Below are 57671 nucleotides of genomic sequence, written 5' to 3' on the forward strand. Positions count from 1 at the left end.
GGTTAAATTATATTCTTCTGATTGGTGGTGTACAATATGTGCTGCCCATAAAGCATTTACTTCGTGGCTCATCCGATGAAACCAATAATAGAAAAAATCGACGCCAATAAATAGCAGTATCCAAACCCATATTGTTTTGGGTAATTCAAATAAACGCCAGTGCTCAAAAATATATTTGTAGCCAAAAAACAATGCGGTTTTCATAAATATCCCGGTGAGCTGTTGCCCTATACCCTGACTTAAATTGGCAATACTATCATTAAGCCGATAATAATTTAGTTTTTTATAAAAATTATAGGCCAATTCTATTCCGATCAGAATAAAAAACACGGGTACAGATAACGCAATGTAATCTACTTTCATATAAATGCGAAGAAAATATTTGGCTAGCAATATTTACCTTACAATTTAGAAATTTTTTAGGTCAACATAAAATCCAATTCATGTAATATTTGTGCTTGTTTGGTCTTAGTTATTGATTTCTACCAAATTCAGCTTACCTTTGAAAGGATAAACCAATGCTTTTGGCCTTATTAAATTTTCATTTAAATCATCCCATTCATGAAAAAATTATCTCTTCTGTTGTTGCTAACAGCTTCGGCACTTTATACAAAGAGCCAAACGCTGGTATTAGCCAAAGACGTTGCTCAATATATTGGTAAAAATGTAACCATTTGCGATTCGGTATATAGTGCAAAGGCATTAGATAAATTAACATTAATTAATTTAGGTGGTGCCTATCCAAAAGAGCTGATTACCGTAGTCATCAATAAAGAAGACATTGTTAAATTTCCTTCAGAACCTTCAAGCATGTTTATGGGAAATAAAATTTGTGTTACCGGAATTATATCTGATTATAAGGGCAAAAAACAGATTTTAGTTACCGACCCGAAGCAGATTATCGTAAAATAAATAGTCTAATCCTCAAACTGCGGTATTATTGCCGCTTTAGCCGCCTCGATATAAAGTAAAACCTGATTAACGCATGCTATTAAATTTTCTTTTACCTCGTGTTCCCAAAACCGCATTACGGTATAACCTTGAGCATGCAGCTGTTGGTTAATATGTTTGTCGCGTTGGATATTTCGTTCAATCTTCGGGATCCAAAAACCAGAATTTGTTTTTAAAGTTGATTTCTTTTCGTCCCATTTGTAACCATGCCAAAAATCGCCATCTACAAATATGGCGAGCCTGTACTTATTGATAACCAGATCGGGTTTGCCAGGAAAATTTTTAGGATGGGTTCTGAACCTTATATGTTTGCCCCAAAGCGCCTTACGTAGTTTCAATTCGGCCAGGCTATTTTTTGACCTAATTTTATACATGTTCTTACTCCGTTGCGCAGTAGTGTAAAAACCAGCACTTTCTTCAAAGCGGGGAACTTTGATCTCCTCATCTTTATATGGCTTAGGCTCCATACCAAAGAAACCGTTAATAATTCTAAATTGTTTAAAAAATTGGTGATAGAAGGGGCGATATTGATCAACCTAAGCACCTCCTCATTTAAAGGAGGAGGCTTCGGTTGGAGCGTTAATACAAAACGTATAATTTGTGAGTAAATTGTCGAGTGGTGTGCTCCTTCAGTCGGCAGGAAATTAATCCTGCCAACCTCGTAAGCATAGATATCCTTATTATCTGATTCGAAGATTAAAAATCATTTCAACATATCATAACGGATTATACAGATAGGCGTTTTTCCTTGATGAATCGTTTTATTTCCTTGATGAATATTTTTGGTCTTGTAGTTTTTCTCATACTTTAAATTTAGACTTTCACAGATTTTGATGCTCAAATCCATTTCTAAAAAGCTGAAAATTTTGTATCTATTAGCATAAAATCCATAGTTTTGGTTTTTGATCAACCTATACCTATGATTTTAAAACGAAATACGCTAATTTTTATCCTCATTATATTAATTGCTGCATTTACCTGTTTAAGTTTTTTCATTGCGCAGCACCCTATACTTGATTTTGATGTTAAAACCTCATTGTTTATTCAGCAATACCATGCAGACTGGTTAGATAAATTAATGTTGGCCATCAGTTTTTTTGGCGAACTCCCCTATTCATTACTTTCAGTAGTAGTGGTGGCAATCATATTTTATCAGCAGAAATATAAACGAGAAGGTCTATTCATTTCATCAGTTTTATTATCTGGATTAATTATCCTGGGTATAAAAAATGTAATTAACCGTCCTCGCCCTACTGCCTTTTATGTACGACTGGTGGAAGTAAACCGCTTTCAGAGCTACCCCAGTGGGCATGTACTTTCTTATACCCTCTTTTTTGGCTTCTTAATTATTTTGATGAATACGCTTAAAGACATGCCTAAGCTAACTAGAAATATAGTGACTTATCTATCAGCGTTTTTGATGATTACCATTGCCCCATCGAGAATTTACCTGGGTGCTCATTGGTTTACCGATACAGTTGGCGGTGTTCTATTGGGGTTAATCTGTCTTTTCCCGCTTTGCTATTTTTACTTTAAAAAGAGGGATTAATCCTTTTCTTCCCGTTTTTCTTTCTTCCTGATCCTGCTTAAAGTTTCGATCCGCATCCCCAGATAGCTGGCCAAAAATTTTAAAGGAACCCTCGACTTTATGGTAGGATAACCAATTTTAAACTGTTTGTACCTTATTTCTGCTGAAGGGATTCGCGACAAAATAGACCGCTCCTGCGACATATGGTAAAGTATGGCCAATAATTTTCTGGCTAAAATGTTGGTTTCAGGAAATTGTATATACATATCGTCAATAAAACGATATGGTAGTATGAGCAGTTCCGAATCTTCCAGGGCCTGATATTGTTCCTGATAAGTTGGGATAAGCGTTCCCGGATTTCGAATACTACCAACAAGGTGATTTTCATCTGTTAACCAAGCGGTAATATCTTTTCCTTCATCCATTACAAAAGCCCGCACTAAACCTTTAACAATAAAAAATAAACACTCACCACTGATCTCACTAAGGTTAGGTAAAATCTCATTCTTATGCACAGAGATTTTAAATGTTTCAGTTTTTATCCGCTCAATTATCTCTTTTCTTAATGGCTGCAGCTCAATTAAATACTTAATAAGAGGCTCACTTTCATGATGGGCAGCAGTCATAATATTTATCTGGGTTTTAAAACGATGCAAGCTATTGCTTGAATACCGGATTTCCAAATATGAAAACGAGTTCTACAGTCAAAAAATTACAGTTGTGGAAAATTTATTTTTACGCCATCTGTTTTTGGCACCACTTTAAGGAATAATTTATTCATTAAATTTTAGCTTTGATCACAATAATTTAACTTAATCATAAAAAAATCTGATAATTTTGCCGCCATGACGGATAATAAACCCAAAGCTTTTCTTTTCGATCTTAATGGAACCATGATTAACGATATGGCTTTCCACAATCATGCCTGGCATAACATACTTACAAAAGATTTAGGAGCAAGTATTAGCTTCGATGCGGTAAAAAAACAGATGTATGGTAAAAATCAAGATCTGTTAGAACGTGTTTTTGGTATTGGTCATTTCTCTCAGGAACAGATTGATCAGATTTCAATCGAAAAAGAGCATAGATATCAAGCGGCTTATAAAAAACATTTAACATTAATAGCAGGTTTAGGCGATTTTTTAGAAAAAGCAAAACAATCAGGCATTCAAATGGCAATTGGCTCTGCTGCTATTCCCTTCAATATTGATTTTGTACTCGATAATTTAAATGTGCGTTCCTATTTTAAAGCCATAGTAAGTGCCGAAGATGTGGTCAATAGTAAACCCGATCCGGAAACTTTTACCAAAGGGGCTGAAATTTTAGGCGTTGAAGCCAGTCAATGCATCGTTTTTGAAGATGCACCAAAAGGTGTTGAAGCAGCGCAGAATGCTGGGATGAGATGTGTTGTACTAACAACCATGCATACTAAAGAAGAATTTGCAGCTTACAACAACATTATTGCTTTTATAGAAGATTATACAGATCCAGTTTTACAAGAACTTTTCTAAATAAAAACGACCTGCATTTCTACAGGCCGTTTTTATTTTATCATTGTTGGGATACAGCGACCAACAAAAGATTATTTGGTAAATTTATATATCGAGCTTGTTTTATACACCTGCCCAGGCTTTAAAACCGTTGATGGAAAAGCGGGTTGATTTGGTGAATCTGGGAAATGTTGTGTTTCCAATGCAATTGCTGTTCTAAAATCATCTTTAGCACCAGTTTTAAAAGTATTTTTACTTTGCATAAAATTTCCGCTATAAAACTGTAAGCCTGGCTCCTGTGTATAAATATCCATCACTATACCCGACTTATCTCCTTTAACCGTAGCCGCATGAAACATGCCCATTGCTTTGGTTTTATTTAGCACGTAATTATGATCATAACCTTTCCCGAAGGTTAACTGCTCGTTTTTATCGTTTATACGGGCACCAATGGTAGTTGCTTTGGTAAAATCAAACGGCGTTCCCTTAACCTTTTCAATTTTTCCTGTCGGGATCAAGGTAGAATCAACGGGCGTGTACTCATCTGCATAAATCTGTACCTCGTGGTTCAAAATCTCACCGCTTCCATCACCATTTAAATTAAAGAACGCATGGTTTGTTAAGTTTACGATAGTGGTTTTATCTGTTTTAGCCTCGTAGTCCATTTTCAGTTCATTATCATCCGTTAAGGTATAAGTTACTTTAACATCTAAATTGCCCGGAAAATTTTCATCGCCATCTTTTGATAAGTAATGAAGCACTAAGGTATTGGCACTTAGCTGAGTAGCATCCCAAACTACATATTGATAGCCTTTTTTTCCACCATGAAGGGTATTCTGTCCGTTATTGGTAAACAGTGAATAGGTTTTACCTTCAAGTGTAAATTTACCCTTTGATATGCGGTTGCCATATCGGCCAATAGTTGCACCAAAATAGGGCTCGGTTGATTTTTCGTAATCATGAACACTTTTAAATCCCACTACCACATCCACTAACTTACCATCCTTATTTGGCACCAATAAACTCACCAGGCGACCACCATAATTGGTAAAAATAGCCTCCGCATTATGCTTATTCTTTAAGGTGTATAACGTTGTTTGTTTACCATCAATTTCCTTTTTAAAAGAATCGGCGACAAGTTTTACGACGGCTATTGAGTCGCTTTTTAAACGATCAGCTGATGAAGATTTTTTGGTTCCGGATTGACAAGATGCAAAGCCAATTACAGCGAGCATACCGAGGTTCGTTAATGATTGTAATTTCATAAAATGGAATACTTGGTTTAGATTTTTAATTAAGTTTTTAAATATAAATATATGACTTAACTTTTTAAATAAAACGATTTAGAATAATCAAAATACATATATTAAAGACTAATTTTAATTAAATGCCAGTGATGATACGATTTGTAGAAATGGCGATAACAAAATGTTGAATGATTAAAAATATTTGATTTATTTTTTTGTTTTTCAAAAACATATTGGAGATTTTTTTTTTAAAAGAGATGGATTAACTGGAAGGTTTAAACAGTTTCAGTATGATGAGAAAATACATTTTAACTGCGTGCTACTAATTTTTGGTCGCCAGCAGACAAATATTAACCTAATATTGATTAAAATCCGGTAAAACTGATTATTATTGCGGCAATCAAATTCCAAATATGAATCAAATCATTTCAACAGATCGTTACGACAAAATGCTATATCGCCGTTGCGGAAACAGTGGCATAAAATTGCCAGCAATATCGTTGGGTTTATGGCATAATTTCGGGCATGTAAACGTTTTTGAAAACAGCAAAAACCTAATTTATACTGCTTTTAACAATGGAATTACCCACTTCGATTTAGCAAATAATTATGGGCCGCCTCCGGGCTCGGCTGAAGAAGTTTTCGGAAAAATCCTTCATGAAAATTTTAGGGGCTACCGCGATGAAATGATTATTTCGAGCAAAGCCGGATATACAATGTGGGATGGTCCTTATGGCGACTGGGGATCGAAAAAATACCTGGTCTCTAGTTTAGACCAAAGTTTAAAACGTATGAAACTGGATTATGTTGATATTTTTTACCACCACCGTCCAGATCCTGAAACTCCGCTTGAAGAAACTATGGGGGCTTTAAGTCTTATGGTTCAACAGGGAAAAGCTTTATATGTAGGTATTTCAAATTATCAGGCAGAAGAAGCTGCAAAAGCCATCAAAATTTTAAAAGATAACGGCACGCCATGTTTAATCCACCAACCTAAATATTCGATGTTCGAACGTTGGGTGGAAGGTGGTTTACTTGATGTTTTAGCGCAAAATGGCGTGGGTTGTATTCCGTTTTCGCCATTGGCACAAGGTTTACTTACCGATAAATATTTACACGGTATTCCTTCTGATTCGAGAGTATCCACCAGTGGTATTTTCCTGAAAGAAAGCAATATTACGCCGGAGAAATTAGCCGTAATTGCTAAACTAAATGATGTTGCCAAATCGCGTGGGCAAAAATTAGCACATATGGCTTTATCGTGGATACTAAAAGACGATAGAATTACAACGGTATTAATAGGTGCCAGTAAACCAGAGCAGATTACGGATTCAATTAAAGCTTTAGATAATATAAAATTTAGCGATACTGAAGTAAAACTGATTGATGAAATTTTAAATAGTTAAAGTCAGCCGTCATTTTCACCGCAATGTTCCAACGGAACTCTTTCGAAGGAGAAATCTTTGAACAATTCAATAAACATCGTCCAAAGATTTCTCTTTCGACTTAACACCCTACCGTGCGGGCACATCTTTTGTTAATTTTATAGTTGTTTTTAACATACATTCCTAAGGCAATCATCATGCTGAATTCATTTCAGCATCTTTCCAGCTACTAAAAGACATTGTTTCAAAAAAAAATAATTAAACAAACATTGACTTTTCCGCTCTTTGCCGCGGGGGCATGGTAGTTTTTCGCAGATCAAGTTGTTTTTATTAGTGCTCAAGAATGCTGGCGCATTTTGGAGCGCCAAAGTACCCAAAACGCTCTGTCAATCCAGCAATGGGCCTTTTACACAATCCTACACACATCAAAAAACAGAGGCACATCGTTTAATCAGTTTTTGTTTGTGTTTTCTTTGGGCTGATTGAGCCCTTTGGGGTTTGTGTTCAATACTTATTTAAAACTTTAATTAGCGTTTATGAACACAAAACCACTACGTTTAGGTTTGGCAGTACTATTTGTTCCTTCCTACAACTGTTTTTTTGATTTCTCGGGCCCTTGGGATTGACGAAGTTCTTCGGTTAAAACAATGTGTTATTAGAGGAAGCTAGGAAAACGCCTAAAAAATCAAAAAAATGTGTCCACACAGTAGGATTTAGCTTCGGAACCGTACTCCAGTCGAAATGACGATTTATCATCCTGGCGTCCAATCTTTTGCTTTTTCTTAAACTAACCTCGAAACTTCAATTGTGGTTTAATCATGTAAGATTAGCGCTTACAGGAAGCGAAAAGTGAAATGTAGAACCAGCACCATAGGTACTTTCTGCCCAAATTTTACCATGATGCAAATTTATAATCTCCGCACTTAGGTATAAACCGATCCCAAAACCTGAGATGGTTTTAGTTTGCTGATTTTCTACCCTGTAAAACCGATCAAAAAGTTTCTCTAAATCATGAGCCTGTATGCCAATGCCATTATCTGCTACAGCAACATGTACTTCATTTTCCAGGGCTTCTGATTGAACAGAAACAGTACTGCCCTGATCTGAATATTTTACAGCGTTGCTAATCAAATTTGAAATTACAGAGTCAATTTTATCTTTATCTGCATATATTAATTTAGGCTTATCCGCTGCATAATTAATCTGATTAGCGGGATGGACTAACCTTAGGTCTTCTACAAGATCAGAAATCAGTTTATCAAGATCAAAATGAGATAGGTTCAAGTGAATTTCTCCTGATTCTAAACGTGATACATTTAAAAAAGAAGTGATCATGGAACTCATTTTCCGGATCTGTTTTTGAACTTTATCTAAAGTATTTACGATAAAAAGATCTGTTAAACTCCGATTCTGCATCAATTGAACATAAGCACTAATAGAGGTTAAAGGCGTTTTTAACTCATGGCTTACCATACTGATAAAATCATTCTTTTGCCGCTCCTCCTTTATACTGATTAGAAGCTGTTCCTGATCTAGTGCTTCCCGTTGCAGTTCAGTTTCTTTAATGGCTTTTTTCGCATTAACCATATCAGTAACATCGCTTGCGGTATGAAGAACACAATAAGGCATCCCAGTTTCATCCTTAATGGCGCGGTATTCGTAAGCATAATAAGCTGTTTGTAACCTTCCATCCCTTAGGGTTTCAGCCGGAATAGCATCTCCTTTATCTGTAATCCCGGTTAGCAACACGTTTTTCAGCATATTGATAAAGGGCTGACCTTTTAACTCAGGCACAGCATCTTCTAACGGTTTACCAATAATAGAGCGGTCTTTTCCCCAAAAAGCAATCATGGCATCATTGGCCATTTCGATTACAATATGCTCGGATGTGTATATGGCTGTTGCATCTTTTGATAAGGAAAGAACCTCTAAAAGCTGATTATTACTTAAAACCCTTGAATAACTTTCCATTTATACTTTAAAAATTAAAACCCGACTATGCTGATACTTATGATAAAATCAAATCACACTAACTATCATACAAGTTGGCCATTACAAATGTTTGGCTATTGTTAACCTTTTATCATCTGGTATTTAATTTATCGCGTATTTTCTGTTTAAGGATTCCCGCGGCCTGAGTATATCCCCCATCTGCTCCGTCAACAAAATGAATGTGATCATCCTCCAGATCCCTAACATAGCAAGACATGATCGATTCGCCGCTAACATAGAGCGCATATAAAATTTCATTATTTTTTTCCAGCTGATTAAGCGCTTTCTGCAATATTAATCGCTGCTGTGCAGTTCCGGTAATTACAGTATTTATTCTACCATCTATCACCAGCGTATCCGACATTTCTACAAGCTGCTTCAGGTATTTTTTACCCCGCTCCGTTCTGAAATAGATGTAGCCATAAATATTGATGAGCCATGACTTGATCAGTTCAAAGAGTTTAATCTTTCCAACCCGGTGTTTCATCTCTTGCCCTAAACTGTTAAAACTTGTCTTAAAAATCAGCTTAGAAACTGAAATCGGCTGGCGCTTTTCGGGGGTTCCATAAATTTGATCGAGGTGATGGATCACTTTACTGAATGCCATTGCCTGTTGTTCTATTTCTGAAGCTATAACAATTAATGTAACCACCTCATCACTGTTTTCGGGTGGCGCTATCTTATCCCAACGGCATTGCATACCACTTAAATCGATTTCATCACTTGCAGTATTATGGCCGGCAAGCAGGTAATCATCTCCTTTGATAATCTGTTCTGCATAGGCCAGTCCATCGCCTAAAATAACGGGGATGGAAAACGTTTCAGCGCTACTGAATCTACAAATGTTAAGGCTATGCCCTTGTTTGTAGATTTCTTCAACAGGTATAATCCCAGTCCTTAAATCAAGGTTAAAATTTTGTAAGGTGTTAGCTTTGTATTTTAGCAGCGATTTCATCACATCATCTACAATACTGGGCGGAACAATAAAAGTAGCCCCATCGCCACCGAAGAAAAACGGAACCAAAATGTTTGCTTTAAATGCAATATTGAGTACCGCAACAATACTTCCAGTAGCAATCAGGTTAACATTTTCGTGTAGGCCCGAATTTACAGCCACTGTTGAGCGCTTAATATCGGTGATGATTACAGACCAGCTGGCAACCACTTTTTCAAATAATTGATTTTGAATCAACAATTGATGTAATGGCATTTTATGAACGGGCAGATTAGAGTAGAAATGGTCTTCGCTATTTTGCATAATTAAATTTGATATATCCTAATATACGCATTCAAAAAAGTCATGTATTTTAAAAAGCAAACTAAAATCTAATCTTATTTAGAACGAATAAAAATAATTTTGTAATTCCGCTGCAAAAACGCTTCCTTTGCGCCAACTAAGAATTAATCTAAATAAAGATGAATAAAAAATTTACTTTTCTTTTAAGTTTTATAGCTTTTTTCCTGTTTTTGGCAGGAGATACCATGGCACAAAGCAAAAATTGCTCTGTTTCGGGCTCAATTAAAACCAGCGATGGCAATCCAGCTGCTTATGTAAGTGTTGGTTTAAAAAACACTGGTAAAACTACACAAACAGATGAGAAAGGTAATTTCACCATTAAAAATCTGACACCTGGCACCTATACGATCAAAACATCTGCTATTGGCGTTTCTGCTCAGGAAAAATCAATTACTGTAGCGGCTGGTCAAACTGTAACTGCTGATTTCACCATTGCAGAATCTTCATCTCAATTGGACGAAGTAGCGATTAATGGTTACAAAACACCAAATAGAAAGCCGGCTAATCTGGGTAAAATTGCCATTGCCCCTATGGATCTTCCACAGGCGGTTCAAATTATCGGCAACCAGGTAATAACTGATATACAAGCCAACCGTTTAAGCGATGTATTGAAAAACGTAAATGGTGTTGCTTTTGGCGAAAACAGAGGTGGGGTAAGTGGTGAAACCTTTTTTGCACGTGGGTATAATTTAGGTGCCAATAATATTTTCAAAAATGGATCGCGGGCTACAAGCGGCGGTATGCCTGAAACCAGTACATTGGAATCCGTTGAGATTTTAAAAGGAAGTGCCGCTTTGCTTTACGGAGGTGTAAGTGGTGGAGCTGTAGTGAACCTGGTAACAAAAAAACCTAAATTCGAATACGGTGGTGAAGTTTCTATGCGAGGTGGTAGTTATGATATGTACAAACCAACAGGAGATATTTATGGCCCGATTACAAAGAATTTAGCCTTTCGTTTAATTGGTACATATGAAGATGCTGCAAGTTTCAGAAATAGTGTCAACTCGAACAGGGTTTATGTAAATCCATCTTTACTTTATAAAATAAGCGAGAAAACAGATATTTTATTACAAGGTGATTATTTGAAAAGTAACATGACGCCAGATTTTGGTGTTGGTACTGTTGAAAATCAAATCGTAGATATAGGCCGCAATGCTTTTGTAAATGCGCCTTGGGCATACAACAAAACGAATACAGCTACGACACAATTAAACATTAACCATAAATTTAACGACAATTGGAAGTTGAATGTATTGGCTAATGTGCAATCCTACAACCGCAACTATTTTAGTGCAGAACGCCCATTTGCGGATACTAAAGTAGCAAATAACCCACTTCCTTATGGTATTGCTGCAAGAAATATTACCCGCTCTAAAACAAAAGAATTCACTTACAATGAGCAGATTAATTTAAATGGTTATTTTAAAACCGGAAGTATAAGTCACACGCTACTGGTTGGTGCTGATGCAGATCAATCGCGTACAACCAGCGGTGGTTTTACCTTCAACAATAACCTAGCTGCTTTTAACTATGGCAACGTCAACTTACTTGATCCATCAACTTATTTCGGATCGGGTATTGAGCCAACCGTAAATGTAGTTTCAGAGACTTTTGCGCCAATATACCGCATGGGTACATTTGTACAGGATTTGGTTTCGATTACCGACAAATTTAAAGTACTTGCCGGTGTTCGTTATACTTTCCAAAAAACACCAAGAACTGTTACCACAAACTTAGCTACAGGTGTACAAACCTTAAGTGTAAACAGTTTAAATAAGTCAAAAGTAGAAAGTGCCTTTACTCCTAAATTTGGTTTAATCTATCAACCGTTAAAAACAACATCAGTATATGCCAGTTATTCGAGCAATTTTGTTCAGAATACAGGAACCGATATTAATTTAGCTCCATTAGATCCTTCAACATTGCAACAATATGAGGCTGGTGTTAAAAACGACTTACTCAAAGGCAGATTATCTGTTAACTTAACCTGGTACAGAATTGCCAATGATAAATTTGCACAACAGGCACTAATTAATGCACAAGGTGTGCCAAATGGCGATGCTAACATTAAAGAACTTAATGGAAAATCGTTAAGTGATGGTTTAGAACTTGATATTACAGGTACAATAGTAAAAGGCTTGAACTTTATTGCTGGCTATAGCTATAACTATATTCGCTATACCGAAACCCGTAATAGAACAGTTTTAAAAGTGGCAGCGCCAACTCCTACTAACCCTAATGCAACTAGAGATGTTATTGTTGGTGGAATTATAGAAGGACAAAGATTGGTAGGTACTACTAAAAATACAGCTAACGGAACGTTATTTTATACTTTCCAAGAAGGAAGCGTTAAAGGTTTAAAGCTTGGTGCATCAGCGTACTACACTGGCGCTCGCAATGGTGGATATAACGACTCTAAAATACAAGCATATAGCAGATTAATTCCATTAAGTTCCTTTACAACTTTCGATTTGTCTGCTGGTTATAACTGGAGAAAAATTTCATTATTGGCGAAGATTTCGAACATCACAAATGAGTTAAACTATTTCGTACATGAAAACTACAGTGTAAATCCAATTCCGCCACGTCAGTTCATGACCACATTATCTTATAAATTCTAATTACAAGAATAAATTACAAAAAGCTCCAGGCCGAAAGATCTGGAGCTTTTGTGTTTACAAATTAGGCAATACTTGTACATCCTCCATCATTGGTATTTTACGCCAAAACCAAGTAACAGATGTGCAATACAAAACCAATGGTTACGATATATATATCCTTATAAAAAACACAACCAATTGGTTAAGGCAAGAAAGAAATTAAAGAATAATTAAGATGGTGCCCGATTTAAATAATTTAAAGTAATAGTGAAACTCACCATGGCGGTTTACTTTTTCGATTTCGCACACTTTGCCTGATTTACCATATTCATCAGCTAATAAATCACCAATTTTAATGTTATCTAACTGATTTACGTTAAGGGATCCTCTTTTAATTAATGTAGCTGTTTTTTCCATAAGATTGCAGTTTGAAGTATTTACGTAACCGAAAACCATTAGGTTTTGTAGCGCCATGAAATACCTACTAATAAGTATCAAACATACAAAATTGTAGTGTTAATTAGCAATACACAATCTCATAAACTCTTTTCATGTATAAGGCTTCGTCAATCTTGGTAAAAAACTCATACCATTCTTCACGCGTAAAAACTAAACTGATATCAGGGAAAGGAGTCGATAAAATAACAACCTGCCTCCCATCAGGCCTGCTCTCTAAATAATCATCGAAATCGAGTTTTTTAGTAGCCACATAAAAAGCATCAAACTGATCAAAAGAAAAGTTCATTAAAACACCCGAGCGCCATATATTTAGAACTTTACAATTATTGCACTGCGCGATGGTGATGTTTTCGTTTTGAGCAAGTACAGTTGTTTTACACATGGGCTTTACATTTAAAATTGATCAATAGATTTAACAAATATCTTATTATTTAGAATAATTCCAAATAATAAATTCAATTTATAAATAAAAGCAAAAAAAATACCTCCGATTTTTGTCGGAGGTATTTTTTTATGCCGCGTCGTAAATTACAACCTTTTCGAAATAAACCCTGAATTCATCCAGGAAAGCCTTATGTAATGGGTGAACCTGGTAAACATCATGTGCTGCCAAATCTTCAAATAATAAAAGGAGGCTAAATGTATAAGTGGTATCTACCACAGCACGCTCAATCGGTGCGGGTACACCAATGTGAAAAGTTTTAGCAACTTCAATGTTTTCTAATGTTTGTAAGCTATTGCGGAAAGCAACTTTCTGCTCATCGGTGGTATCGGCTTTTAGCCAGAATAAAACGTGGTGTGCTATCATTTTTTAATTTTTTCCAAATATAATGAAAGCAGGAAAAGATCGTGGACTTTATCTAAAAACACTTTTAGCTTTATCGACAGCTTTTATTAAATCGATCCCCTTACCCAATACTCCCTTAAACAGATCTCCTTCAACTTTTAGGCGATCGATAGCATTAAAAATATTAAAATCTTTCATTTTCAAGCCAGGCTTAACTTCATCCCAATGCAAAGGCATTGATACGGTTGCACCAATTTTCGGGCGTAATGAATATGGTCCGGCAATTGTTGCCCCTGGCCTATTTTGCAAAAAATCCAAATACATTTTTCCTTTTCTGGCTGCTACCATCCGCTCGAGTGAAGTATATTCAGGTATTTGATTGTGTACGAGGTTGACCACTATTTTGGCAAACATCTGACTTTGCTCATATGTATATTTGGCATTTAACGGAATGTAAATATGCATTCCGGTTGAACCTGAGGTTTTACAATAACTGGGAACATTAATGGCATCCAATACTTTTTTTGTTTCCAGAGCAGCTTCAACCACCTGATCAAAAGTATGTTTATCAGGATCTAAATCAATTACACAGTAATCGGGATGATCAGGGCTTTGCACCCGGCTAAACCAAGGATTCATTTCTATACAGCCTAAACTCGCCATCCAGAGTAATGAAGCTTCATCTGTTCCAACAAGGTATTCCTTTTTTTCGCCTTCACCATTTTCATAAGGAAAAGTTTCGGCCCAATCTGGCGCTTTTCCTTTTACATCTTTCTGGTAAAAACTAGGACCGTGTATTCCGCCCGGAAAGCGGTTAAGTGATTGTGGGCGATCTTTCAGGTATGGCAAAATGTACTCAGCAACCTGATAATAGTAATTAAACATGTCTCTTTTGCTTACTTTATCTTCGGGCCAATAAATTTTACTCAAGTTGGTAAATTTAAGCTCATGACCTTTAATTTTCCTTACCTGCGTTTCATCTTTTGGGTTCAACAAAGTTTTAGGCACTTTGCCATTTGGTGCTTTTATTGCCTGTGCATGTGGGTTTTCTTCACCAGTATTGTCTACAATTTTTTCTGTTGGTACTTCTATTTCTCTTACCACTTCTTTGGCTTTTTTATCTTCACGCATGCCCTGAAAAGACGGGTGGCGAAAAACACCATCATCGGTTACTTCTGTAAAAGCGACTTCACATACGAGTTCTGGTTTTAACCAGGTAGCTTTCGCTTTTGGCGGATTTGGCCTGAAGCGCGAAGGCTTGTTTACATCAGGTATACTTTCGAAAGGGCTTTTGTCGATAATAATCGGCTTAAACTGCTCCATCATTGTTTTCTGCAATTTATCCGAAAATCCTGTTCCAACTTTACCTACATATTGCAATTTTCCTTTTTCATAAATACCCAACAGTAAAGAACTAAAAGATTTAGAAGTATCGGCATTTTTGGTAAAACCCGCAATAACCACTTCTTGTCGTTTCTGCACCTTAATTTTCAGCCACTCTTTTGATCTTCGGTCTGTTGCATAAGTGCTATCCATTTTTTTTGCGATAATGCCTTCTAATCCCATTCTCTTTGCCGCGTCGAAAAAATCGACTCCACTGGCTTTAAAAACTTTACCAAGGCGCACACGGTCATCATCAGTTGGCAGTATATCGTTCAATATGGCTTGTCGCTGATAAAGCGGCAGCTCCGTCAGGTTTTTACCTTCGTACCACAGCATATCGAACACATAAAAAACAAGTTCACCATCTGCTTCGCTACGCCAGTTCTGCAAGGAGCCAAAATTGGATACACCTTTGTTATTTAACACCAAAATCTCACCATCAAATACCGCATTCATTTTCCAAGTCAAAAGCAGGTCGTAAATGGGGTAAAATTTTTCATTAAAGGATTTATTATTTCGGGATAACAAATCAACCTTTCCTTTATTAATAAAAGCCAGGGCACGGTAACCATCCCATTTTACCTCATATTGCCAATCAGGATCATCGAAAGGTTCGTTAACCAAGGTAGCCAGCATAGGTTTTACCCCTTTTGGGATAGCTGTTTTGGGTGCTTTCTTTAATACGCTTTTTACATCTACAGTTTGGTCATCTCCTACTGGCATGGTTTCTTTCTTTGCTTTTTGCTTGGGACTTTTTTTTTCAGCCTTTAAATCCTGCTCCTTTCCTTCTTTCCAGACCTTATCGGATGTTTTTTCCATCTTTTCGATTGTTTTTCCGGAAAGCACAGATTTATCTTCTTTGGTAATGTCTTTTGTAGATGCGTAATCGTCTTTATGTTTGATTAAAAGCCAGCCGTTTTCACCCATGCCATGTGTTTTAACAAGGGCAAACTCGCCATGAAGCTTTTCTCCATTTAATTTGATCTTTAAAGAGCCATCTTTTAACTGGCTTAACAGATGTTTTTCTTGTGCCTTTTTGCCTTTAATCGTTTCTATCGGCTCGTAAGTTCCTTCATCCCATACAATAACGGTTCCGCCACCATATTCACCCTGTGGAATAATGCCTTCAAAATCTTTGTAATCGTATGGATGATCTTCTACCATCATGGCCAGGCGTTTGGTTTTAGGATCGGTTGAAGGCCCTTTCGGTACCGCCCAGCTTTTTAAAACACCTTCCATTTCGAGCCTGAAATCGTAGTGCAAACGCGAAGCATCGTGTTTTTGGATCACAAAATGTAATTTGTTCCGATCGTTGCTTTTACCCGATTTTGGTTCGGTAGTTTTTGAGAAATCGCGCTTGGCAACATACTTTTTCAGGCTCATAATCAATATTTTACTTTTTCAAATAATCTTCAACTGCGCGGGCAGAGGTACCAACTGTTTGCACTACGGCTTTCAGCTTATCTTTGCTTACCCCGAATTTGTTAGACCAATAATCTAGCTCATAACCTTCGTTAATGTTGATCCTAGCCCGATCAGCACTACCGTTTTTTTGTTTATCATCCATAACTATTTTTTGATTAGACAGTTATAAAACAGCCGAATAATAAAAAAGGTTTTAACAGCCATTTTTATAAACGGATATTAAAACCTTAAAAAAAATAAAATTTAAAAGTTAATCTACCAGTGCTGTAACCATCTCTGCTTCTGTTTCTTCTTCATGAATGAGTTTATTGTTTATAGCGATATAGATAACCCTCAACCAAACCAAAAAATAAGGAAAACTAATGATAGATAATGATAAACGATGTGCTTTTGCAAAAGTTGGAAAAAGTAGCAAAGGGAAATTGCAGGTAATGAAAAGTAAAATTGGCAACAATACATTTTTCAGCACTTTATTATTTTCTTTTACATACCAAATGCCCACACCAGTTATAGAAATGATAAACGTACAATCTTCTGCTCCAGTACTAAACAATACAGGAAACAGCATCACTGAAGAAAGAATCATTAATTGAAACTTACCTTTCGAAAAACTTGCTATACGACTAAAAGGCAACATAAATAGCAAAGAACCGATGGTTATAAAGAATAAATTAGAAATCCTTGGCTGATCTAAAAGTTGCCTAAAGAAACCCATAATCGAAATATCTCCTCCACCAGAAACATTAATCATATTTTTCCCGACCAGTGAGTTTTTCCAATCGATATAACTTTGCACAACAAAATCAGGAGTGGCAAACAACATTGGCAATAAGAATATCACGAGAGACCACATGATTAACCACAACACAAAAACTGGTTTTTTCTTAGAAAAAAAGAAGAATACTAAACCCACAATGCCATAAAGTTTAATAAATGTACCCAGCACAATACAAAGCGCAGACCATATTCCTCTTCCTTTATTTATTTGCGTATAACTCAATATCATTAAGGCCGCGGCACCAGCATTAAACTGCTGGTTGAGCATCGATTCTATTAAACAGGGAATGGCAATATAGCCGATAACTATCTTTTTATCCTCACTTAAGGGTAAAGTTTGAATAGCTTTAAAAAGTAGGAAACAATTAAACAGGTTCCAGAAGAGCAAGCCAATCCAGTTATGCATTAAGGCAAATGGAGCAATTAAAACACTAAAAATAGGCCCATAATGATTGGCATCTTCATGATAAGCTGGGTACCATGCATAAAGAGATTTTTGTTGAAGAAGATTCCTGAAGGTATTCTCAAAAATGAGATAGTTATTATACCGATGTGTTGCCCAAGAATCTATTACAAAAATAAGTGTAATCAATACCCAAAGAAATAACACAAAACGATTGTCCTGATAAAATTTTGTGCGTTGGAATATTTTTGAAGCGTTAGTTAGAAAATGATTTAACATTTGTAAAAATTACATTACAATACAATAATAAAAATGCTAATTGAGAATTCCTAATGTTTTGTAAAGAAAATGTTACTCTTTTTCGGTGTAAAATAGCATTCAAAAAGAATAGGCCTAAATCGATTTTTAAGACCGGTTTTGCAATCGGTTCAGGGTAATTAAGGGTTTTCGCTTCATAATCATTAACAAAAAAGCTTTAGCACAGTTATATTTGATCATCTATAAGCAAAACTCCAAAACCAAACCAGAATTATTGGTGTTTATATCACATATTAACTAACCAAAAATCAGTAAAAAGATGGAATATCAAATTAATTCGATGAATGCCCGGAAAGAGTTTATTGAGATTGCAGATGAGCAAGACCGCAATTACTGGGCTGCAAGACTAGGTGTTACAGGTGAAAAGCTAAAATCGGTGGTTAAAGCTATCCAGAGCATGGAATTTTCTATTGTTAAAGAATATCTGACCATGGAAAAAATTAAATCTGGAAATGCTTATAAACGTTTTCTTAATCCTTCATAGGTTTAAAGATTAATTTAGATTTAGTTTAATAAATGCCTGATACAAACTGTTGATAGCTGCCCTGCTAAAATCAGGAAAGCCTTCAGTATAGGTAGCATTTATACCATTCGTAATAACAACAAAGCCGAATTTTTCTTTTGGATTAAAAAACATGGTGCTGAACAAACCATAAGCTGAGCCAGTATGTCCTTTCAGTTTTACCCCCGGGATAAGCTGATCTGCAGTCCTGATGGCCAGGCCATACCCTTCATCATCGGTTAAGGCAGTCTGCATCTTTTTCGCACTCTTTTTAGTGATTATCTTAACACCATTTGATGTGCCATAATTCATGTGCATAATCATATACTTAGCTAAATCAATAGCCGAAATTTTCATCCCGCCTGTTGGCGAAAAAACTGGCGTACTATAACCCATAATGTAATTTGCAATTTCTGTTCTTCGTGGCGCATACGCTGTTGGCGACGGTGTATAAGTTTTCGTATCGGCATGATATTCGTATAAATTAACAAACCGCGTGCTATCTAAAGAGTCGACGCAATAGCCTGCATAAAGTCCTAAGGGCTTCAACACATGTTTTTTTACATAATTATCGAAACGCTCACCCGATTTTTTCTCGATGATGGTACCAATCAGGTTAAAATTAAGATTGCAATAATCGAATTTGCTTCCTGGGGCATAATCATTATAACATTTGGCCCAGTTTGGGTTTTTATCCGGATTGATCACGTCGAGATTTAAATAGCCCTGAGAATCGTTTAAACTTGAAGTATGTGATAAAGCCATTTTTAGGGTGATTTTCTGATCCGGAAATTTTGGATTTCTGATTTTAAAACCCACGAGATCACCAAAATCATCATCTAAAGAAATCTTGCCCGCTTCTACCAGCTGCATAATCGACGTTGCCGAGAAAGATTTAGAAATCGAAGCGATTCTGAAAATATCCTGATCAGTTAAAGGCTTTTTATTTTCTAAATCTTTTAGTCCAAAAGAGTGGCTATAAATAATCTTACCTTCTTTTACCACCGCCACAGCAGCACCAACCGCATTATATTTCTCCATTACAGCTTTAAATTCTGCTTCGGCATTAGCATTTTGAGCTTTTAATTGCTCAACTACACCAATGATTAAAAAGGTAATACAAAAATATTTCAGGAATTTTAGTTTCATAAGTTTAGTAGATAAAACCTTAATATAAGGGATGGTGCAAAACAAATCTGCAGGTAGTGAAAAATTTACTTAGCATCGTTTACTTCTAACCAATGCCCATCGGGATCTTTGAAATAAATTTGTTTTACGCCATCTACACGCAAAGTAATTCCACCTTTCTTTCCTGGCCAATCCTCGAAACTGATATTTTTGGCATTTAGCTTTTTTACAAATTCATCAACTGATGGAACACTGAAACACAAATGCCCGTTTTTATCAAAAACCTCATTCCCTTTTGCCCCCTGGATTAAATGCAACTGTCCGGCTGGTCCTAAAGTAAACCAGGTATGGCGGTTATCTTTAAAAGGTTCGGGAATGATTTTAAGGTTAAACACACTTTCGTAAAAAGTTGTTGCTATGTTTAGATCAGCTACATAAACAGCGATATGATTTAAAACAGCAGGTACATTTTCGGGTTTATTTTGCGCCATGGCTTTTTGAAAAATGATAGAAAATAAAATGATGGTAAACAGGAAGATTTTTTTCATGTTTAAATATCAAACTTATAAAGGAATAATTTTAATAAAAATTAACATTCTTTGGCAAGGATAGGATATTTAACCACAGATAAAAGGATACACACAGATAATGCATTTAGTTAACTATTTTATAAGGAGGATGCTTCGACTCCGCTCAGCATGACAAGTGCGTAAAAATTCAAAAGCCAGACCGTCATCTTCTGCAGTAATTCGGAGTGTTCCAAAGGAACTCCTTCGGAGGAGAGTCTTTGAACTTGATCATTCTATACAGTAAAGCCCCTAAAACAAGCTCAGGATGACGAAACGAGTTAATGTATTCATGCTAAAAATTTACCTTGCGGCGCTTTCGGGTTCTTTGCTGCGCTACCATTGAATGATTTCAACAAAAAAATCGTCATCTCGACTGGAGCACAGTCCCGACATTAAGTCGGGAGAGAGATCTATGTAGACAGATTTTGCTTCGCAGAGCCTTCTGGTTCTCGACTGCGTTACACTTCGCTCGAAATGACGATCGCGGGGAATTTTCCGTTCTTATTTTGCTAAACTTTCAAATTCTGCATCAGTTAATTCGATCTCTGCAGCTTTTAAGTTTTCTTTTAAATGCACAATAGATTTTGTTCCAGGTATTAACAGGATGTTTGAAGATCTTTTTAATAACCAAGCCAATGCGATCTGTGCTGTAGTGGCCTGATGTTTTTCGGCTATTGCTTTAATTTTATCTTCTAATTTTGCGGGGCCAGAAGCCAGTGGATACCAGGGAATAAAAGCCAAACCTTGTTCAGCCGTAAAATCTAATACACTCTCCCACTGCCTATTGGCCAGGTTATACATATTTTGAACCGATACAATTGGCAAAATATCCTGTACCTGTTTGATCTGATCGATGGTTACTTCAGACAGGCCAACATATTTTATTTTACCCTCTTTTACCGCTTCTATAACTGGTGCAAGGGTATCGGCCACATTAACTTTAGGGTCAATGCGATGCAGTTGCCATAAATCAATCGAGTCTACTTTTAAACGCTGTAGACTTCCTTCAATATCTTGCCTGATTTTTTCAGGGTTACCATTCGGAACCCAATTGTTGGGACCTGGTCTGTCAAAACCACCTTTGGTAGCAATAAGGAGATCATGTTTGTAAGGATGTAGTGCATCAGCAATTAAAGATTCGTTAAATTTTGGTCCGTAAGCTTCTGCGGTATCAATAAAATTAACACCATTTGCTACGGCTTCCTGCAAAACTTTTATTGCATTTTCGCGATCTTCCACTTCGCCAAAAACACCATTACCTGTTAGCTGCATTGCACCATAACCTAAACGGTTAATTTCTAATTCGCCTAATTTAAATGTTGTATTTCCCATTTGCTTTTAGATATGATAATAATTTCTATATGATAAAGATAAACCCTAAGTGTGTGGCTTTGTTTTTAAACTAATTTTTATGATAAATAAATGAATAAAACAAAAAGGCTACTCCGATAACCCGAAGCAGCCTTAATAGAAATATAACGATAATATGAATTGCGATTATACTTTACTTAATTCCATCCCCCACCTAAGGCGTGATAGATATCTACCACTGCATTTAACTGTTGTTTTTTTGTTTCGATCAATTCTAATTTTGATTGCAAAGCATCACGCTGGGTCATCAACACTTCGAAATAATCAGCCCTTGCCGATTTAAACAAATCGTTAGAAATATCGATTGATTGGGTAAGTGCTGCTACCTGTTTCGATTTCAGATCATAGCTTTTTTGCAGGTTACTGATCTTTGACATCTGATTGGCTACTTCAATATAACCGTTCAAAATGGCTTTTTCGTACTCAAATACAGCCTGCAACTGTTTAGCGTTTGCAGTTAAATATTCGGCCTTAATAGCATTACGATTAATGAGCGGTCCGGCTAAATCTCCCGCTAACGAGTAGATCAACGATTCGGGCGTTCTCAATAAATAAGATGGATTAAAAGCCTGGTAACCGATGGCAGCAGAAATACCCAAGGATGGATAAAACTGTGCTTTAGCTACTTTAACATCCAACTTAGCGGCTGCCAATTCGAACTCTGCCTGTTTAATATCAGGGCGGTTGGCCAGCAACTGCGAAGGTAATCCAGACTGAACGATTGGCGGTACCAGATCTGTAAAACCCGATTTATCCCTGATTATGGTTTGAGGGTAGCGACCTAATAAGAAGTTAATCTTGTTTTCTGTTTCGGTAATGTTTTGTTGGATATCAAATTCCAGACTCTTAGAATTTAGCACTTCAGCCTCAAATTTACGTACGGCAAGTTCTGTAACCCTAGTGGCCTGTTTCTGTATTTTCATCAGCTCCAGCGCATTGCTTTGTAAGGCTATATTCTTTTTCACAATATCCAGCTGGTTATCTTCCGCCAACAATTCGTAATATGAATTTGCAACTTCAGCTATTAGGTTGGTGACCACAAAATTTTTGCCTTCTACAGTTGCTAAATAATGACTTATGGCCCCTTTTTTCGCATTGCGCAATTTGTGCCAGATATCGGCTTCCCAATTGGCCTGTAAACCGAAACGATAATCAGGCAATACCTCAGGCACTTCTTTACCGGGTGTAATTTCAGTAGAAGCATCGCCAGCACCCGAACTGGTGTAGCGACCAACCTTATCGAAGCCCGCACCAACGCCATAGGTTACACTTGGTAAAAGCTCCCCTTTTTTAGCCTTGATTTCGTTTTTAGCAATCTCGATATCCTGAAGCGTAATATTTAGCTCCTGGTTATTTTTTAATGCGGTATCGATCAGGTTTACCAGATTTGGATCAGTAAAAAACTTACGCCATTGTATGCTGGCTGTACTTACAGTATCCTGCGCACCACTAAAAGCGGCAGGAACATTTTTATTTTCGGTACGTTGGGCCACTTCTGGCAATTTACATGCGGTATATGCGGCACATATCAGCACTAAACCAAGGCCTTTATAAATATTTTTCTTAAACATTATCTTCTACTTCTTCAGTTAATGGATGTTCTTCTTCAATTTTAATCAGCTTATGTCTCGCCGCTATTGTTCCAAATATGTAATATAATCCCGGAATAATAACCACCCCGAAAATGGTACCGAAAAGCATACCTCCGGCAGCAGCCGATCCAATGGTTCTGTTACCTATTTTTCCAGGTCCTGATGCAATCATTAATGGAATTAAACCTGCAATAAAGGCAAAAGAGGTCATTAAAATCGGACGGAAACGTACGCTGGCGCCTTCCATTGCGGCCTTTAATACCGTTGCTCCCTGCGCATGCCGCTGTGCAGCAAATTCTACAATCAACACGGCGTTTTTACCGAGTAAACCAATCAGCATTACCATCGCAACCTGTGCATAAATGTTGTTTTCCAATCCTAATAATTTTAAGAATAAGAAAGCCCCAAAAATACCCGCTGGTAGAGAAAGGATAACCGAAAGCGGCAAAATAAAACTTTCGTATTGTGCTGCCAGAACCAGATAAACGAAGCCCAAGCAGATCAGGAAGATATAAATGGCTTCATTACCTCTCGATACTTCATCTTTTGATATACCAGCCCAATCGATGCCAAATCCCCTTGGAAGTGATTTCTTGGCTACCTCAGTAATGGCCTTGATGGCTTCACCAGAACTATAACCCGGGGCAGATTGTCCGCTAATCTCCGAAGCATTATACATATTGTGTCTGGTAATTTCGGATAAACCATATACCTTACGCATTTTGATAAAAGCCGAGAAAGGCACCATTTCATCGCGGTCGTTTTTAACCGACAGTTTTAAAATATCTTCCGGCAAAGCCCTGTATTGAGGCAATGCCTGTACAATTACTTTATATTGGTGATCGTATTTAATAAAACTGGTTTCGTAATTACTACCTACAAAAGTGGACAGTGTGTTCATCGCGTTATCGATACTCACTCCTTTTTGCTGTGCGATATCGTTGTCGACATCTAACATGTACTGAGGAAAACTTGCACTGTAAAAAGTAAATACTGAAGATAGCTCTTTACGTTTATTTAGCTCCTTTACAAAATCGTTGGCAACGGTTTCCATTTTTTTGTAATCGCCGCTACCTGCTTTATCCAGTAAACGAAGCTCGAAACCGCCCGCAGCACCATAACCTGGAACGGCTGGCGGCTGGAAAAACTCGATAGTTGCACCCGGAATAGATTTCGATTTCTCTTCAAGTTCTTCAATAATCTCTACTGCTGAGTGTTTCCGTTCGCTCCAATCTTTCAGGTTGATTAAACAGGTACCCGAGTTTGATCCCGTACCTTCTGTTAGAATTTCGTATCCAGCCAAAGACGAAACTGACTTTACGCCATCAATATCTTCGCACATTTTCTGCAGTTTCTCTGAAATCTGGTCGGTACGTTCTAAAGTGGATCCCGGAGGCGTTTGGATAATGGCATAAACCATCCCCTGATCTTCGTTCGGAATAAAACCTGATGGTACACTTCCGCTTAGTCCCCAAACACCCAAACAAAAGGCTACCAATATACCGAAGGTTAATATTCTGCGGCTTACTACTTTGGTTAACACCAGTTCATACTTACCGGAAAGCTTGGCAAAACCATTGTTGAAACCGTCTAAGAAGCGATCAATAATGGTTTTCTTTTTCTTCGATCCGTGGTTATTTTTCAACATAATGGCACACAGCGCAGGCGTAAGTGTTAAGGCCACAATACCCGAAAGGATAATCGCCGTTGCCATGGTGATCGAGAACTGGCGATAAAAAATACCTACCGGCCCCGACATAAAAGCTACCGGGATAAATACCGATGCCATTAAAAAGGTAATGGCGATAATTGCACCTCCAATTTCTTTCATAGCCTGCTGTGTGGCTTTCAACACAGAAAGTTTCCGATCGTGTTCCATTTTGGCATGTACCGCTTCAATTACCACAATGGCATCATCAACCACTACCCCAATGGCCAACACCAAGGCGAACAAGGTAATTAAGTTAAGTGTAATGCCAAAGAACTGCATAAACACAAAGGTTCCGATTAAGGATACGGGTACTGCAATAGCGGGAATAAGCGTTGAACGCCAATCTCCAAGGAAGAGGAATACCACTAAACCAACCAGGATAAAAGCTTCGACAAGCGTGTGGATTACCTTTTCAATTGAGGCATCGAGGAATTTAGAAACGTCGTAACTTACTTCATAATCTAAACCTTTAGGAAATGAGCTCGATTTGATTTCGGCCATTTTCGCTTTTACATCTTTAATTACCTGACTGGCATTACTTCCGTACGATTGTTTCAATACGATAGCCGCAGAAGCCTTTCCGTTTAACGTAGAGTACAAATTGTAAGCAGAAGCACTAAAATCTACATCGGCCACATCTTTTAAACGAAGTAATTCGCCGTTAGCACTTGCTCTTAGTACAACATTTTCGTATCCTTCTTTCGTACTAAAGCGCCCTGAATATTTTAACACATACTCAAAGGCCTGAGAGCGTTTACCAGAACTCTCACCCGTTTTACCTGGAGAAGCTTCTAAACTTTGCTCATCAAGCGCTTTCATTACCTCATCAACAGAGATTTTATAAGCCTGCATGCGGTCGGGTTTAAGCCAGATCCGCATGGCATAATCCCTATCACCCAAAATATCGGCAAAACCTACACCATCAACCCTTTTCAACTCAGAAAGTAAGTTGATATCGGCATAATTGTACAGAAAGTTTTGGTTCATTTTAGGGTCTTTACTGTACAAATTAATGTACATCAACATGTTAGACTCCTCACGGGTGATTTTTACCCCCTCACGAACCACTAAAGGCGGAAGTTTATTGGTAACAGCTGCTACACGATTCTGTACGTTAAGCGAGGCTTGATTGGGATCTGTACCTAAGTTAAATACAACCTGGATGGATGCTTCACCATCATTACCGGCATCAGAGGCGATATATTTCATTCCTGGCACACCATTAAGCGCACGTTCGAGCGGAATAACCACGGATTTAATCAACAATTCGTTATTTGCCCCTGGGTACTCTGCCGTAATATTAACTTTAGGCGGCGAAATAGACGGGAATTGTGTAACCGGCAGATAGCTGATGGCCAACACCCCAAGAAACACAATGATAAGCGATATTACTATAGAAAGGACAGGCCTTTGTATGAATTTACTAAACATAAAATAAGTATGGAGGGTAGATTATTCAGTTTTCAATCTTAATTGTTTCATCACTTCTTGAGGCTGCTGGAATTTGAAGGCAATTTTATCATCGTCTTTAACTTTCTGTACGCCTTCAAGCAAGATTTTATCGCCAGTGGCAATGCCATCACCCACGATGTATAAATCGGGCAGATCGCCCGCAATCGTAATTGCTCTGGAATGTACTTTGTTATTTTTATCAATCACAAAAACATAGGTTTTATCCTGGATATCGTAAGTAGCTTTTTGTGGGATTACCAAGGCATTTTTTAAAGGCACTACCATCTGGATTTTACCAGTTTCACCATTCCTAAGCAAGTTATCAGCATTATTAAACCTGGCTCTAAAAGCGATGTTTCCTGTCTCATTATCAAATTCGCTCTCGATCACTTCAACCTTACCTTTCGATTTTAACAGCTCATTATTTGCCAACAACAGGCTAACTTCTTGCTGGCCTTTTGCTTTTGCTGTACGCTGGTAGTTTAGGTATTCTGGCTCAGATACATTAAAATAGGCAAAAACCTGACTGTTATCTGAAAGACTGGTTAATAACGCACCTTCATCAACCAGGCTCCCCAGTTTTAAAGGAATACGATCTATGGTACCATCAAAAGGTGCTCTGATTTCGGTATTTGATAAATGGAATTTGGCTAACGAAGTTTCGGCATTTGCTGATTGCAGCTTGGCTTTCGCCATAGCCAGTTCGTTTTTAGAAACGATGTTTTTATCAGACAGTAATCTGGTATTTTCGAGTTCAATTTCTGCCGATTTAGTTTCTGCCTGTGCTTTCAACAACTCAGATTGTGCTGCTTTAGGCATAATCTTAAACAACAGCTGACCTGCTTTTACATGCTGACCTTCATCTACATAAATATTTTGTAGATAACCCTTTTCCTGGGCCCTAACTTCGATGTTCCGAACAGATTTAATCTGCGAAACATATTCCTTGGTAAACGAAGTATCCATTCTTAACGGCGTGGTTACCGCATAAGTAGCTACTTCTTCTTTTTCTTCTTTCTTCGAGGTACAACCCGTTACGTAAAGCAAAGTACACAAGCCTAAGCACATGACAACTCTTTTCATTTTTTTTTGTTGAATGGTTTTAATCTGATTTATTTTTCTCTAATTAGCTTCCCTTGGCAACCAATTTATGATGAAAGTAGCCTACAACTGATGTGCAGATACTTAATTGATTTCAATAAATTATGGTTACGCAATGATTTAATTCGAAAGCGAAATAAATACAGATTTATGAAGTTATAATGAAGTTGAACTTCAGGTTTGGATGAGGGAAATTACGTTTCGCAACGAAAATTGACGTTTTTAGACTATAAACCGATCAATTAAGAACGTTTTCGTGCAGAATAATGAATTACCGAATGAATTTAGACGATGAAATATGATTTATGCTATCAAAACTTCAATTTTTGTCGTTTAAAGATATTTTTCAGATCATTACCAAATTGGATTTATTGACTGTAAATTAACATAAGCTTAATTACTGAGGCTGTTATGCTGAGTGCAATGTCATTAAGTTAAGTACAGCTATCTCCATGTGCAGTCAGATGTTACCATCTGACTGTCGACCATTAAAAAAGGGAATAGCTAGAATAGTTTTTAGTGTCAGTTGGAAACAACTGACACCACAATTAGCCTTGATATCTTAATGATCTGCAAGACGCTAACGAAAATCACTTATTAAAGTAGCCCTTAATTACCGAGAAAACATAAATCAAAATTACCCAGCCTGCTATTACAAATTTTGGCCATGCAATAAAATCTGTTCGCCAAAATTCGGCCAGATTTCCTGGGTGATGGAAACTGTGTAATAGCCTTATATTCTCAATAATATCCAGCAATCCAATCAAGAATGCCAGCAATAAATTAAGCCGCAGCAATTCATTTAGCCAATTTGTTTTTTCTCTTTGCATTTGCGCGTTGGATAACGTCATAATAAGCACTACGTAGATCAAAATAAACATAAAATCGAGGTGTGTATTCTTTTGGGCTACGTTTAAAAGGGTTTGGTCGCCATAAAGCGTATCACTCCAAAGTGCAACAATTTCTACTCCTGTATCTTTATTGGCGAGCTCTAAGTTGATCATTCCTTTTCCACTGAAGCGCTGCAGGATATTTCCTTGAAAGGCCATCACACCACAAACGATGATAAATACTAAAATCAATATCTTTTTCATTTCTGGCCTCCTTACTGTTGTTTTACAACTTCTACAACTGCACTTCCTTGTTTATTTGGGTTGTTAATACAATGAATAAAGGCTGCTGCTGTTTTTTTGAAATGTTTGGGCAATGGATGCAATTCATCGGTCCAACCATTTTTGCCAACAGATCCTCTTGAATCGATATGGAATACCCGATTCTCACCTAACATTTCACTAAAAATGCGACCGATATCAATCATCATTTCGTTAAAGAGGTATATCATGGCATAAACAATTTTGCGCTGATCTTCGGGATCGTAAATACCCCTCAGCTGCAAGGGCGTTTTTAACCATCCTCCGTGGCCGAGAAAGGTTCTGGCAAACAGCCGATACCATTTGAGTGGATTATATCCTGCTATCTTTTTATCGCTTGGTATGGCGTAATCGTAACCTTGGGTAATAATCTGTATGCCGGGGAACTTACCATTTTCGCCCTCACCTCCAGTGAGAATCCCATTTATAATGAAATAATATTGGAGCTGAAAAAAGGCCAGCAAAGCATAAAAATCTTTGGATATGAACTGGGTACCACGTTTAAAATCTTCTGGTTTATCGGGTGGATTAGCAGCGTTTTGATAGAGGTATTTCGCAAATGCACTATTTTCAAATTCGTTAGAGTCTCCTTTATGTGTAACCATAGCTGCTATTCTCCGGTTTCCAACCAGATCGTTTCCGCCCCCGCTAATGATAAATACATCAGGCTGCAGTGTAGAAAGCTGCTCAACATATTTTTTGGCACTAAGCATATTCATCAGCCAATCACCACCAGAAGCCAGACTATAAACGGCCATATTCTCTTCCATAGAAACCCAGTCGATCACATCACTTAAAAGAATCGGATAGTTAAACCACGAATCGCCCTCAACTACCACTACCCTGTTTTTAAGACCGTTGTGTTTGGCCATATGTTTCCGGAAATTATTTTTTACCTTTTTTATAAAACGGCTATTGCGCTGACTGTTTTTTAATGCATCTACTTTAGCCATAACAGGCGCTAATGCAGCTATTTTTCGTACTTGCTCCAGATTAAGATCGTAGATATGCTGAATAATTTCAGAAAGATCAAACTCATTAATTTCAGGCCTCAGTTCAATAAGTTCGCTAACCGAGATATTGTTATTGAGCAGTTTGCCAATCAGACATTTCTTTATAGCAGGATCCATTACTTTTCGATCGGTGTATATCATTTTCTTTTTATTAAAATATATGTTTAGCAAGAGACATACTGATATAATAGTTAATCAATCAGAAAACACTGTATTCCATTGGAAACTAATTAGGTAACTGTTGTAAATATGTAAATATAACATAACGCCATAGGGATTCCAATACCGATTATTGGATATACTTACTAAGTGTAGTTAAAAATAAATATTGCACCGAATAGGTTAAGGTTTAAAATATCTTCCTTAACATTTAGGCAACAGTAAACTTACATTAAAGGATTACCTTCGCTCACACAAAACCAGCCTTTCTATGTTTCAATAAATAGATTAAAGCGGTACAACATGGAGAACGAAATACAGTCTGACAGGGATATCCAGTGCGAGTTCCTGAATATTTTTAAATTTATATGGGCAGCTTGCGGAATAGTGCCTTTAGGCGAAACGCCAAGCACTCCTGAGTCAGACAATGTAAACCTTTAATCAAGCGCAGTATATCGGCATTAAGCTATAACTGCCCATAACTTCAGCCGAGACCATTATTCGGTTACATCATTTTTGCCAGATTACCCAATTGTTTCAGTTTAAATTTAAGCTCATTAGACCATGGAAGGCCGATACAGAGGCGGATACAGTTCTGATATTGATCTTGCAGCGTAAACATCGGGCCTGGGGCAATGCTGATTTTTTGTTTCATGGCCAGTTCATACAGTTTTATGGCATCAACTTCTTTGCTAAATTCTATCCATATAGCCAGTCCACCTTGCGGCCGGGTTGTTTTAGTACCTTCAGGAAAATATTCTGTAACCGCATCGATATAATGCTGATAGTTGTACTGTAAGGTGCGACGGAGTTGATGCAAATGGCGATCATACCGACCGGTTTTTAGAAAATTGCCGACGGCCTCATGAATAAGAGAAGTTGAAGCAAGGGCATGTACCAGCTTTAGCTTAAGTAGCTTTTCTTTATACTTTCCGGGAGCTACCCAACCTACACGGTATCCTGGCGCCAAGGTTTTCGAAACTGCACTACACCACAGTACATTACCTTCTGTATCAAATGATTTACAGCATCTTGGTCGTTGCGTACCGAAATAGAGATCGCCATAAATATCATCTTCAATAAGCGGAATATTATTTGCTGCCAAAAGCTGAACAACTTCTTTTTTATGCGCATCGGGCATGCAACTACCTAACGGCGTATTAAAATTGGGAATCAACAGGCAAATATCAATTTTCGATACCACTTTCCTAAGTGCATCTATCTCAATGCCCGTAACAGGATGCGTGGGCAATTCGAGTACTTTTAAGCCTAAACTGATTACCAGTTGAAGAATTCCGGGATAACAGGGACTTTCTATGGCCACAGTATCGCCTGGTTTGCCCAAAGCCATCAGGCAAAAAGACAATGCATTCACTCCACCGGCAGTAGTAATCAGATCGTCTTCATGAAGTTTTCCTCCCCAGCCCAGCGATCGTACTGCAACCATTCTGCGTAATTTAACATTGCCCTGAAGTGGTTCATACGCTGCTCCCCCTTCTTTAAGGGACCGTGTAGCATAAAGTATCTCCTTTTTGAGTTTTGCCAATGGTAACAGGCTTCCTGATGGAACACCAATTGAAAAAAGGGTTAAATCATCCCGGCCAATGCTAGAATACACCTGCGTACTCAGTTCGCTCGGCTCATGGTGATTTGCAATTAGTGAGGGTTTACTAACTGCAGGTAGCGGAAGCCGGTCTACCCTGCTGTTGCTTACAAAGAAACCCGATTGTGGCTTAGCTTCAACCAACGATTGTGCTTCCAGTTCCAAAAACACACGTTTTGCCGTATTCATGCCTACTGCATATTCTTTGCAGAGCATTCGAACAGAGGGAAGTTTATCTCCCGATCGCAGAATACCATCCCTAATTTGTGTGGCAATTCCGCTTGCTATTTCATTGTACCTGTAAACTTTCTCCATAATCAACAAACTGTATCCATACAAATATACAAAACTGATACTGTATTTATCGCTTTGAGCTTTGCACCTTTGATTTAAGAAATGAAAAGACATGAAAGAAACAGGAACTGAACTAAACAAAGCGCATATTTCGAGTGGTTGGCTTAATGGGTTTATCGCCGTACTGATCTTTAGCGGCTCTATGCCAGCCACAAGGTTAGCGGTTATGGATATGAGCCCTATTTTTGTAACCGTTGCCCGTGCCACTATTGCTGCAGTGCTCGCAATGGGAGTATTAATTACATTTAGAGAGAAACGACCATCAAGCAAACATTTAATCTCACTGGTCATTGTAGCGCTGGGTGTGGTAATCGGCTTTCCATTGTTAAGTGCGCTTGCTTTGCAACACATTACCTCGGCACATTCTTTGGTATTTTTAGGCCTTTTGCCCATGGTTACAGCCGCTTTCGCAGTTTTACGTGGAGGCGAACGTCCTAAACCCGTATTCTGGTTTTTCTCAATTGTAGGCAGCCTTCTGGTGATTGGCTACGCCATTTATCAGGGAGTTAACGCCGAACCAACCGGCGATATTTTAATGTTACTGGCAATTGTACTATGCGGGCTTGGCTATGCAGAAGGTGCAAAATTATCTAAAACATTGGGTGGTTGGCAGGTAATCTCCTGGGCACTTGTACTCTCGCTCCCACTCATGTTACCCTTAATGTTCATTTACCAACCAGCTTCATTTGCTGAGGTGGGTACGGCTGCCTGGCTGAGTCTGGCCTATATCTCGCTCTTTAGCATGTTCATCGGATTTATTTTCTGGTATAGAGGGCTTGCACAAGGTGGAACTGCAGCAGTTGGACAACTCCAGCTTCTACAGCCCTTTTTTGGATTGGCCCTTGCAACGATCCTACTCCATGAAAAAGTAACTATGGGTATGCTAGCCATTACAATGGGCGTAATCCTTTGCGTTGCAGGCTCAAAAAAATTTACTAAATAACCCTATTGTACCCTTCAAAATCTAATAAAATGTTAACATCCAATAGTTTTAAGTTTGATGACCAAAGTGAGCAAATTGCCTTTATGAAGCGATATAGCTTTGCCACGATTATTACCAGCTACAATAATTTACCCATAGCCACTCAGTTACCTTTTGTTGTAAACGAGGTAAATGGAAAGGTCTTAATTAGCGGTCACTTTGCGCAAGCCAATGAGCAGGTAAAATACATTGAGCAGTATACATCACTTATTATATTCACTGAGCCACATGCTTATATCTCTCCCAGCCATTACGAAAAACACGAAAGTGTACCCACATGGGATTATGTTAGCATACATGCTTATGGTAAGGCCACTATTATTAGCGATGAAAAAGCTAAAGAACAAGTATTGAAAGAAATGATTCTCTATTACGAAAAGGAATACCTTGTACAATGGGATAGTCTTTCAGAAAAATTTAAACAGGGTATGATGCGCGGAATTGTAGCTTTCGAACTGGAAGTAAGCAATTTACGGGGAACGAAAAAATTAAGCCAGAACAAATCGGAGCAGGAACGTAAAAATATTGTAACGCATCTAGAAAACAGCAACAATGCTGTTGAAAGGGAGCTCGCACCATTCATTAAAAACCTAAGCCATAACCATGCAGATAGAAAATAGCACAATACATGATATAGCAGAAATCTTTCGCTTATATGAAATCGCAACGGATTTCCAGAAAACGAAATATAACGTTCATTGGCCCAAGTTTGAACTTTCGTTAATCGAAACAGAGATTAGGGAAAAAAGGCAATGGAAAATAATTATTAACGGACAGATAGCCTGTATATGGGCAACTACTTTTAGCGATCCTCAGATATGGGAAGAAAAGAATCTAGACCCAGCTATTTACATTCACCGCATTGCTACAAATCCCGATTTCAGGGGGCAGAACCTGGTGGGTGCAATCATAAACTGGGCAAAACAATATGCGAAAGAAAACGGCAAACGCTTTGTTAGATTAGATACTGTTGGTGAAAATGAAGGATTGATTCGGCATTACCAAAAATTTGGATTCGATTTTTTGGGACTATATGAACTCAGCAACACCGATCAGCTTCCTGCACACTATCATCATAAGCCAGTTAGCTTATTTGAGATGCCAATTTAATGCTGAATATAATATCATGCTCAAAAACCTTCAATTTGATAAAAGGTTTTTGAGCTTGTATTGCACGGTCAAGTAAATAATAAATTAGCCTCTTAGTGTATACACTCCAATAAAAAGCGGAAAGGATTTTCCTGAATTCCATTGGGGTATATAAAGGTTTTCGTCATTATTTACGCATACTTCGAAATACCGATTGCCCAATGATCTGATTATTGTAGTCATGATAAAGTTGTACCTGTTGCTAATACTCTAAACCATTATCAGGCACTTAAAAACAACAGGCTAAAGGCCGAAATGCATATCTACGCTACCGGAGGCCATGGTTTTGATTTAACAAACGCTACGAGAACCGATAAATGGCTTGAACAGTGCATGGATGACTGAATTGAAAATCAAAGCACCATAAGGTCCCTTCTACTGTGTAGCGGTAGTTTTTAAATAGGGATCAATAGGCTTATAGCTTTTAAGTCACCGATAAGGTCGATATTTCCATGCCGATCACATTATTTTATAAAAAAAATCATTTTTTCTCATTTAAATGCTGTTTATTATACTTTAGACTCAAAGAAACAGCATAATTAATTGATTTAAAATAAGTTGTCTAATAAAAAAATTAAATGACCAGAAAGAGAATAATCAATTTTTAACCTAAGCCGTATAAGTAGAAATACAGCTGATTAAATTTATGCAAAAGATGCATTTAAACGGCTTTAGACTGCATTAAAAATTAATATTAGGGGCATTTTTTAGTGCATTTTTTTAATTACTTTCGACCAAAAGAACCAAACAAACTGACACATTCGAACTACACAATAAATCAAACCTACTCTACATAGGTAGGTGATTTGTTATGCTAAAATTTATTAAAAGTGCTCAGCTTTTAATGAATTGTTAGATCCATGTTAAGCTACATATGGTTCCAACAAGTTATTTATGATTAAGGCTTTTCTGCTGTTTTTATTTAACGGGTTACTGGGATTAATATTGCTCTGCTCAGCAAATATTGCATTTGCACGCCATGAAATTAAAACCGTAATAAACGCAAGCTTTAACAATTTACCAATCGCTGTTCCTTTAAAAGCCAGCGCAATAACCATAAAAAAAATACCTGCAAGCAGTTACTCTAAACATTATATTGCTCCTGCCCCATGGCAATATTGGAGTAAGGCCAATGAAATTGTTATTACATCAGATATTGGAACTGTTACCGGAACAATATATAAAAGCGATGGTACTGTTGTTACAACTTTTAGTTGCGTTCAAGGAACGCCTTTTGTTTATCGCTTTACCGGACTACCTAAAGATGCACCCGAGCATGAATTAAATAAGGTACTGAGCGGGGCCGGATTAATAGTAGAGGCTACCGGATCTATTTCTGTGAATTTAAGAAATGTAGCATCAGATAATTTGGGAACTGATGGCACGGATACAGATATTAAGGGTAACGCCTCTCTTTTTAGCTTTGGTGATGCAGCAATCGGAACGTCCTTTCGCGTAGGTTATTATCGGGACGGTAATCTTGAGGGTAATGCTCATCCACCGATCTACAGCATTATGGCTATTGAAAATAATACGATTGTTAAAATAGCTGGTGTAGCAAAGGCAACGTTAAATGCCGGACAAAGTTATTTATTCAATGCCCCAATGGGAACCTTGGTAGAATCGTCGGGATCGGCGGTAATGAATACCGCGGCAGATCTGGATGCTCCCGGAGGCTGTGGAGACGGTGCTTATAATCCAATTCCGCCTATTGCCTCCTTAGGTAGAGAATATGTGGTGGTTAGAGGTGAGGGTAATACGACTGCAGAGCAAACTACTGTAATTGCTACTGAGGCAAACACCAGCTTTACCGTGATACATTTTGATCAAAATGGTGTTCAAAAAGGTACCACAACCTACAATTTGGCACAAGCGGGAGATAAGCAAACCTTTAATCATGGCTATCTGAGTAGCCCATATGACCCCGCAACTAATACGGGAAGATACTCTTCGACCTGGATTTCAGCAACAAAAAATATTGAAGTTTTTTCAGGCACAGCCGGCGCTTCTGGTGGCGCAGGTTGTGAAGTAGATGTGGCTACCTTAGTCCCAATATCCAGTTGCTCAGGATCAAAGCGAGTTGAAACCTCAAAGTTTACTGCTTATGTTCAAACTACTAACCTCGATTACTTTGGCTATATCATTACCAGTAGCGCCGATAGAATTTATCTTAATGCAAATGGCACTCCGCTTTACAATAATACAGATATAGAAACTATAGCAGGTATAGGCACTCGTAAATCCTTAGGTAGTACGGGCTTATCTCTAATTAGTTTTACACGTGCTAATATTGGATCGCCAAGTACAATTATAATAACAAGTTCCAGCAGGCTTACTGTTTCTATGGTACAGCAAAGTAATGCTTTTTCGATGTCTAACTTCATTTCACGTTTTCCCGAAAAGGGCGCTCAGCCTGTAGTATCACAAACCAACTGTGCATCGGCAACACTTACAGCAACCCCAAATGCTTCCAATTATCAATGGTACCTTAACGAAGTTCCGATAAGTGGTGCAAATACCAATACTTATGTGGCTAGTAGCTCCGGCAATTATTCGGTTAGTTATAGTTTAGATTGTGGGCTGAGTGCACCTTCTCTCCCAATAAAGGTTTCACTTTGTAATATCGACCGCGCCATTACCAAAACAGTTGATATCGCTTATCCGGAGTTAAACAGCAATGTAGTATTTACGCTTAAGGCCGAAAATTTAGGCGATGGCAATGCAGTTGGTATATCGGTTACAGATCTGCTTCCCAGCGGTTTTACTTATGTATCGAGCATAGCGCCATCGGGCACGAGTTACGATCCTATTTCGGGTATATGGACTATTGGCGATTTGGCCAGTAATGCCGGTATCTCCCTAAGCATCACCGCAAAAGTTGTAGCAACAGGAACTAATATTAACACCGCAACGATTACTGGCTCACAGCCTGATCAGGTAAGCACTAACGATCAGAGCTCGGCCAGTACCATAACTGGCTCTAATGATAGAGAAGTATGTGTAGGAACAGCTATGAACAATATTATTATCAATATCCCATCAGGCTCAAACGGTATTCAGGTTACAGGTTTACCAGCAGGAATAACTTACACCAATAGTTCATCTCCTAAAAAAGTTACCATTTCAGGCACGCCAACTACCGCAGGCCCACCAAAAACTTATATCGTTTCTAATACTACTGGAACTCCATTCAATACAACAGGCTCAATAACGGTAAATGGAAATGTAAGTACTCCTGCTTTTAACACCGGATTAACCGATAAACGCTGTGCTGGTACCGGAACTGATACCTATGTTGCGGCGGCAACAAATGCCACAAGCATAGTTTATTCCATTTTACCATTATCGGCAGGTATTATTGATGCAAACAGTGGAAAAGTAACCTGGGATAATACATTCGCAGGAACAGCAACTATAACAGCTACAGCAAAGGGCTGCGCGGAGAAAACAGCCGATTTTATTGTAATCGTAAACGGGCTTCCAAATTTAACATTGGGTGCCGAACCTGAAATCTGTCAGGGTTTTACCACATCATCACTCCCTTATACCAACGCTTTAAACAGTCCAACAACGTATAGTATTACCTGGAATACGCCAGGTTTTGATCCAGTTAGCAATCAAACTTTGCCAGCGGGAAATATTCCGCTTAACATTCCCGTCAATGCAGCATTGGGTATCCATTCTGGTGTATTGACCATTAAAAATGCGGCAGGTTGCAGTACTCAAATTAATTTCAACATTAAAATAAATCCAAAACCATTAGCACCACATGTGTCGGTGCAAACTAATTCACAATATTAATTAAACAAACAAAAAATCGTCCCCATGAACAATTCAATTACAAAAGCAATTTTAGCAATTACATTCCTGTTAATCTGCACATTTTCAACAGTATCAGCTCAGGTACTACCAACTACAAGCGGAGTTAGTCTTTTTTGCAAAGGATCGGACCTTACTTTACCCGCTGCCCCAGCTGGAGAAGACTGGATTGTTAAATACAGTGCAACGCAAACTACTACGCCAAGTACAGGGGTTACTTTAGTTTCCGGAAATAAAATCGCAGCGGCCGATTTAAACACGGGTTATTATTATTTAAGTTCTAAATCGACCACGCCGGGCTCCTGCGAATCTGAATTACAGGAAATTCCGGTATATGTGCTTAAACCTTTGGTTGTTGATTTTACACCAGCTAACTTTTGTCTAGAAAGTCCATTGGCCCAGGTTGGTGCTGTGACTAATCCTGAAGATCCAACAATTACATCATTGGCATATCAGTGGTATACGGTAACCGGAGGAGTAGAAACGGCTATTTCAGGTGCTACAGCAAAAGATTATACACCATCGGCTCCAGCAACTGTTGGAACAAAAACACATCGGTTAAAAGTAGGTTATGTAATTAATGGCAATAAATATTGTCCACAGTGGGCAGATCATGATGTTACGGTAACCGCTAAACCTGTAAAACCAACCATTACTCCAGGAACCATCACCGGAACGGCAACAGCAGTTACTTTCTAGGCTGATTTAGTTTTTCTGATGATTGTTGTATAAATGAAGCGAAGGATATCCTCCTTTCTGGCTTTGGCTTTGCTCTTGTTTTTTATTCAAACAGCGATGGGCCATATTGCTCCCTATGGGCGGCAGACCATTACGATCAGACAAGGATCGTCGGTGGTTTTGCGTGCAAATTCGGCAGGGGCTGCTATGTACATATGGTATAAGGATGATGTATTGGTAAACGGCCAAAACAAAGCAACACTTATCACCGCCACGGCCGGCATTTATAAAGTAGCTACAGTAAATCAATTTGGTTGTACATCCGATATCTCTGATGAAATAGAGGTTCTGGTATTGCCGCAGCTCATGGCGGATGTAGCCATAACAAAGCGATCAGAATCAAAGATTGTAGTGGGCGACCAGGTTTTTGACTATTATTTAAATGTTAGAAATAATGGTATAGATGATGCAAGCCAGCTCATGATTAAAGATGCGCTGCCTGATAACCTCTCTCTAGAAAACCTGGCCCAACCAACAGATGGAGTAGCGAGCTACGATCAGCTAAACCGAACCATTAACTGGAATATTCCCTTACTGGCCAATGGCAAGTTTGCAGAATTGGTCATTAAAGTAAGATCTAAACAATCGGGAATGGTGACCAATACCGCTACTGTAACCGCAACAGAATTTGATCCTAACCTGGCCAATAATACATCAACTGATAAAAAAGAGATTTCAGGTTTAAGAATACCAAATGTTTTCACGCCTAATGGGGATGGCAAGAACGACACTTTTTATATTGAACGCCTGGAATCTTTTGAATCGAACGAGGTAACGATCATTAACCGCTGGGGAAGCACGGTTTATCAATCCAATCATTATCAGAACGACTGGACTGCTCCGGGACTAGCAGATGGAACTTACTTTTATGTGGTTAAAGTTAGAAACGGATCAGCAACCTGGCAAGATTACAAAGGTTATGTAACCGTAATTAGGTAAATAAAACAAAATACAGACATGAACATTTTGAAAAGGATACTTCTTGTTTTGATCATTACGATATTATCCGTTAAGGTATTTGCGCAGCAAGATGCCCAGTTTGGGCAATATGTTTTTAATAACATGTACATCAATCCTGCATATGCGGGTTATAAGGAAGAGCTTTACCTACAGGCTTTTGCGAGAGCCCAATGGACTGGTGTTCGGGGAGCACCACAAACGCTTTCTATATCTGCCGACGAAGCGGTAAACGACGAAAGTTTAGGCCTGGGTATGATTGTAACCAAGGATAAAATAGGTGCACAAAATACGTTAAATGCATCGGCAAACTTCGCTTACAGGATAAAACTCGATCGCACCGAAACAAACATCCTTGCTTTTGGTTTAGGCGTAGGTGTAATTCAGACCTCCTTAAACGGCAATTTGTTAGATCCTATCGAAATGGGCGATAACCGTATCCCCAATGGATCAATAAGTCAGACCATGCCCGATATACGCGCAGGTATCCATTATTCAAATGAAAAGTTTTTTATCGGTTTTTCGGCAAATAACCTCTTGTCAAAAACCTTATCGGTATTTGACGATTACAATTCTTTAAACGTAAAAATTCAGCCTCATTTTTACTTGAGTGCAGGGGTTGCCTTACCAATAAATGATGATTTCGTTTTTAAACCAACCTTTTTAATTAAAGACGATTTACACGGGCCAACTTCATTAGATTTAAATGCCTTTTTACTTGTAAAAGAGCGTTTCTGGCTTGGCGCGGTGTATCGCACCTCGGTGAAAATTTATCCTAAAGAGAACCTGCAGCGCGGATTAACCAGTAGAGCGGCAGTTGGTTTCATCAGCGAATTGTTTATAAGATCTAACCTGCGTATTGGTTATGGTTATGATTACAGCCTCAATAAACTGAGCAATTATGATTATGGCTCGCATGAAATTTCAGTTGGCTATTATATCGAAACCAAAAAGAGCCGAAGACCAAAGTGTTATTTTTAGGTGTTAATCAAAAAATGCAATACTGGTCATTCATCGAACCAATGTATTACCATGCAATACCATAATCTTCACCATGGTTACTTGAGCCACCTTGCAAACTATTGTGCTTCCAATCAAAATAAATGGCATTGATTGGGCCACTGGTCCGTTCTGAAAAACTGAGTGTATAACCCATTTTTTTCAGTTCATTGCGCACCTCCTCTTTTGTATTGGTGTTTAATAAAATCTGACCAGGTTTTGGTGCTCTGTCGCTTGTTTTAGTACCACCCAGCGAAAGCCAAAGCTGATTGGTGTTAAAGTTAGCGGCTTCAGTTGCCCTTTGCACGTTCATACCAAACTCAGCCATGTTTAAAAAGAACTGCAGCAGATTCTGATCCTGGGTATCTCCGCCCTGAACTGCAGCGGATACAAATGGTTTACCATCTTTGATAAATAATGAAGGCGACAGGGTTACCCTTGGGCGTTTTCCCGGTGCAACAACATTGAAGGGGTTTAAAGTAGAATCGAGCACAAAACTTTGCATCCGCTGGCTCATCCCAATACCGGTATTACCGGCAATACAGGCTGGAAGCCATCCGCCACTTGGGGTAACTGATACCACCCAACCAGCTTTATCTGCGGCTTCTATCGATGTCGTTCCCCGCCATAAACGGTCTTCATAAATTTCTTTTGGCGTATTGTTACCTAGGTCGTGCTTCGGCGCAAAGTTACGCTTGGTTGTATCGGGGTTAAAGCCTCTACTTTTTAACAGATTTAAATAAGGGTTTTTCTTGCCTTCGTATGGGTAAGGATCGCCAGGGCCAGTGTTCGCATCATTTTTATCAGGCTGAATAAGCGAGGCCCTTTGTTTTGCATAATCTTTACTTAACAGACCTTTTATCGGTTCAGCAGGACTTTGATTAGGATCGCCATAATAAAAATCGCGGTCGGCAAGAGAAAGGTTCATCGCCTGATAAACAGTATGGATGTATTTTGAGCTATTGTAGCCCATCGCTTTCAGGTCGAAATTTTCTAATATATTCAAAGCTTGCAGTAAAACAGGGCCTTGAGTCCACTGTTTTAATTTGTATACTTTAATGCCTTTATAATCAGTGCTTAGTGCTTCTTCTTCGACTGGTTTCCATTTAGCAAGATCATCCATGGTAATCAATCCACCTTGTTCCTTACTCCCACGTACAAATTCCTTCGCAATGTCTCCTTTATAGAAACGGTCGTAAGCGGCCATTAATGCTTCTTGCCTCGAACTACCTTTTTTTAGTGCAGCTTGCTCTGCTTCAACCATTTTGGTTAGGGTGGCCAACAGGTCTTTTTGAATAAAAATCTCACCTGCTTCTGGCGCCTCACGTTTTTCGCCCAGATGTAGCAACAGCACTTTTTTACTGTAAGGCCAGGTTTTAATCAATTCTTTATCGCGCTCCATACTGTTTGCCGCCTGTGCTTCTATGGCATAACCCGCAGCCATGTGCATGGCAGGTGCCAGAACCTGCCCCAGGCTCATGCTACCATATTTACTCAGCATATAAATCAGTCCGCCGGGTGTACCTGGTGTGGTTGCGGCCAAAGGGCCGTATTCTGGCGGAAAACTATAACCTTTAGCTTTAAAAAAGGCAACAGTTGCTCCAGTTGGGGCAACACCCATTGCATTAATCGCGATCACCTTTTTTGTATTCGGATTGTAAATTAGCGCCTGTGTTTCTCCCCCCCAGCTTAAAGTATCCCACATGGTGCAAGTAGCAGCCAACATGGCACATGCCGCATCAACTGCATTTCCACCCTGCTGAAAGATTATCGACCCTGCTGTTGCTGCCATAGGCTTTCCGGTGATGGCCATCCAGCTGTTGCCATAAAGCATTGGCTTTTGTGTTTGCTGTGCAAATAAAGGGCGAAGAGAGAGTGATAATAACAGAAACAGGGCTAAATTTTTCATAGTTCCAATATAACTAAAATATCTACTATAGCAGTCCGGCGCCTGCACAACAACCCTTAATTCGGGGAATAAAACAAGCTTGTTACAAATTTAAACAGTACCCAAGCAGCTTTCCGTAGTGCACATCGTTAGCTTTTTCTAAATCCATCCAACCAGAAGAATGCAGGATGCTATTCTTATTTCTTTTTCTTGGGTTTCGGTTCAGGCAGTTCTGCAACCGTTATGCCGACGAGTTTTTTTAGCCAATCGCGATCTTCCAATTGTGCTTCGATTAGAAATTGATTTTTTGCCCCAGGATAAGGAGGTGCTTCCACAACATCTTTTATATACGCCCTTCCAGATAAAGTAGGCTTTATAAACAGCTTATTGTCGCACACCAATGCAAACAGTTTATCATCAAAATACAAGCCGTATTCGCCAAACATTTTTTTATAGCTAACCTTTCCGGAATAATCTATCTGATCTATTATAAAGTCTACGAATTTTTGGTCTGAGGCCATTTGTAAATTGATCTAATTGGAATACGAATAAGGCTAAATGAATAATCGATAAGCAGCTTTTAACTGTATTTAAGATAAAAATTCGCCAATTGCACTAAGATAAGCACAATCAACCATTAAATTAAACCTAAACGCAGACTAATCATTGGCTCATTGCTTTTCTTTTTGATTCTGGTTTGCAATAATGGGCTTAATCACTAAATTTGCCGCCCAAATGAACAATTGATAGAAGGAGTAAGATTGTTCTAAATGTTAAAAAAGAATAAAATGGAAGAAAACGATTTTGTTTCTATCTGGCTGGAAGAAACTGGAAATCCTGGAATTGAGAAACTGGCACAACTAAATCTTGATGTTGCCAATAAAACTACAGAAGTGCTTGCAGAAAAGGGCGCTACAGAAAACGATCTTGCTTCCATACTCGACATTAACCCTGATGAAATTAAACGATGGTTAACCGGCAGACATGTCTTTAGTATGAAAACTATTAACGAAATCGTTATTGCAATGGGCGAAATTACAAAAAGAGAACAGCTAGCTGATTTTCAATAACTTAACCAATTACACTTCAAGTCGTTATTAAGCGCTGATTTAAACCAATACGATCTTCTCTGAGCTTAATATATGACGATACAATGCTCAGCATGATTTCATGATAGCGGTTTGTAGTTCCGTTATCGGTGTTCACTGAAACAATGTTTGCGTCTTCAGTCTCAGCCTGGGTATAAACAATGCTAAAGGCGGTTGTTAATAGCCATTCAGGTAGATTTTCAGCACTCAACATTATCTTACAGTTGACCAAACAAACACCTGTTTCGCCCCCTTCTATGCTCATTTCATAAACTAAGGGCAACTCTATAATGCCAAAATCGGGCAGATCAACCAATACGTTTATTGTTTTTAACATATATTTTTTTCTCACAACAGCTATTATTTACCTGGTTATTGCCTGAGGTATTGGTTATGGTATAACGAAGTTGTTAAAAAAAGAAGGCCTTTAATTGGATTTAGAAGTATTTATTTGCGTAAACGTTTAAGTAGAAAAACCCTTAAACCGGCAAGTTAGGGCGTGGCAGCGCCTGACTATCCGAACTACAGCCGAAAGTTTAATTCCTGGAGCAGCCCTTAATTATTTATCTACTGTAGTTTCGTTAAAGTTCACGGTTTTGAGCTTACTTACATTCTTTTGTTCAAGTGCTTTTCCGGCATAACCTGGCTTATTTATACCCCATACCACATTACTGTTAAATAGACTGATGTATCCGGTATTTTCAAAATAAAAGCCTGCAATCGCACTTTTAACCAATCCCTCTACATTGCTTGGTCTACGGTCGTACACGCCGCCTTCTTCTTTTGTTGTTTTATCGAGATAAACACTAACCTGATCAAAATAGATATCTGAAATTTTATCGGGACTTTCGCCGCTGATGTACACACCACTTTCTCCAGTACATCGAATATTGCTGAAATAAATATTCTTAACCGCTCCTACCTTTCCCTTGGTTTGTCCTTTTGGTAAACGCCAGCCCGCATCTTTGTTGTTGCTGGTTGCTCTTGGGTAAGCAGTAATGTAAATGGGCTCTGCTTTACCCCACCATACATCCGAAAAAAGTTTGGATTCGATAAACAGGTTGGAAAAAATTACGTTGTTTACTGTACCCTCATCACGGTTTTGAATACCAATACCGCGGTTGCTTTTCCTGATATTACAGTTATTGATGAGCACATTACTAATCCGGTCCATATTTTCAGAACCTATTTTAATTGCGCATGAGCTGGAAGTCATGGTACAGTTGCTAATCACAATATTTTCGCAGGCACCATATTCTTCAAATTCCCGTCTGTTTTTTAAGCAGATACAATCATCACCTGATTCGATAAAACAATTGGTAATTCTCACATTTTTACTGTGATCCAGATCAATACCATCGCTGTTACGGATTTTAATACTATTTAAGAGTGTAATATTCGATATCGATACATCATTACAACCCACTAAATGAACCGTCCAATAGGCTGAATTCTGAAAAGTTACCCCATCTATATTCAGTTTATTACAACCGATTAAAGTAAGCAAATGCGGCCTAGGGTCTACAACATTAAAGGGTTTTAATACATATGAGTCACTAAGCTCCTCGCCCATAAACGAAATCCCATTTCCATCAATTACACCTGTTCCGCTGATGCTAATCTGTTCTAATTTTTCTCCTCCAATCCAGATGGTACCCTCGCCCTTATTTTCACGAAAGGCACTTTGGGTGTACAGTTTTTCATCTGGGCTGGCCAAAAGCTTAGCCCCACCTTCCACTCTTAAATCGATGAACGATTTTAAGTTAAAAGGACCAGTTAAAAACACATGACCAGCGGGTACAACTACCTGTCCCCCGCCTGCTGCTGCACAGACATCGATGGTTTTCTGGATAGCAGCTGCATCATTGGTTTTACCATCGCCTACCGCACCGTAGTTTTTAATATTGTATAATTTATTTTGAGCCATTGCGCCGAAAGAAATCAGCAGGGCAAAAAAGAACAAGGTTTTAAACTTCATTTTTAACATGTTATAAATAAATACATTGGCTATTTTACATAAAGCTTTACTTACCAAAAAACAGTATAAAGTGCTGCCAGGATTCCACAGATAATAACCGAGGCAATGGTAAAGGCCGGCGTAACCTTAAACATACTGCTATCAATTTCAAGTCCTTGCGGATTATCTTTACTTTTCGGATCGGTTAGTGTTACCACAATCATTAATGCTATTATAATCATAAACACCCACGACATTCTGTTTAAGAAAGGAATCGGTGCAATAGCTCCGTTGGTAACTGTAGGCAGGAATTTAAATAAAGTAGATAAGGGGATGGTTAATAATGCAGCGGTAAGTGCTGCACGCGACGTGGTTTTCTTCCAAAAAAAGCCCAGTAAAAAGATCGCAAAAACACCCGGCGAAATAAAACCGACATATTCTTGAATGAACTGATAAACCTGATCGAAACTACGTAATGCAGGCGCAATAACGATAGCAATCAGAGATGCAATAACCACAGACCACCGCCCAACTGAAACCAAACGTGTTTCTGAGGCTTCGGGTCTGATAAACTTTTTGTAAATATCAAGCGTAAAAATGGTGGCTATACTGTTACATTTACCAGCCAGAGAGGCCACAATAGCAGCAGTAAGTGCGGCAAAAGCAAGGCCTTTAATTCCTGCGGGCAATAAATTCATCAATACCGGGTAGGCATGATCAGGTTTAACTGTACCTGCTGCATCGAGCATTTCGGAATGAAAATAACCGCGTTGATAAAGCACATAAGCCGCAATACCAGGAATAACAACAATTACCGGTATGAGTAATTTTAAAAATGCAGCAAATATTAGTCCGTTGCGTCCAGTCTTTAAATCGGCTCCTAATGCCCTTTGAACGATATACTGGTTACAGCCCCAGTAATTTAAATTATTGATCCACAAACCACCTACCAGCACCGCAGTACCCGGCAGTTCGCTGTAGAATTTATCGCCTTTCGAAAATATCATATGAAAATGATCAGAGGCCTCACTGCGTAATAATGGAAGCGAGGCTAAAACACTTGGTGCATCTAATTTTTCGGATACGAGTTTAAGTGCCATATAACAAGTAATCAATCCGCCTGCAACTAGAACAAAAACCTGTATTACATCGGTATAACCAATTACCTTCATCCCCCCTAACGTAATGATAGCAGAAAAAATGGCCAGAAAAATGATGCATATATTAAAAGGAACGCCTGTAATCGTTTCAATAGCAATAGCACCAAGAAAGAAAATAGACGTTAAGTTTACAAACACATAAACAAGTAACCAAAAAACGGCCATCAGTGTACTAACCGTATTATTGTAGCGGTTAGACAGGAACTGTGGCATGGTGTAAATTTTGTTCTTGATATAAATGGGTAAAAAGAATATGGCTACAATAATTAATGTGGCGGCTGCCATCCATTCGTAACTTGCAATGGCAAGTCCCATAGCAAAACCCGAACCCGACATGCCAATAAAATGCTCGGCAGAAATATTAGAAGCAATGATAGATGCACCAATTGCCCACCAGGTAAGCGAGCCTTCTGCCAAAAAATAATCCTTAGTATCTGTACGTTTCTTTTTTTTGCTCCGATAAACCCAATAACCGTATGCCGAAACAATAATAAAATACATCAAAAAAACAGCATAATCGAATGCAGACAGGTGGTTCATATGGATTTTTTATATTTGGTTTTTTTAAAAATCAGAAAAAATCCCAATGTTGGGGGCTAAATTAGATTATTTAATTACGTAAACGTTTTCGCCTAACCTGTTACAATAACATAGATTACCTTTGTTAACAGCCTGTCGATTCTCGCCTGATCAACACCGATTTCAGTATTATATTCTGTTCATCGTCCAGTTGTTTATTATTGAGAATTTTGAACAGGCATTTTGCTGCTTCACGCCCGATTTCGAAAGCTGGCTGCGAGATTGTGGTAAGTGAGGGGCTCAACAGTTTTGCGGTACTCAGGTTCGAAAAGCTCAGTATTTTCACATCATCCGGAATCTTTTGGCCCATTTCTCTGCAGGCGCAATAAGCAGGAATAATAAATTCTTCAATAGAAGAAAAAAGTGCATCGGGCTTATACTCCCTAAGCAGCCACTTTATATGTTGCAGATTAAGTTCTTCGTCATCTTGATATTTAATAACAAGCTGTTCGGCAAAATCAATATCATGTGCTTTAAGGGCATCACGATAACCTGCAAACCTGGCCTTACCAGCAGGAAGATTTTCCAATCCGTATAAATACGCAATTTTGATACAACCGCATTCAATTAAATGCTCAGTCGCCTGAAAAGCAATTTCGTAATCATCGGTAGTTACTTTAACTGCATCCAGATTTTCATAAACACGGTCAAAAAATACCAATGGAATTTTCTTAACCAGGTTAGTGTAATATTCACTGTTATACTCACTGCTAGACACAGATGTAAGAATACCATCTACCCGCCCATTTAATAAACTGTTGGTGAAAGCCACCTCCGATTCTATATTCTCGTGAGTTTGATAAATAAGCACATGATAACCGTATTGCCTTGCAATTTCTTCGATTCCTTTGATGGATAGTGAGAAAAAATTATTGGCCACACAGGGAATAATCACCGCTACTGTTTTAGTTTTATGGCTCCGAAGGTTACTGGCAGCAGGATTAGGCGTATAATTTAATTCTTTGGCCAAGGTCCACACCCTGTTTTTAGTTTTTAAACTGATCTCATAACTGTCATTGAGGGCCTTAGAAACGGTTGCGATGGAAATATTTAATTCCTGAGCCAACCGCTTAATGTTCACTACTTCCGCCATGTCTTAAAAATTTGTTTAGTTAGTTTTTTCAGAAGAAAATGCCCATATAACACCTTAGTTGGCGTGCAATAGGTCAAAAGCTCCTTTTCACCAGCATCTTCATCAAAAACAATCCAGCTTGCCGCCAATTTTAGAGCGGGTTTGCCAAATTATGTTCATCATATTTGTTGGTTACAGCAATAAGATACTTCTTTTGACTAAGAAAAAGTATCTGCTACAAACGAAAATATGAAATAATCGTAATAACAACGTTTATTTATTTTCTTTTATACATTTCACTAATCGGCATTCAGGCAGAAAAGGACGACCATTAGTGCAACTCAATCCGTAACCTACTAAATATAAACAAATTAAAGTTGATTATACCATATAGAATTAAAATTTACTTAATCGTTTACGTAAATAAAATCGGTAAAATATAAAAGTTTAAGTTTCTAAAAACTCAACTTTAACTTATCAAACCAAAGAAAATCTTTAACCAATCCATTTCTAGCCTTATGAGAAACCAAAGCGATGCTTCAAAGGATAATCAAAATCCCTTGCAAAATCTTGATCAATGGGAAGAGGATATATTAATCCGCTATCCTGATCCAAAAAACATCAATGCTGAAAAAAAAGAAGAACAGTTCAGAAATTATGATGAAACGGAAAAAGACAGCGTAAAAGAATTTTACAGGCTTAACCATACTTATCAAACATATGATTTCGTAAAACAGAAAAAAGCAGATTATTTAAAATTCGACAAACAGGAAATGCCGATCTGGAGTGCATTCGATTTTCTGAATAAGTTGGTGGATGATTCTGATCCTGATACCGATCTGGACCAGATGCAGCATTTGTTGCAAACATCAGAAGCGATTAGAAACGATGACCACCCCGATTGGATGGTATTGGTGGGGTTGATTCATGATATGGGTAAAGTGCTTTGTTTATTTGGGGAACCGCAATGGGCCGTAGTGGGCGATACTTTTCCGGTAGGTTGCGCCTATTCAGATAAAATTGTTTATCCGGAGTTTTTCAGTCAGAACCCCGATTTTAGAAACGAAACCTATCAGACCAAATTGGGCGTGTATACTCAGAATTGCGGTCTAGACAATATAGACATGTCGTGGGGCCATGACGAGTATGTATACCATATGATGAAGCCCTACATTCCAGAGCCAGGTTTATACATGCTCCGTTACCATTCCTTTTACGCGCAGCACAGGGAAAATGCTTACGATCACCTGATGAATGAAAAAGATCATGAAATGTTTAAATGGGTTAACCTGTTTAATCCTTACGACCTGTACTCTAAAAATCCCAATCAGAAAAGCTGGGCAGAACTAGCGCCTTACTACAAGGCGCTTGTGGCAAAATACCTACCGGCTACTATAAAATTTTAACATTCTATCTCAAAACAATAACCAAATAAAACAACCAATTTATGAACCTAAATCTACAAAAATCATGAGATTTAAATGTACGAGCTTAAAGTATGCAAGCATCTTTTTGCTACTTTTACTGATCAGCCAGTCGTTCAACACTGCTTTTGCACAAACTGAACGAAAAATTACCGGAAATTTAATGGATGATGCGAAACTGCCTATTGTCGGGGCTTCGGTTTCGGTAAAGGGCACTACCAAAGTAACGGTTACCGGGGATAATGGTGCTTTTAGCATCACCGCTAAAAACGGCGACAAACTGGTATTTACCTTTATGGGTTATGAACCCAAAGAAATTACCATTGGCACGGCTTCGAGCTATAAAGTAACCATAAAAGAAGCTACAGCATCATTAACCGATGTAGTTGTGGTGGGTTACGGTAAGGGTTCTCGCAAGGGCTTATCAAGTGCGATTACCTCGGTAAAACCCGAAGAATTAAATAAAGGCGCTATTGCAGATGTTGGGCAGTTGCTACAGGGTAAAGTTCCGGGGCTGAATATTAGCGCCAGTGGCGACCCAAACAAACCTGCGGCAGTAATCTTGCGCGGTGCATCTACCGTTAATAGCCCAGGAGCACCCTTTTACGTTATAGATGGTATCCCTGGAGCAGATATTGCGGCGATAGCACCAGCCGATATTGCATCAATTGATGTATTAAAAGATGCTGCAGCAACTGCTATTTATGGTAACCGTGCAGCTAGTGGTGTAATTATAGTAACCACTAAACGTGGTAAATCGGGCATGCCGCAGTTAAGCTACAGTGGCTATATAGCTGCCGAAAAAGTAAGTAATCAGCTCGATTTAATGGATGCCGATCAATTAAGAACTTACCTTACTGCCAACAAGGTTGCATTTTCACCAAATGATGATAAAGGCGAAAATGTAAATTGGATGAAAGCCATTGAGCGTTCTACTGCATATTCACAAAACCATAACCTGTCATTTAGCGGTGGTAACGATCACAGCAACTATAGCGCCAGCTTAAACTACTTTAACAAAGAGGGTATTTTAAGTAAAAGTTCATTAAATCGTATTATTGGTCGATTAAACATTGATCAGTACGCATTCAATGATAAAGTAAAATTCAGCTTAAACCTATCAAATTCGAGTAGCAAATCTATTAATGAGCCACTACAGAATATTGTGTTGTTACAGGCTGCAAAGCGCCTACCTGTTTCGCCAATTTATAATGCAGATGGAACTTATTTCGAAAACCTGAACAATACAGGTTATTTTAATCCGGTAGCCATTGCCGATAATGCACAGGATGAAACAAAGTACAATGTTTTAATTGGCGGTTTTAATACGGAAGTAAAATTGCCATTTGGCTTTACCTATAACATTAATTTATCTTACCAGAAAACTACCGCCGCCCATGGTGAATTTTACAGCAGTTATTTTGGAAAATACCCAACATCGAACTTTTACAACAATCCCGACCCAGGTATTGGCATAGCACATACCCTGATTGGGGGCGTGTTTGGCACTAATGGCTCGGCTTTAAGAAGCAATTTTGAAAACACCAATAAAATATTAGAAACATTCTTAACCTGGGACAAGAAAATTGGCGACCATACCTTAAACGCGGTATTAGGTTACAGTTACCAGGATAATATTGTTGGCGATGGTTTTCAAACCTCAAGCACAAATTTCCCAACAGATTTTATTGGCTTTCAGAACCTTACATTAGGAAACCCCTATGCCGTTCCTTCTTATCGCATTAATTTAGGAAACGATCTTACCTATCAAAGAATTCTGATGATCTCTGACTTTTTTAGGTTAAATTATAATTATAAGAGTAAATACTTTTTGCAGGGCTCAGTCAGACGTGATGGAAGCTCTGCATTCGGAAAAAATAACCAATGGGGTTATTTCCCGTCTGTTGGTTTAGCCTGGAGAGTAAGCGAAGAAGATTTTATGAAGGGCCAATCGTTTGTGAGTGATTTAAAAATCCGTGCGAGTTACGGCGTTACCGGAAACTCATCAGGTATAGGTGCATATAATGGTCAGTTAATTTATGGCATTAGTGGTACTTACTATAATAATGGCGTTCAGGCGGCGGCATATGCGCCAACACAAGGTGCAAACCCTGATTTAAAGTGGGAAAGAACATCAACCAAAAACCTTGGGGTTGATTTCGGCATCCTAAACAATAAAATTACAGGTAGTGTAGATGTATATGATAAAAACACAAATGGTATGCTTTTCAAATATAGTGTACCACAAGCGCTTGTTCCGGGCGGGCAATTATGGGCAAACGGTGGTAGCATCAGCAATAAAGGTATCGAAGTAAGTTTAAATGTATCGCCAGTTGCTTCCAAAAGTTTTTCATGGTTGAGCACCATTAACATGGCTTACAATAAAAACAAAATTACGAGCTTACAGGGCCCTATCTCTAACGCAGATTCTCTTCGTTACTCAGATCCTGAAGGACCGGGACAAACCAATGCAACTTTACAAATTCTGAAAGTTGGTTACCCGCTTGGCCAGTTTTTTACCCTAAAATATGCGGGTAAAGATGCGAGTGGCAACTCACTGTTTTACAAACGTGATGGTTCTACAACCACTACACCTAGCATTGGAACCGATTATTTCTACCTGGGCAATGCGCAACCAAAAGTAATAATGGGCTGGAGCAATACCTTCAAATATAAAGAACTAGAGTTGAACATCTTTTTAAGAGGAACTTTTGGCAATAAAATATTTAACGCTACCAAAGCTGATTTATCTTACACCGCTGGCGCAACAGTTAATAATATATTAAACAGTGCTGCAGACGATAAGGTAACAGACACAAGAAACTCATTCTACTCAGACCGGTATATTGAAAGTGGCTCTTATGTACGTTTGGATAACGCAACTTTAGGCTATAATTTTAAAAGCCTAATTAAGTATGTAAGTAATGTTAGGGTTTATTTATCAACCAATAATTTATTTACCATCACTGGATATAAAGGGATTGATCCTGAGATTAATCAGGGAGGTGCTGCCCCGGGTATAGATTATAACAACTTCTATCCTAAAACACGTACTTTTTTACTAGGTCTTAACGCATCATTTTAAAACTCAAATTCTAAAGACATGAAAAAGATATTATTTGGAATATTATTTGCGCTGACCGGAGCACTAATATTCACCTCCTGTCAAAAACTCGAGGTACCCGTTACATCTGAACTTACTCCAGAAACCTATCCTCAAACAGCCGCACAGTTAACATCGGCATCTGGAGCGGTATACATCAATTTAAGGAGCGATTATGCTACCACTTATTTCTTTTTACAAAGCAGCTCAACAGACGAATCGGTACTGCCAATTTTTGCTTCCGACTGGATTGATGGGAATAAGTACCTTGAATTGCATCGCCATACCTGGACAAAAGACAATGCATGGGTTGCAGCAGGCTGGGCATATTTAACCAATATTATCGGCACCGCCAATCAGACAATTTCCATCATTGGCCAATCAGCGCCAGCAGGTGCTGCAAAAAACACCAACATTGCAGAGTTAAAAACCATGCGGGCCCTATCCTACTTTATGATGATGGATTTATATGGCAACGTTCCGTTAGATACATTGTATGGCAGCACAGCATTAAAAACAAATTCGAAACGTGCAGAGGTATTCAACTATGTAGAAAGCGAGCTTAAGGCTGCTATCCCCTATTTAAAATCGACGAGCGGTATGGCAACCTATGGTTTGCCAACAAAATACCTGGCTTATTCTATATTGGCAAAAATGTACCTAAATGCAGCAGTGTACACCGGAACTGCACGTTATGATGATTGTATTGCGGCCTGCGACCAGATAATCAGTTCAGGTTTGTATAGCATAGAACCTATGTCGAGCTATCTACAGATGTTTTATCCCACCAATGGGCCAACGCAAAAAGAGTTTATTTTTGCAATTCCATTTGATGCGTCTACCTCTACCGGTAATATGTTTATGGCCCGTTACGATTTGAACCGTAACCTTGGTATACGTTATCAATACTCTGGCTCCACGTCAGGCACATTTACTAACCCGGTTATGAACCAAAGTAGTGGCGGAGGGCTATCAAACAATAAACCGAGCGGCCCAAGAATGACCACTACCGAGTTTTATGCAAATTTTAACGATGCAAACGACATCAGAAATAAACAATGGCTTACCGGTCCACAATATTGGCCAGATGGAAGTCCAATTATGGTGAGTACCACTAATTTAGGTTACGATCAGTTTTATACTGGTGGTACTCCGGCTGGAGCACTAACTTATGCCCTAAATTTAACTCCTTTGAGCAGCTCACGTTTAGGTGCAAATGCTTACGATTTAGGGAAGGATGAAATTGCCTGGAATACGGGCTACCGTAACATTAAATTTATCGCTGATTACACCAATCCAACTAACCGTAACCAAAATAACGATATGCCATTATTCCGCTATTCAGACATTATCCTGATGAAAGCAGAGGCTATATTTAGAGGTGGAACCCCAACACTTGGCGCTACTGCTTTGGGTCTGGTAAACAATGTAAGAAGCAGCCGCACCACTTCTGCAGCTTTAGGCGCATTGACATTGGATGTGCTTTACAATGAGCGTTCGAAAGAATTTGCATGGGAATGCTGGCACCGTAATGATATGATCAGGTTCGGTAAATTTGAGAACACTTATGGTTTATCTAAAACCAATACCGACACTTATCGCCGTATATTCCCAATTCCAAGTACGGCAATAGCAACAAACAATACATTGGTTCAAAACCCCGGTTATAATTAACCATCAGTAAACAATACAAAAATTTCTCTGGGGTAAAAGCCAGAGAAATTTCTTTTTTCTCCGTCCTTTCAAGTCGATGGAGTACCCAAACATTAAACCTATTTCCATGAGGAAACACTTACTTTTACTGATTTTTCTATTCACCTGTTGCTCATTGCAAGCTCAGGTTTTACTAAAAACACAAGCTGAAGCCACCCCTCCAACCAAAACTTTAACTAAAGATGCCTCATCGCTTAATTTCATTGCCATGGGCGATTGGGGCCGTAACGGCGCCGACCATCAGAAACAGGTGGCCCGGCAAATGGGAATAACCGCAGCCGATGTGAAAGCACAGTTTATCATTTCTACAGGCGATAACTTCTACCCTAGCGGTGTAATCAGTGAGTACGACCCACTTTTTAAATATTCATTTGAAGATATTTATACTGCATTTTCTTTGCAGTGGGATTGGTATCCGGTACTGGGCAACCACGATTATAAATCCAATCCAGATGCCCAGGTAGCCTATTCAAAAATCAGCAGAAGATGGAAAATGCCGGCCCGTTATTATGCAAAGAAATTTCCCATTAACGGAGATCTGAACAATCAGGTATTGATTGCTTTTATCGATACCAACCCTTTAATTCCAGAATTTTACAAAAATTCAGAATATGGCCCAAATGTAAAAGGCCAGGATACTACCCAACAAAAACGATGGCTGGCCAAAGTATTAAGTGATGAAGATCCAAGTATCAGATGGAAAATTGTTGTGGGTCATCATCCCATGTATACTGGAGGAAGCCGGACAGATGGATATGATACCAAAGCAATCCGCAGTTCTCTTAAACCAGTTCTTGATCGTTATGGCGTTGATGTATACCTCACCGGGCACGAGCACAGCCTGCAGTACATAAAACCCGAAGGCAAAACGCATCACTTCATTTCAGGCGCAGCATCGGAAAAAACACCTGTAAAGCTCATTGATGGGGCCCAGATGGTGGCTTCTGTTTATGGTTTTATGCTTTTTTCGGTCGGCAAAGATTTAATCCGCGTACAAACCATTAACGATGAAGGAGAAATTATTTACAATACTATTATCAAAAAATAAATGCTGCATTTATCCAAACAGCGCTTAATTTTAGAAAACAAAAACCGCCCATCATTAGCTTTAAAAATACTATGGCCATTACCGAATCTGCACCACAGGATTTGCTTTTACCGAAAAAGAAAAGACTACTATCTTTAGATGCCTTACGCGGTTTTGACATGTTCTGGATTATTAGCGGAGAAGGTATTTTCCACGGACTGGCCAACGGTATAATGAAAGAACACCACTTGATCAGAAATCCCAATGATTGGACCATTGCCATTAATGACCATTTATCATTTTTCGAAAGGTTTTTGGTTGGCCTCAGCAATCAACTTCATCATTCCCTTTGGAACGGTTTTACTTTTTACGACCTGATTTTCCCGCTTTTTATTTTTATCTCTGGTGTTTCGATGCCATTTTCTTACGAAAAACATTTAAATGGCGGAAATGATAAAAAAAAATCGGCAAAAGGTGTTTATTATGCCCTGATCAGGAGAACACTAATTTTAATCTTTCTTGGAATGGTGGTAAACGGTTTACTCAAATGGGAAGGCTACGAAAATACACGTTTCGCAAGCGTACTTGGTCGTATTGGCCTATCCACTTTTTTTGCTGCATTAATTTACCTCAATTTTTCATTACGCAAACAGCTTGTTTGGCTGCTCGGCATTTTACTGGGCTACTACATCATCATGATAGCCATACCTGTTCCAGGTTTTGGAAATGGCATTTTAACACCCGAAGGTAACCTGGCAGCTTATGTAGACCGCTTATTGCTGCCTGGCAAACTTCATCGTGCGGTTTATGATCCAGAAGGTTTACTGAGTACTATTCCTGCCATTGCAACAGCACTTTTAGGGGTATTTACGGGAACATTTCTAAACACTAAAAACAAGCGTTTCAGCTTGGTTCTAAAAGCTTTCTACCTCCTTGTAGCAGGCGTAATATTGGTTTCGCTTGGATTACTATGGGGCATGCTTTTTCCGGTCAACAAAAATATGTGGACAAGTTCTTTTGTGTTGGTTGCCGGTGGATTCAGTCTGGTGCTGTTCTCCTTCTTCTATTACATTATCGATGTTAAAACTTATCAAAAATGGAGCTTACCCTTCATCTGGATTGGTACAAATTCTATTTTAATTTACGTTTGTGCCCATGGGCTTTTCAATTTCGAATCTACTTCACAATTCCTATTTGGTGGCGTAATAACTAAAATACCTTTAGCCTGGCAGCAGGCAGGCTTATGGCTGGGTGTTCTACTCGTACAGCTTGGGATATTAAAATTTCTTTATGATAGAAAATGCTTTTTAAAAATTTAACACAACATTTTAATAATATGTTTTCCTTTTTTACATTATTGACATAAACCTTACCCAATCATCTTGAAGAACAGAAATTTCTCATAAAAACACCAAACTGCCATTAAAGAAACATAAATTAGCGCTCCTAAGATTATCCAACACCACATTTAATATGCTGTTAACCGACTTACAAAATATAGTTTTTAAACACAATACCAGACTTAGGATTAGTCGGTTCTTATTGTTCTTTTTGGCAATAGCAGCCATTTATACCAATACGGTATATGCGCAGCAAAAGTATTTAATCCCTTATGTTCAGCCATTTTCGGGTACTTCGGCCAGCACCACATTGGCCAGCCAGCATATTGAAGATAAAACCGAACGCCTGGCCAATACCATTCCGGCTGTAGCACCGCCTTTTAGCATGACGCAGTGGACGCCGCAGACCCAGCTCACTGAAAAAAAATGCCTGGCACCTTATTATTACAACAACAAAAAGTTTTACGGATTTAGGGCAAGCCATTGGATCAGTGGCTCTTGTACCCAAGATTACGGAAGCTTCACCATTATGCCCATTTTAGGCCAACTTAAAACCAATGCAGCTCAATATGCAGAAAATTATGCCCATGAAAACGAAGTTTCTACCCCATCTTATTACAAATTAAAATTACCTCAACATCAACTGTTAACAGAAATTACAGCTAGCCTTAGAAGCGGTGTAATGCGGATCACCGCGCTAAAAACAGATAGCGTTTACATTTTAGTTACACCCAATAGCGATCAAAACAAAGGTTTTATTCAAGTTGATGCAGAAAAAGGGGAAATTTCCGGGTATAATCCTGTTCACCGGATTTATCAGGGATGGGGAGAACCTGCAGGCTTTAGTGGTTATTTTTTCATACGGTTCAAAAAATCCTTTACCGCTGCAGGGGTTTATAGCGAAGGCCATATATTCGATCTACAAAAC

48 protein-coding genes (2 of these 48 running past the window's edge) are annotated in these 57671 nt (G+C 38.5%); 21 read left to right on the forward strand and 27 right to left on the reverse strand.

The window, feature by feature from the left end; genetic code table 11:
* A protein-coding gene (locus AC1RJ8_RS01435; RefSeq protein WP_492952118.1) for a sterol desaturase family protein crosses the window boundary here: on the reverse strand, positions 1 to 363 show its start. It extends 855 nt beyond the left edge of the window; the window shows 363 of its 1218 coding nt (coding positions 1-363); it begins with the start codon at positions 361 to 363; its stop codon lies beyond the left edge, outside the window.
* A gap of 198 nt (positions 364 to 561) precedes the next feature.
* Between AC1RJ8_RS01435 and AC1RJ8_RS01440 the strand changes: the two genes are divergently transcribed.
* Positions 562 to 912 carry a hypothetical protein gene (locus AC1RJ8_RS01440; RefSeq protein ID WP_492952117.1) on the forward strand — a complete coding sequence of 117 codons (351 nt, stop codon included), beginning with the start codon at positions 562 to 564 and terminating at the stop codon, positions 910 to 912.
* Between the two features lie 5 nt (positions 913 to 917).
* Here the strand turns inward: AC1RJ8_RS01440 and AC1RJ8_RS01445 are convergent, their stop codons facing one another.
* Complete coding sequence (locus AC1RJ8_RS01445) at positions 918 to 1418, reverse strand: very short patch repair endonuclease (protein ID WP_492952116.1); 501 nt, start codon at positions 1416 to 1418, stop codon at positions 918 to 920.
* Positions 1419 to 1870: 452 nt separating this feature from the next.
* On the opposite strand from AC1RJ8_RS01445, the gene AC1RJ8_RS01450 reads away from it, so the two are divergent.
* Entirely contained in the window at positions 1871 to 2500 is a 630-nt protein-coding gene (locus tag AC1RJ8_RS01450; RefSeq protein ID WP_492952115.1) for a phosphatase PAP2 family protein, read from the forward strand.
* Here the strand turns inward: AC1RJ8_RS01450 and AC1RJ8_RS01455 are convergent.
* The gene (locus tag AC1RJ8_RS01455; RefSeq protein ID WP_492952114.1) at positions 2497 to 3105 is read right to left on the reverse strand and encodes a Crp/Fnr family transcriptional regulator; all 609 of its coding nucleotides are present in this window, start codon (positions 3103 to 3105) and stop codon (positions 2497 to 2499) included. The two genes, AC1RJ8_RS01450 and AC1RJ8_RS01455, sit on opposite strands and share 4 nt — an antisense overlap.
* A gap of 219 nt (positions 3106 to 3324) precedes the next feature.
* Between AC1RJ8_RS01455 and AC1RJ8_RS01460 the strand changes: the two genes are divergently transcribed.
* Positions 3325 to 3990, forward strand: a complete 666-nt coding sequence (locus AC1RJ8_RS01460) for an HAD family hydrolase (RefSeq protein ID WP_492952113.1) — start codon at positions 3325 to 3327, stop codon at positions 3988 to 3990.
* 71 nt (positions 3991 to 4061) lie between these two features.
* Here the strand turns inward: AC1RJ8_RS01460 and AC1RJ8_RS01465 are convergent, their stop codons facing one another.
* On the reverse strand, positions 4062 to 5234 hold the full coding sequence (locus tag AC1RJ8_RS01465) for an aldose epimerase family protein (protein ID WP_492952112.1): 1173 nt from the start codon (positions 5232 to 5234) through the stop codon (positions 4062 to 4064).
* A 395-nt stretch (positions 5235 to 5629) separates the two neighbouring features.
* On the opposite strand from AC1RJ8_RS01465, the gene mgrA reads away from it, so the two are divergent.
* Positions 5630 to 6622, forward strand: a complete 993-nt coding sequence (mgrA, locus tag AC1RJ8_RS01470) for an L-glyceraldehyde 3-phosphate reductase (protein ID WP_492952111.1) — start codon at positions 5630 to 5632, stop codon at positions 6620 to 6622.
* Between the two features lie 795 nt (positions 6623 to 7417).
* On the opposite strand, the gene AC1RJ8_RS01475 is transcribed toward mgrA, so the two are convergent.
* Positions 7418 to 8572 carry a PAS domain-containing sensor histidine kinase gene (locus AC1RJ8_RS01475; protein WP_492952110.1) on the reverse strand — a complete coding sequence of 385 codons (1155 nt, stop codon included), beginning with the start codon at positions 8570 to 8572 and terminating at the stop codon, positions 7418 to 7420.
* Positions 8573 to 8684: 112 nt separating this feature from the next.
* The gene (locus AC1RJ8_RS01480) at positions 8685 to 9851 is read right to left on the reverse strand and encodes a DUF3095 domain-containing protein (protein WP_492952109.1); all 1167 of its coding nucleotides are present in this window, start codon (positions 9849 to 9851) and stop codon (positions 8685 to 8687) included.
* Between the two features lie 158 nt (positions 9852 to 10009).
* On the opposite strand from AC1RJ8_RS01480, the gene AC1RJ8_RS01485 reads away from it, so the two are divergent.
* Positions 10010 to 12511, forward strand: a complete 2502-nt coding sequence (locus AC1RJ8_RS01485; RefSeq protein ID WP_492952108.1) for a TonB-dependent receptor domain-containing protein — start codon at positions 10010 to 10012, stop codon at positions 12509 to 12511.
* 198 nt (positions 12512 to 12709) lie between these two features.
* Here the strand turns inward: AC1RJ8_RS01485 and AC1RJ8_RS01490 are convergent, their stop codons facing one another.
* The 6 genes from AC1RJ8_RS01490 to AC1RJ8_RS01515 all read right to left on the reverse strand — a co-directional run bounded on the left by AC1RJ8_RS01490 (position 12710) and on the right by AC1RJ8_RS01515 (position 18003).
* On the reverse strand, positions 12710 to 12907 hold the full coding sequence (locus AC1RJ8_RS01490; protein WP_492952107.1) for a hypothetical protein: 198 nt from the start codon (positions 12905 to 12907) through the stop codon (positions 12710 to 12712).
* 103 nt (positions 12908 to 13010) lie between these two features.
* Positions 13011 to 13331 carry a hypothetical protein gene (locus AC1RJ8_RS01495; RefSeq protein WP_492952106.1) on the reverse strand — a complete coding sequence of 107 codons (321 nt, stop codon included), beginning with the start codon at positions 13329 to 13331 and terminating at the stop codon, positions 13011 to 13013.
* Between the two features lie 129 nt (positions 13332 to 13460).
* Positions 13461 to 13757, reverse strand: a complete 297-nt coding sequence (locus AC1RJ8_RS01500) for a Dabb family protein (protein ID WP_492952105.1) — start codon at positions 13755 to 13757, stop codon at positions 13461 to 13463.
* A gap of 48 nt (positions 13758 to 13805) precedes the next feature.
* Positions 13806 to 16502 (reverse strand): DNA ligase D, encoded by a 2697-nt coding sequence (gene ligD, locus AC1RJ8_RS01505; protein WP_492952104.1) that lies wholly within the window; start codon positions 16500 to 16502, stop codon positions 13806 to 13808.
* 10 nt (positions 16503 to 16512) lie between these two features.
* Positions 16513 to 16686: a DUF3606 domain-containing protein gene (locus AC1RJ8_RS01510; protein ID WP_215127755.1), complete on the reverse strand. Its 174-nt coding sequence runs from the start codon at positions 16684 to 16686 to the stop codon at positions 16513 to 16515.
* A 108-nt stretch (positions 16687 to 16794) separates the two neighbouring features.
* Positions 16795 to 18003 (reverse strand): glycosyltransferase family 87 protein, encoded by a 1209-nt coding sequence (locus AC1RJ8_RS01515; RefSeq protein ID WP_492952103.1) that lies wholly within the window; start codon positions 18001 to 18003, stop codon positions 16795 to 16797.
* A 298-nt stretch (positions 18004 to 18301) separates the two neighbouring features.
* On the opposite strand from AC1RJ8_RS01515, the gene AC1RJ8_RS01520 reads away from it, so the two are divergent.
* Positions 18302 to 18526, forward strand: a complete 225-nt coding sequence (locus AC1RJ8_RS01520; protein ID WP_029280094.1) for a DUF3606 domain-containing protein — start codon at positions 18302 to 18304, stop codon at positions 18524 to 18526.
* Positions 18527 to 18535: 9 nt separating this feature from the next.
* On the opposite strand, the gene AC1RJ8_RS01525 is transcribed toward AC1RJ8_RS01520, so the two are convergent.
* From AC1RJ8_RS01525 to AC1RJ8_RS01560, 8 genes are all read right to left on the reverse strand, one after another.
* Positions 18536 to 19693 carry a serine hydrolase domain-containing protein gene (locus tag AC1RJ8_RS01525; RefSeq protein ID WP_492952102.1) on the reverse strand — a complete coding sequence of 386 codons (1158 nt, stop codon included), beginning with the start codon at positions 19691 to 19693 and terminating at the stop codon, positions 18536 to 18538.
* A 65-nt stretch (positions 19694 to 19758) separates the two neighbouring features.
* A complete protein-coding gene (locus tag AC1RJ8_RS01530) occupies positions 19759 to 20220 on the reverse strand; it encodes a VOC family protein (protein ID WP_492952101.1) in 462 nt (153 codons plus the stop codon).
* A gap of 522 nt (positions 20221 to 20742) precedes the next feature.
* Positions 20743 to 21573, reverse strand: coding sequence for an aldo/keto reductase (locus AC1RJ8_RS01535; protein ID WP_492952100.1), 831 nt, complete (start codon positions 21571 to 21573; stop codon positions 20743 to 20745).
* 176 nt (positions 21574 to 21749) lie between these two features.
* The gene (locus AC1RJ8_RS01540; protein ID WP_492952099.1) at positions 21750 to 23183 is read right to left on the reverse strand and encodes a TolC family protein; all 1434 of its coding nucleotides are present in this window, start codon (positions 23181 to 23183) and stop codon (positions 21750 to 21752) included.
* Positions 23176 to 26346: an efflux RND transporter permease subunit gene (locus tag AC1RJ8_RS01545; RefSeq protein ID WP_492952098.1), complete on the reverse strand. Its 3171-nt coding sequence runs from the start codon at positions 26344 to 26346 to the stop codon at positions 23176 to 23178. The genes AC1RJ8_RS01540 and AC1RJ8_RS01545 overlap by 8 nt, the downstream gene beginning before the upstream one ends.
* A 21-nt stretch (positions 26347 to 26367) precedes the next feature.
* Positions 26368 to 27450: an efflux RND transporter periplasmic adaptor subunit gene (locus AC1RJ8_RS01550; protein ID WP_492952097.1), complete on the reverse strand. Its 1083-nt coding sequence runs from the start codon at positions 27448 to 27450 to the stop codon at positions 26368 to 26370.
* A 608-nt stretch (positions 27451 to 28058) separates the two neighbouring features.
* Positions 28059 to 28562, reverse strand: a complete 504-nt coding sequence (locus AC1RJ8_RS01555) for a hypothetical protein (RefSeq protein ID WP_492952096.1) — start codon at positions 28560 to 28562, stop codon at positions 28059 to 28061.
* Positions 28563 to 28573: 11 nt separating this feature from the next.
* Positions 28574 to 29773, reverse strand: a complete 1200-nt coding sequence (locus tag AC1RJ8_RS01560; protein ID WP_492952095.1) for an SGNH/GDSL hydrolase family protein — start codon at positions 29771 to 29773, stop codon at positions 28574 to 28576.
* Between the two features lie 321 nt (positions 29774 to 30094).
* Here AC1RJ8_RS01560 and AC1RJ8_RS01565 point away from each other — a divergent pair, with 321 nt between their 5' ends.
* On the forward strand, positions 30095 to 30232 hold the full coding sequence (locus AC1RJ8_RS01565; protein ID WP_492952094.1) for a hypothetical protein: 138 nt from the start codon (positions 30095 to 30097) through the stop codon (positions 30230 to 30232).
* Positions 30233 to 30296: 64 nt separating this feature from the next.
* Here the strand turns inward: AC1RJ8_RS01565 and AC1RJ8_RS01570 are convergent, their stop codons facing one another.
* Positions 30297 to 31709, reverse strand: coding sequence for an aminotransferase-like domain-containing protein (locus AC1RJ8_RS01570; RefSeq protein ID WP_492952093.1), 1413 nt, complete (start codon positions 31707 to 31709; stop codon positions 30297 to 30299).
* 91 nt (positions 31710 to 31800) lie between these two features.
* On the opposite strand from AC1RJ8_RS01570, the gene AC1RJ8_RS01575 reads away from it, so the two are divergent.
* The 7 genes from AC1RJ8_RS01575 to AC1RJ8_RS01605 all read left to right on the forward strand — a co-directional run bounded on the left by AC1RJ8_RS01575 (position 31801) and on the right by AC1RJ8_RS01605 (position 40374).
* Positions 31801 to 32691, forward strand: a complete 891-nt coding sequence (locus AC1RJ8_RS01575) for a DMT family transporter (RefSeq protein WP_492952092.1) — start codon at positions 31801 to 31803, stop codon at positions 32689 to 32691.
* Between the two features lie 29 nt (positions 32692 to 32720).
* Positions 32721 to 33350 carry an FMN-binding negative transcriptional regulator gene (locus AC1RJ8_RS01580; protein ID WP_492952091.1) on the forward strand — a complete coding sequence of 210 codons (630 nt, stop codon included), beginning with the start codon at positions 32721 to 32723 and terminating at the stop codon, positions 33348 to 33350.
* The gene (locus tag AC1RJ8_RS01585; RefSeq protein ID WP_492952090.1) at positions 33334 to 33840 is read left to right on the forward strand and encodes a GNAT family N-acetyltransferase; all 507 of its coding nucleotides are present in this window, start codon (positions 33334 to 33336) and stop codon (positions 33838 to 33840) included. Before AC1RJ8_RS01580 ends, AC1RJ8_RS01585 begins: the two co-directional genes overlap by 17 nt.
* A 933-nt stretch (positions 33841 to 34773) precedes the next feature.
* Entirely contained in the window at positions 34774 to 37680 is a 2907-nt protein-coding gene (locus tag AC1RJ8_RS01590; RefSeq protein WP_492952089.1) for a hypothetical protein, read from the forward strand.
* Positions 37681 to 37704: 24 nt separating this feature from the next.
* Positions 37705 to 38397 (forward strand): hypothetical protein, encoded by a 693-nt coding sequence (locus AC1RJ8_RS01595; RefSeq protein ID WP_492952088.1) that lies wholly within the window; start codon positions 37705 to 37707, stop codon positions 38395 to 38397.
* A gap of 33 nt (positions 38398 to 38430) precedes the next feature.
* Positions 38431 to 39375, forward strand: coding sequence for a T9SS type B sorting domain-containing protein (locus tag AC1RJ8_RS01600; RefSeq protein WP_492952087.1), 945 nt, complete (start codon positions 38431 to 38433; stop codon positions 39373 to 39375).
* 18 nt (positions 39376 to 39393) lie between these two features.
* Positions 39394 to 40374 (forward strand): PorP/SprF family type IX secretion system membrane protein, encoded by a 981-nt coding sequence (locus AC1RJ8_RS01605; RefSeq protein WP_492952086.1) that lies wholly within the window; start codon positions 39394 to 39396, stop codon positions 40372 to 40374.
* 46 nt (positions 40375 to 40420) lie between these two features.
* On the opposite strand, the gene AC1RJ8_RS01610 is transcribed toward AC1RJ8_RS01605, so the two are convergent.
* Positions 40421 to 42301, reverse strand: a complete 1881-nt coding sequence (locus tag AC1RJ8_RS01610) for a gamma-glutamyltransferase family protein (protein WP_492952085.1) — start codon at positions 42299 to 42301, stop codon at positions 40421 to 40423.
* A 176-nt stretch (positions 42302 to 42477) separates the two neighbouring features.
* Complete coding sequence (locus AC1RJ8_RS01615) at positions 42478 to 42801, reverse strand: TfoX/Sxy family protein (RefSeq protein WP_492952084.1); 324 nt, start codon at positions 42799 to 42801, stop codon at positions 42478 to 42480.
* A gap of 267 nt (positions 42802 to 43068) precedes the next feature.
* On the opposite strand from AC1RJ8_RS01615, the gene AC1RJ8_RS01620 reads away from it, so the two are divergent.
* On the forward strand, positions 43069 to 43350 hold the full coding sequence (locus AC1RJ8_RS01620) for a hypothetical protein (RefSeq protein WP_492952083.1): 282 nt from the start codon (positions 43069 to 43071) through the stop codon (positions 43348 to 43350).
* A 16-nt stretch (positions 43351 to 43366) separates the two neighbouring features.
* Here AC1RJ8_RS01620 and AC1RJ8_RS01625 read toward each other — a convergent pair whose 3' ends face one another.
* The 4 genes from AC1RJ8_RS01625 to AC1RJ8_RS01640 all read right to left on the reverse strand — a co-directional run bounded on the left by AC1RJ8_RS01625 (position 43367) and on the right by AC1RJ8_RS01640 (position 48157).
* Complete coding sequence (locus tag AC1RJ8_RS01625) at positions 43367 to 43705, reverse strand: hypothetical protein (protein ID WP_492952082.1); 339 nt, start codon at positions 43703 to 43705, stop codon at positions 43367 to 43369.
* A gap of 222 nt (positions 43706 to 43927) precedes the next feature.
* The gene (locus AC1RJ8_RS01630; RefSeq protein WP_492952081.1) at positions 43928 to 45346 is read right to left on the reverse strand and encodes a glycoside hydrolase family 28 protein; all 1419 of its coding nucleotides are present in this window, start codon (positions 45344 to 45346) and stop codon (positions 43928 to 43930) included.
* A gap of 50 nt (positions 45347 to 45396) precedes the next feature.
* Positions 45397 to 47025, reverse strand: coding sequence for a sodium/sugar symporter (locus AC1RJ8_RS01635; RefSeq protein ID WP_492952080.1), 1629 nt, complete (start codon positions 47023 to 47025; stop codon positions 45397 to 45399).
* Between the two features lie 124 nt (positions 47026 to 47149).
* Complete coding sequence (locus AC1RJ8_RS01640) at positions 47150 to 48157, reverse strand: LacI family DNA-binding transcriptional regulator (RefSeq protein WP_492952079.1); 1008 nt, start codon at positions 48155 to 48157, stop codon at positions 47150 to 47152.
* Positions 48158 to 48654: 497 nt separating this feature from the next.
* Between AC1RJ8_RS01640 and AC1RJ8_RS01645 the strand changes: the two genes are divergently transcribed.
* The 6 genes from AC1RJ8_RS01645 to AC1RJ8_RS01670 form a co-directional block, all read left to right on the forward strand.
* Entirely contained in the window at positions 48655 to 49542 is an 888-nt protein-coding gene (locus AC1RJ8_RS01645) for an inositol oxygenase family protein (protein WP_492952078.1), read from the forward strand.
* A gap of 64 nt (positions 49543 to 49606) precedes the next feature.
* Positions 49607 to 52645, forward strand: coding sequence for a SusC/RagA family TonB-linked outer membrane protein (locus tag AC1RJ8_RS01650; protein ID WP_492952077.1), 3039 nt, complete (start codon positions 49607 to 49609; stop codon positions 52643 to 52645).
* Positions 52646 to 52663: 18 nt separating this feature from the next.
* Positions 52664 to 54337, forward strand: a complete 1674-nt coding sequence (locus AC1RJ8_RS01655) for a RagB/SusD family nutrient uptake outer membrane protein (protein WP_492952076.1) — start codon at positions 52664 to 52666, stop codon at positions 54335 to 54337.
* Positions 54338 to 54443: 106 nt separating this feature from the next.
* The gene (locus AC1RJ8_RS01660) at positions 54444 to 55424 is read left to right on the forward strand and encodes a purple acid phosphatase family protein (protein ID WP_492952075.1); all 981 of its coding nucleotides are present in this window, start codon (positions 54444 to 54446) and stop codon (positions 55422 to 55424) included.
* 71 nt (positions 55425 to 55495) lie between these two features.
* Positions 55496 to 56722: an acyltransferase family protein gene (locus AC1RJ8_RS01665; protein ID WP_492952074.1), complete on the forward strand. Its 1227-nt coding sequence runs from the start codon at positions 55496 to 55498 to the stop codon at positions 56720 to 56722.
* Positions 56723 to 56876: 154 nt separating this feature from the next.
* Positions 56877 to 57671, forward strand: the beginning of a protein-coding gene (locus AC1RJ8_RS01670) for a GH92 family glycosyl hydrolase (RefSeq protein ID WP_492952073.1). It continues 1509 nt past the right edge of the window; 795 of the gene's 2304 nt are visible here — the first part of the coding sequence; it begins with the start codon at positions 56877 to 56879; its stop codon lies beyond the right edge, outside the window.

It is taken from the genome of Pedobacter sp. GW822-FHT03F06, from assembly GCF_058801365.1.

What these genes read in the sequence shown, in the direction of transcription:
- AC1RJ8_RS01440 (WP_492952117.1), top strand. Translation starts at nt 562, where the DNA reads ATGAAAAAATTATCTCTTCTGTTGTTGCTAACAGCTTCGGCACTTTAT.
- AC1RJ8_RS01445 (WP_492952116.1), bottom strand. Translation starts at nt 1,418, where the DNA reads ATGGAGCCTAAGCCATATAAAGATGAGGAGATCAAAGTTCCCCGCTTT.
- AC1RJ8_RS01450 (WP_492952115.1), top strand. Translation starts at nt 1,871, where the DNA reads ATGATTTTAAAACGAAATACGCTAATTTTTATCCTCATTATATTAATT.
- AC1RJ8_RS01455 (WP_492952114.1), bottom strand. Translation starts at nt 3,105, where the DNA reads ATGACTGCTGCCCATCATGAAAGTGAGCCTCTTATTAAGTATTTAATT.
- AC1RJ8_RS01460 (WP_492952113.1), top strand. Translation starts at nt 3,325, where the DNA reads ATGACGGATAATAAACCCAAAGCTTTTCTTTTCGATCTTAATGGAACC.
- AC1RJ8_RS01465 (WP_492952112.1), bottom strand. Translation starts at nt 5,234, where the DNA reads ATGAAATTACAATCATTAACGAACCTCGGTATGCTCGCTGTAATTGGC.
- mgrA (WP_492952111.1), top strand. Translation starts at nt 5,630, where the DNA reads ATGAATCAAATCATTTCAACAGATCGTTACGACAAAATGCTATATCGC.
- AC1RJ8_RS01475 (WP_492952110.1), bottom strand. Translation starts at nt 8,572, where the DNA reads ATGGAAAGTTATTCAAGGGTTTTAAGTAATAATCAGCTTTTAGAGGTT.
- AC1RJ8_RS01480 (WP_492952109.1), bottom strand. Translation starts at nt 9,851, where the DNA reads ATGCAAAATAGCGAAGACCATTTCTACTCTAATCTGCCCGTTCATAAA.
- AC1RJ8_RS01485 (WP_492952108.1), top strand. Translation starts at nt 10,010, where the DNA reads ATGAATAAAAAATTTACTTTTCTTTTAAGTTTTATAGCTTTTTTCCTG.
- AC1RJ8_RS01490 (WP_492952107.1), bottom strand. Translation starts at nt 12,907, where the DNA reads ATGGAAAAAACAGCTACATTAATTAAAAGAGGATCCCTTAACGTAAAT.
- AC1RJ8_RS01495 (WP_492952106.1), bottom strand. Translation starts at nt 13,331, where the DNA reads ATGTGTAAAACAACTGTACTTGCTCAAAACGAAAACATCACCATCGCG.
- AC1RJ8_RS01500 (WP_492952105.1), bottom strand. Translation starts at nt 13,757, where the DNA reads ATGATAGCACACCACGTTTTATTCTGGCTAAAAGCCGATACCACCGAT.
- ligD (WP_492952104.1), bottom strand. Translation starts at nt 16,502, where the DNA reads ATGAGCCTGAAAAAGTATGTTGCCAAGCGCGATTTCTCAAAAACTACC.
- AC1RJ8_RS01510 (WP_215127755.1), bottom strand. Translation starts at nt 16,686, where the DNA reads ATGGATGATAAACAAAAAAACGGTAGTGCTGATCGGGCTAGGATCAAC.
- AC1RJ8_RS01515 (WP_492952103.1), bottom strand. Translation starts at nt 18,003, where the DNA reads ATGTTAAATCATTTTCTAACTAACGCTTCAAAAATATTCCAACGCACA.
- AC1RJ8_RS01520 (WP_029280094.1), top strand. Translation starts at nt 18,302, where the DNA reads ATGGAATATCAAATTAATTCGATGAATGCCCGGAAAGAGTTTATTGAG.
- AC1RJ8_RS01525 (WP_492952102.1), bottom strand. Translation starts at nt 19,693, where the DNA reads ATGAAACTAAAATTCCTGAAATATTTTTGTATTACCTTTTTAATCATT.
- AC1RJ8_RS01530 (WP_492952101.1), bottom strand. Translation starts at nt 20,220, where the DNA reads ATGAAAAAAATCTTCCTGTTTACCATCATTTTATTTTCTATCATTTTT.
- AC1RJ8_RS01535 (WP_492952100.1), bottom strand. Translation starts at nt 21,573, where the DNA reads ATGGGAAATACAACATTTAAATTAGGCGAATTAGAAATTAACCGTTTA.
- AC1RJ8_RS01540 (WP_492952099.1), bottom strand. Translation starts at nt 23,183, where the DNA reads ATGTTTAAGAAAAATATTTATAAAGGCCTTGGTTTAGTGCTGATATGT.
- AC1RJ8_RS01545 (WP_492952098.1), bottom strand. Translation starts at nt 26,346, where the DNA reads ATGTTTAGTAAATTCATACAAAGGCCTGTCCTTTCTATAGTAATATCG.
- AC1RJ8_RS01550 (WP_492952097.1), bottom strand. Translation starts at nt 27,450, where the DNA reads ATGAAAAGAGTTGTCATGTGCTTAGGCTTGTGTACTTTGCTTTACGTA.
- AC1RJ8_RS01555 (WP_492952096.1), bottom strand. Translation starts at nt 28,562, where the DNA reads ATGAAAAAGATATTGATTTTAGTATTTATCATCGTTTGTGGTGTGATG.
- AC1RJ8_RS01560 (WP_492952095.1), bottom strand. Translation starts at nt 29,773, where the DNA reads ATGATATACACCGATCGAAAAGTAATGGATCCTGCTATAAAGAAATGT.
- AC1RJ8_RS01565 (WP_492952094.1), top strand. Translation starts at nt 30,095, where the DNA reads ATGGAGAACGAAATACAGTCTGACAGGGATATCCAGTGCGAGTTCCTG.
- AC1RJ8_RS01570 (WP_492952093.1), bottom strand. Translation starts at nt 31,709, where the DNA reads ATGGAGAAAGTTTACAGGTACAATGAAATAGCAAGCGGAATTGCCACA.
- AC1RJ8_RS01575 (WP_492952092.1), top strand. Translation starts at nt 31,801, where the DNA reads ATGAAAGAAACAGGAACTGAACTAAACAAAGCGCATATTTCGAGTGGT.
- AC1RJ8_RS01580 (WP_492952091.1), top strand. Translation starts at nt 32,721, where the DNA reads ATGTTAACATCCAATAGTTTTAAGTTTGATGACCAAAGTGAGCAAATT.
- AC1RJ8_RS01585 (WP_492952090.1), top strand. Translation starts at nt 33,334, where the DNA reads ATGCAGATAGAAAATAGCACAATACATGATATAGCAGAAATCTTTCGC.
- AC1RJ8_RS01590 (WP_492952089.1), top strand. Translation starts at nt 34,774, where the DNA reads ATGATTAAGGCTTTTCTGCTGTTTTTATTTAACGGGTTACTGGGATTA.
- AC1RJ8_RS01595 (WP_492952088.1), top strand. Translation starts at nt 37,705, where the DNA reads ATGAACAATTCAATTACAAAAGCAATTTTAGCAATTACATTCCTGTTA.
- AC1RJ8_RS01600 (WP_492952087.1), top strand. Translation starts at nt 38,431, where the DNA reads ATGAAGCGAAGGATATCCTCCTTTCTGGCTTTGGCTTTGCTCTTGTTT.
- AC1RJ8_RS01605 (WP_492952086.1), top strand. Translation starts at nt 39,394, where the DNA reads ATGAACATTTTGAAAAGGATACTTCTTGTTTTGATCATTACGATATTA.
- AC1RJ8_RS01610 (WP_492952085.1), bottom strand. Translation starts at nt 42,301, where the DNA reads ATGAAAAATTTAGCCCTGTTTCTGTTATTATCACTCTCTCTTCGCCCT.
- AC1RJ8_RS01615 (WP_492952084.1), bottom strand. Translation starts at nt 42,801, where the DNA reads ATGGCCTCAGACCAAAAATTCGTAGACTTTATAATAGATCAGATAGAT.
- AC1RJ8_RS01620 (WP_492952083.1), top strand. Translation starts at nt 43,069, where the DNA reads ATGGAAGAAAACGATTTTGTTTCTATCTGGCTGGAAGAAACTGGAAAT.
- AC1RJ8_RS01625 (WP_492952082.1), bottom strand. Translation starts at nt 43,705, where the DNA reads ATGTTAAAAACAATAAACGTATTGGTTGATCTGCCCGATTTTGGCATT.
- AC1RJ8_RS01630 (WP_492952081.1), bottom strand. Translation starts at nt 45,346, where the DNA reads ATGAAGTTTAAAACCTTGTTCTTTTTTGCCCTGCTGATTTCTTTCGGC.
- AC1RJ8_RS01635 (WP_492952080.1), bottom strand. Translation starts at nt 47,025, where the DNA reads ATGAACCACCTGTCTGCATTCGATTATGCTGTTTTTTTGATGTATTTT.
- AC1RJ8_RS01640 (WP_492952079.1), bottom strand. Translation starts at nt 48,157, where the DNA reads ATGGCGGAAGTAGTGAACATTAAGCGGTTGGCTCAGGAATTAAATATT.
- AC1RJ8_RS01645 (WP_492952078.1), top strand. Translation starts at nt 48,655, where the DNA reads ATGAGAAACCAAAGCGATGCTTCAAAGGATAATCAAAATCCCTTGCAA.
- AC1RJ8_RS01650 (WP_492952077.1), top strand. Translation starts at nt 49,607, where the DNA reads ATGAGATTTAAATGTACGAGCTTAAAGTATGCAAGCATCTTTTTGCTA.
- AC1RJ8_RS01655 (WP_492952076.1), top strand. Translation starts at nt 52,664, where the DNA reads ATGAAAAAGATATTATTTGGAATATTATTTGCGCTGACCGGAGCACTA.
- AC1RJ8_RS01660 (WP_492952075.1), top strand. Translation starts at nt 54,444, where the DNA reads ATGAGGAAACACTTACTTTTACTGATTTTTCTATTCACCTGTTGCTCA.
- AC1RJ8_RS01665 (WP_492952074.1), top strand. Translation starts at nt 55,496, where the DNA reads ATGGCCATTACCGAATCTGCACCACAGGATTTGCTTTTACCGAAAAAG.